The organism is Tsukamurella strandjordii, assembly GCF_039525985.1.
Taxonomy (GTDB): domain Bacteria; phylum Actinomycetota; class Actinomycetes; order Mycobacteriales; family Mycobacteriaceae; genus Tsukamurella; species Tsukamurella strandjordii.
In genome coordinates this window covers 862,450-917,930 of sequence record NZ_BAAAII010000002.1, presented here as the reverse complement: position 1 = coordinate 917,930, position 55,481 = coordinate 862,450, and the positions used below count along the sequence as shown (strand labels likewise).

General features: G+C 70.5%; 59 protein-coding genes, 1 pseudogene and 1 riboswitch (2 of these 61 only partly in view). Of the genes and pseudogenes, 43 read left to right on the top strand and 17 right to left on the bottom strand.

The annotated features are described in order from the left end of the window. Window positions 1-674: the 5' portion of a siderophore-interacting protein gene (locus tag ABD108_RS05335; protein ID WP_343929681.1), read on the bottom strand. 49 nt of this gene lie to the left of the window's left edge; only the first 674 of its 723 coding nucleotides appear in the window; the start codon lies at window positions 672-674; the stop codon falls past the left edge of the window. Window positions 675-936: 262 nt separating this feature from the next. Between ABD108_RS05335 and ABD108_RS05330 the strand changes: the two genes are divergently transcribed. Together ABD108_RS05330 and ABD108_RS05325 are read left to right on the top strand one after the other, a co-directional pair. After that, on the top strand, window positions 937-1,734 hold the full coding sequence (locus tag ABD108_RS05330) for a S1 family peptidase (protein WP_343929710.1): 798 nt from the start codon (window positions 937-939) through the stop codon (window positions 1,732-1,734). A 145-nt stretch (window positions 1,735-1,879) separates the two neighbouring features. After that, window positions 1,880-2,260 carry a hypothetical protein gene (locus tag ABD108_RS05325; protein ID WP_343929679.1) on the top strand — a complete coding sequence of 127 codons (381 nt, stop codon included), beginning with the start codon at window positions 1,880-1,882 and terminating at the stop codon, window positions 2,258-2,260. Between the two features lie 91 nt (window positions 2,261-2,351). Here the strand turns inward: ABD108_RS05325 and ABD108_RS05320 are convergent, their stop codons facing one another. After that, window positions 2,352-3,740 (bottom strand): FAD-dependent oxidoreductase, encoded by a 1,389-nt coding sequence (locus tag ABD108_RS05320; protein WP_220656722.1) that lies wholly within the window; start codon window positions 3,738-3,740, stop codon window positions 2,352-2,354. Window positions 3,741-3,887: 147 nt separating this feature from the next. On the opposite strand from ABD108_RS05320, the gene ABD108_RS05315 reads away from it, so the two are divergent. The 3 genes from ABD108_RS05315 to ABD108_RS05305 are packed head-to-tail and all read left to right on the top strand — an operon-like array spanning window position 3,888 to window position 5,974. Continuing rightward, window positions 3,888-4,355 (top strand): Rv0361 family membrane protein, encoded by a 468-nt coding sequence (locus ABD108_RS05315; RefSeq protein ID WP_220656721.1) that lies wholly within the window; start codon window positions 3,888-3,890, stop codon window positions 4,353-4,355. Continuing rightward, on the top strand, window positions 4,352-4,765 hold the full coding sequence (locus ABD108_RS05310) for a rhodanese-like domain-containing protein (protein ID WP_343929677.1): 414 nt from the start codon (window positions 4,352-4,354) through the stop codon (window positions 4,763-4,765). Before ABD108_RS05315 ends, ABD108_RS05310 begins: the two co-directional genes overlap by 4 nt. 9 nt (window positions 4,766-4,774) lie before the next feature. Continuing rightward, a complete protein-coding gene (locus tag ABD108_RS05305; protein ID WP_305110236.1) occupies window positions 4,775-5,974 on the top strand; it encodes an O-succinylhomoserine sulfhydrylase in 1,200 nt (399 codons plus the stop codon). A 27-nt stretch (window positions 5,975-6,001) separates the two neighbouring features. On the opposite strand, the gene ABD108_RS05300 is transcribed toward ABD108_RS05305, so the two are convergent. Together ABD108_RS05300 and ABD108_RS05295 are read right to left on the bottom strand one after the other, a co-directional pair. After that, complete coding sequence (locus tag ABD108_RS05300) at window positions 6,002-6,667, bottom strand: copper homeostasis protein CutC (protein WP_343929675.1); 666 nt, start codon at window positions 6,665-6,667, stop codon at window positions 6,002-6,004. A gap of 23 nt (window positions 6,668-6,690) precedes the next feature. Then, window positions 6,691-7,902, bottom strand: a complete 1,212-nt coding sequence (locus ABD108_RS05295) for an HNH endonuclease (RefSeq protein ID WP_343929674.1) — start codon at window positions 7,900-7,902, stop codon at window positions 6,691-6,693. 170 nt (window positions 7,903-8,072) lie between these two features. Between ABD108_RS05295 and ABD108_RS05290 the strand changes: the two genes are divergently transcribed. After that, window positions 8,073-8,603, top strand: a complete 531-nt coding sequence (locus ABD108_RS05290; RefSeq protein WP_343929672.1) for a GNAT family N-acetyltransferase — start codon at window positions 8,073-8,075, stop codon at window positions 8,601-8,603. Window positions 8,604-8,612: 9 nt separating this feature from the next. Here the strand turns inward: ABD108_RS05290 and ABD108_RS05285 are convergent, their stop codons facing one another. Continuing rightward, a complete protein-coding gene (locus ABD108_RS05285) occupies window positions 8,613-9,191 on the bottom strand; it encodes a TetR/AcrR family transcriptional regulator (protein WP_220656716.1) in 579 nt (192 codons plus the stop codon). A 67-nt stretch (window positions 9,192-9,258) separates the two neighbouring features. Here ABD108_RS05285 and ABD108_RS05280 point away from each other — a divergent pair, with 67 nt between their 5' ends. Further along, window positions 9,259-10,611: an MFS transporter gene (locus ABD108_RS05280; protein ID WP_343929670.1), complete on the top strand. Its 1,353-nt coding sequence runs from the start codon at window positions 9,259-9,261 to the stop codon at window positions 10,609-10,611. 213 nt (window positions 10,612-10,824) lie between these two features. Beyond that, the gene (locus ABD108_RS05275; protein WP_343929668.1) at window positions 10,825-11,991 is read left to right on the top strand and encodes an RtcB family protein; all 1,167 of its coding nucleotides are present in this window, start codon (window positions 10,825-10,827) and stop codon (window positions 11,989-11,991) included. 6 nt (window positions 11,992-11,997) lie between these two features. Here the strand turns inward: ABD108_RS05275 and ABD108_RS05270 are convergent, their stop codons facing one another. After that, window positions 11,998-12,783, bottom strand: a complete 786-nt coding sequence (locus ABD108_RS05270; protein ID WP_220656713.1) for an HAD-IIA family hydrolase — start codon at window positions 12,781-12,783, stop codon at window positions 11,998-12,000. Between the two features lie 17 nt (window positions 12,784-12,800). Beyond that, complete coding sequence (locus ABD108_RS05265; protein ID WP_220656712.1) at window positions 12,801-13,274, bottom strand: Dps family protein; 474 nt, start codon at window positions 13,272-13,274, stop codon at window positions 12,801-12,803. A gap of 170 nt (window positions 13,275-13,444) precedes the next feature. Beyond that, window positions 13,445-13,556, top strand: a riboswitch (SAM riboswitch). A 65-nt stretch (window positions 13,557-13,621) separates the two neighbouring features. Here ABD108_RS05265 and ABD108_RS05260 point away from each other — a divergent pair. From ABD108_RS05260 to ABD108_RS05230, 7 genes and pseudogenes are all read left to right on the top strand, one after another. After that, window positions 13,622-14,911 (top strand): aminotransferase class V-fold PLP-dependent enzyme, encoded by a 1,290-nt coding sequence (locus tag ABD108_RS05260; protein ID WP_220656711.1) that lies wholly within the window; start codon window positions 13,622-13,624, stop codon window positions 14,909-14,911. A 24-nt stretch (window positions 14,912-14,935) separates the two neighbouring features. After that, window positions 14,936-15,325: a hypothetical protein gene (locus tag ABD108_RS05255; RefSeq protein WP_220656710.1), complete on the top strand. Its 390-nt coding sequence runs from the start codon at window positions 14,936-14,938 to the stop codon at window positions 15,323-15,325. Between the two features lie 27 nt (window positions 15,326-15,352). Next, on the top strand, window positions 15,353-15,844 hold the full coding sequence (locus tag ABD108_RS05250) for a YbaK/EbsC family protein (RefSeq protein WP_343929666.1): 492 nt from the start codon (window positions 15,353-15,355) through the stop codon (window positions 15,842-15,844). A 110-nt stretch (window positions 15,845-15,954) separates the two neighbouring features. Beyond that, window positions 15,955-16,431, top strand: a complete 477-nt coding sequence (locus ABD108_RS05245) for a MarR family winged helix-turn-helix transcriptional regulator (protein WP_305110227.1) — start codon at window positions 15,955-15,957, stop codon at window positions 16,429-16,431. After that, window positions 16,428-18,104: pseudogene (locus ABD108_RS05240) on the top strand (MDR family MFS transporter); the annotation flags it as partial. The gene ABD108_RS05245 and the pseudogene ABD108_RS05240, both read left to right, overlap by 4 nt. A gap of 171 nt (window positions 18,105-18,275) precedes the next feature. Continuing rightward, entirely contained in the window at window positions 18,276-19,553 is a 1,278-nt protein-coding gene (locus ABD108_RS05235) for a tRNA-ribosyltransferase family protein (RefSeq protein ID WP_255585726.1), read from the top strand. Window positions 19,554-19,589: 36 nt separating this feature from the next. Then, window positions 19,590-20,264, top strand: a complete 675-nt coding sequence (locus ABD108_RS05230) for a hypothetical protein (protein WP_343929664.1) — start codon at window positions 19,590-19,592, stop codon at window positions 20,262-20,264. A 67-nt stretch (window positions 20,265-20,331) separates the two neighbouring features. Here the strand turns inward: ABD108_RS05230 and ABD108_RS05225 are convergent, their stop codons facing one another. Continuing rightward, window positions 20,332-20,832: an inorganic diphosphatase gene (locus tag ABD108_RS05225; RefSeq protein ID WP_220656705.1), complete on the bottom strand. Its 501-nt coding sequence runs from the start codon at window positions 20,830-20,832 to the stop codon at window positions 20,332-20,334. Window positions 20,833-20,944: 112 nt separating this feature from the next. Here ABD108_RS05225 and dacB point away from each other — a divergent pair, with 112 nt between their 5' ends. From dacB to ABD108_RS05200, 5 genes are read left to right on the top strand one after another with little or no spacing between them, the layout of a single operon-like run. Continuing rightward, entirely contained in the window at window positions 20,945-22,315 is a 1,371-nt protein-coding gene (gene dacB, locus ABD108_RS05220; RefSeq protein ID WP_220656704.1) for a D-alanyl-D-alanine carboxypeptidase/D-alanyl-D-alanine endopeptidase, read from the top strand. A gap of 5 nt (window positions 22,316-22,320) precedes the next feature. After that, on the top strand, window positions 22,321-23,358 hold the full coding sequence (locus ABD108_RS05215) for a zinc-dependent metalloprotease (protein WP_343929662.1): 1,038 nt from the start codon (window positions 22,321-22,323) through the stop codon (window positions 23,356-23,358). Beyond that, window positions 23,355-24,293, top strand: coding sequence for a tRNA lysidine(34) synthetase TilS (tilS, locus tag ABD108_RS05210; RefSeq protein ID WP_343929660.1), 939 nt, complete (start codon window positions 23,355-23,357; stop codon window positions 24,291-24,293). Before ABD108_RS05215 ends, tilS begins: the two co-directional genes overlap by 4 nt. Further along, window positions 24,290-24,862, top strand: coding sequence for a hypoxanthine phosphoribosyltransferase (hpt, locus tag ABD108_RS05205; protein WP_344186963.1), 573 nt, complete (start codon window positions 24,290-24,292; stop codon window positions 24,860-24,862). Before tilS ends, hpt begins: the two co-directional genes overlap by 4 nt. Beyond that, on the top strand, window positions 24,859-26,169 hold the full coding sequence (locus ABD108_RS05200; protein ID WP_343929658.1) for an amidase: 1,311 nt from the start codon (window positions 24,859-24,861) through the stop codon (window positions 26,167-26,169). Before hpt ends, ABD108_RS05200 begins: the two co-directional genes overlap by 4 nt. A 4-nt stretch (window positions 26,170-26,173) precedes the next feature. Here the strand turns inward: ABD108_RS05200 and ABD108_RS05195 are convergent, their stop codons facing one another. Next, window positions 26,174-26,683 (bottom strand): DUF2628 domain-containing protein, encoded by a 510-nt coding sequence (locus ABD108_RS05195; RefSeq protein ID WP_343929656.1) that lies wholly within the window; start codon window positions 26,681-26,683, stop codon window positions 26,174-26,176. A 159-nt stretch (window positions 26,684-26,842) separates the two neighbouring features. Between ABD108_RS05195 and ftsH the strand changes: the two genes are divergently transcribed. From ftsH to hsaB, 17 genes are all read left to right on the top strand, one after another. Further along, the gene (gene ftsH / locus ABD108_RS05190) at window positions 26,843-29,233 is read left to right on the top strand and encodes an ATP-dependent zinc metalloprotease FtsH (RefSeq protein WP_220656698.1); all 2,391 of its coding nucleotides are present in this window, start codon (window positions 26,843-26,845) and stop codon (window positions 29,231-29,233) included. Between the two features lies 1 nt (window position 29,234). Then, window positions 29,235-29,831: a GTP cyclohydrolase I FolE gene (gene folE, locus ABD108_RS05185; RefSeq protein WP_220656697.1), complete on the top strand. Its 597-nt coding sequence runs from the start codon at window positions 29,235-29,237 to the stop codon at window positions 29,829-29,831. 35 nt (window positions 29,832-29,866) lie between these two features. Beyond that, window positions 29,867-30,679 carry a dihydropteroate synthase gene (gene folP, locus ABD108_RS05180; RefSeq protein WP_220658481.1) on the top strand — a complete coding sequence of 271 codons (813 nt, stop codon included), beginning with the start codon at window positions 29,867-29,869 and terminating at the stop codon, window positions 30,677-30,679. Beyond that, window positions 30,679-31,062 (top strand): dihydroneopterin aldolase, encoded by a 384-nt coding sequence (gene folB, locus ABD108_RS05175; RefSeq protein WP_220656696.1) that lies wholly within the window; start codon window positions 30,679-30,681, stop codon window positions 31,060-31,062. The genes folP and folB overlap by 1 nt, the downstream gene beginning before the upstream one ends. After that, on the top strand, window positions 31,059-31,547 hold the full coding sequence (folK, locus tag ABD108_RS05170; RefSeq protein ID WP_343929654.1) for a 2-amino-4-hydroxy-6-hydroxymethyldihydropteridine diphosphokinase: 489 nt from the start codon (window positions 31,059-31,061) through the stop codon (window positions 31,545-31,547). The genes folB and folK overlap by 4 nt, the downstream gene beginning before the upstream one ends. Further along, window positions 31,544-32,068, top strand: coding sequence for a DUF3180 domain-containing protein (locus tag ABD108_RS05165; protein WP_220656694.1), 525 nt, complete (start codon window positions 31,544-31,546; stop codon window positions 32,066-32,068). The genes folK and ABD108_RS05165 overlap by 4 nt, the downstream gene beginning before the upstream one ends. 102 nt (window positions 32,069-32,170) lie before the next feature. Next, window positions 32,171-33,385, top strand: a complete 1,215-nt coding sequence (locus ABD108_RS05160) for a DUF6779 domain-containing protein (RefSeq protein ID WP_343929652.1) — start codon at window positions 32,171-32,173, stop codon at window positions 33,383-33,385. A gap of 110 nt (window positions 33,386-33,495) precedes the next feature. Further along, window positions 33,496-34,443, top strand: coding sequence for a Rossmann-like and DUF2520 domain-containing protein (locus ABD108_RS05155; protein WP_343929651.1), 948 nt, complete (start codon window positions 33,496-33,498; stop codon window positions 34,441-34,443). Continuing rightward, window positions 34,440-35,333, top strand: a complete 894-nt coding sequence (gene panC, locus ABD108_RS05150) for a pantoate--beta-alanine ligase (protein WP_220656691.1) — start codon at window positions 34,440-34,442, stop codon at window positions 35,331-35,333. Before ABD108_RS05155 ends, panC begins: the two co-directional genes overlap by 4 nt. A 2-nt stretch (window positions 35,334-35,335) precedes the next feature. Next, window positions 35,336-35,743 carry an aspartate 1-decarboxylase gene (panD, locus tag ABD108_RS05145; protein ID WP_343929649.1) on the top strand — a complete coding sequence of 136 codons (408 nt, stop codon included), beginning with the start codon at window positions 35,336-35,338 and terminating at the stop codon, window positions 35,741-35,743. After that, the gene (locus tag ABD108_RS05140; protein WP_343929647.1) at window positions 35,743-36,594 is read left to right on the top strand and encodes a type III pantothenate kinase; all 852 of its coding nucleotides are present in this window, start codon (window positions 35,743-35,745) and stop codon (window positions 36,592-36,594) included. The genes panD and ABD108_RS05140 overlap by 1 nt, the downstream gene beginning before the upstream one ends. A 154-nt stretch (window positions 36,595-36,748) precedes the next feature. Then, entirely contained in the window at window positions 36,749-37,117 is a 369-nt protein-coding gene (locus ABD108_RS05135; RefSeq protein WP_220656688.1) for a rhodanese-like domain-containing protein, read from the top strand. Between the two features lie 46 nt (window positions 37,118-37,163). After that, window positions 37,164-38,960: a lysine--tRNA ligase gene (gene lysS, locus ABD108_RS05130; protein WP_343929645.1), complete on the top strand. Its 1,797-nt coding sequence runs from the start codon at window positions 37,164-37,166 to the stop codon at window positions 38,958-38,960. Window positions 38,961-39,097: 137 nt separating this feature from the next. Further along, window positions 39,098-39,442: a histone-like nucleoid-structuring protein Lsr2 gene (locus ABD108_RS05125; protein WP_220656686.1), complete on the top strand. Its 345-nt coding sequence runs from the start codon at window positions 39,098-39,100 to the stop codon at window positions 39,440-39,442. 300 nt (window positions 39,443-39,742) lie between these two features. Further along, on the top strand, window positions 39,743-42,313 hold the full coding sequence (locus ABD108_RS05120) for an ATP-dependent Clp protease ATP-binding subunit (RefSeq protein ID WP_220656685.1): 2,571 nt from the start codon (window positions 39,743-39,745) through the stop codon (window positions 42,311-42,313). Window positions 42,314-42,666: 353 nt separating this feature from the next. Further along, window positions 42,667-43,479, top strand: coding sequence for a phytanoyl-CoA dioxygenase family protein (locus tag ABD108_RS05115; RefSeq protein WP_255585538.1), 813 nt, complete (start codon window positions 42,667-42,669; stop codon window positions 43,477-43,479). Between the two features lie 66 nt (window positions 43,480-43,545). Further along, window positions 43,546-44,112, top strand: a complete 567-nt coding sequence (hsaB, locus tag ABD108_RS05110; RefSeq protein ID WP_220656684.1) for a 3-hydroxy-9,10-secoandrosta-1,3,5(10)-triene-9,17-dione monooxygenase reductase subunit — start codon at window positions 43,546-43,548, stop codon at window positions 44,110-44,112. A 74-nt stretch (window positions 44,113-44,186) separates the two neighbouring features. On the opposite strand, the gene ABD108_RS05105 is transcribed toward hsaB, so the two are convergent. Both ABD108_RS05105 and ABD108_RS05100 read right to left on the bottom strand, forming a co-directional pair. Further along, window positions 44,187-44,912, bottom strand: a complete 726-nt coding sequence (locus tag ABD108_RS05105) for an HdeD family acid-resistance protein (protein WP_220656683.1) — start codon at window positions 44,910-44,912, stop codon at window positions 44,187-44,189. A 97-nt stretch (window positions 44,913-45,009) separates the two neighbouring features. After that, window positions 45,010-45,345 carry an antibiotic biosynthesis monooxygenase family protein gene (locus tag ABD108_RS05100; protein WP_220656681.1) on the bottom strand — a complete coding sequence of 112 codons (336 nt, stop codon included), beginning with the start codon at window positions 45,343-45,345 and terminating at the stop codon, window positions 45,010-45,012. A 31-nt stretch (window positions 45,346-45,376) separates the two neighbouring features. On the opposite strand from ABD108_RS05100, the gene ABD108_RS05095 reads away from it, so the two are divergent. The 4 genes from ABD108_RS05095 to ABD108_RS05080 all read left to right on the top strand — a co-directional run bounded on the left by ABD108_RS05095 (window position 45,377) and on the right by ABD108_RS05080 (window position 48,505). Further along, window positions 45,377-46,147: an alpha/beta fold hydrolase gene (locus ABD108_RS05095; protein WP_343929643.1), complete on the top strand. Its 771-nt coding sequence runs from the start codon at window positions 45,377-45,379 to the stop codon at window positions 46,145-46,147. A 2-nt stretch (window positions 46,148-46,149) separates the two neighbouring features. Continuing rightward, window positions 46,150-46,938, top strand: coding sequence for an Fpg/Nei family DNA glycosylase (locus ABD108_RS05090; RefSeq protein ID WP_343929641.1), 789 nt, complete (start codon window positions 46,150-46,152; stop codon window positions 46,936-46,938). A gap of 78 nt (window positions 46,939-47,016) precedes the next feature. After that, on the top strand, window positions 47,017-47,952 hold the full coding sequence (locus ABD108_RS05085; protein WP_220656678.1) for an SDR family oxidoreductase: 936 nt from the start codon (window positions 47,017-47,019) through the stop codon (window positions 47,950-47,952). Then, window positions 47,936-48,505 carry a TetR/AcrR family transcriptional regulator gene (locus ABD108_RS05080; protein WP_343929639.1) on the top strand — a complete coding sequence of 190 codons (570 nt, stop codon included), beginning with the start codon at window positions 47,936-47,938 and terminating at the stop codon, window positions 48,503-48,505. Before ABD108_RS05085 ends, ABD108_RS05080 begins: the two co-directional genes overlap by 17 nt. A 1-nt stretch (window position 48,506) precedes the next feature. Here the strand turns inward: ABD108_RS05080 and ABD108_RS05075 are convergent, their stop codons facing one another. Genes ABD108_RS05075 through ABD108_RS05060 form a run of 4 tightly spaced genes read right to left on the bottom strand, consistent with a single transcriptional unit; the run spans window position 48,507 to window position 51,877 of the window. Next, complete coding sequence (locus ABD108_RS05075) at window positions 48,507-49,226, bottom strand: DsbA family oxidoreductase (RefSeq protein ID WP_343929637.1); 720 nt, start codon at window positions 49,224-49,226, stop codon at window positions 48,507-48,509. 44 nt (window positions 49,227-49,270) lie between these two features. Next, window positions 49,271-50,116, bottom strand: a complete 846-nt coding sequence (locus ABD108_RS05070) for an SDR family NAD(P)-dependent oxidoreductase (protein ID WP_305110211.1) — start codon at window positions 50,114-50,116, stop codon at window positions 49,271-49,273. 10 nt (window positions 50,117-50,126) lie between these two features. Further along, window positions 50,127-51,047 (bottom strand): oxygenase MpaB family protein, encoded by a 921-nt coding sequence (locus ABD108_RS05065; RefSeq protein ID WP_343929635.1) that lies wholly within the window; start codon window positions 51,045-51,047, stop codon window positions 50,127-50,129. Between the two features lie 44 nt (window positions 51,048-51,091). Further along, window positions 51,092-51,877 (bottom strand): HhH-GPD family protein, encoded by a 786-nt coding sequence (locus ABD108_RS05060; RefSeq protein WP_425579761.1) that lies wholly within the window; start codon window positions 51,875-51,877, stop codon window positions 51,092-51,094. A 144-nt stretch (window positions 51,878-52,021) separates the two neighbouring features. On the opposite strand from ABD108_RS05060, the gene ABD108_RS05055 reads away from it, so the two are divergent. Next, on the top strand, window positions 52,022-52,675 hold the full coding sequence (locus ABD108_RS05055) for a carbonic anhydrase (RefSeq protein WP_343929632.1): 654 nt from the start codon (window positions 52,022-52,024) through the stop codon (window positions 52,673-52,675). A 60-nt stretch (window positions 52,676-52,735) separates the two neighbouring features. Then, window positions 52,736-53,539 (top strand): BsuPI-related putative proteinase inhibitor, encoded by an 804-nt coding sequence (locus ABD108_RS05050; protein WP_343929630.1) that lies wholly within the window; start codon window positions 52,736-52,738, stop codon window positions 53,537-53,539. Here ABD108_RS05050 and disA read toward each other — a convergent pair. Both disA and radA read right to left on the bottom strand, forming a co-directional pair. After that, window positions 53,536-54,618: a DNA integrity scanning diadenylate cyclase DisA gene (gene disA / locus ABD108_RS05045; RefSeq protein WP_220656672.1), complete on the bottom strand. Its 1,083-nt coding sequence runs from the start codon at window positions 54,616-54,618 to the stop codon at window positions 53,536-53,538. The genes ABD108_RS05050 and disA overlap by 4 nt on opposite strands. A 10-nt stretch (window positions 54,619-54,628) precedes the next feature. Continuing rightward, window positions 54,629-55,481 carry the 3' portion of a DNA repair protein RadA gene (radA, locus tag ABD108_RS05040; protein WP_220658477.1) on the bottom strand. The gene runs 533 nt beyond the window's last position, so only the last 853 of its 1,386 coding nucleotides appear in the window; its start codon lies off the right edge, out of view — the gene reads right to left on this strand; the stop codon is at window positions 54,629-54,631.

The window sequence follows — 55,481 nt, the reverse complement described above, 5'->3', positions numbered from 1 at the left end:
AGGCCGAAGTCCTTCTTGGCGGCCTTGGTGATCTCCCGGGTCGCCTTGGTCTCCGCCGCGACGAACAGGAACGCGTCCGCAGCGATCGATGCCTTCGTGACGGTGGAGACGAGGGTGGCGCCGCGGCTCTCGCGCGGCACCCAGGTCACGTTCTCCGTGTGCACCGGCAGTTCGCGCTCGGCGTCGTGTTGGTATTCGAGGAACACCCGGCACGGCGCCTTCGCGGTGCTGAGCAGCGAGTTGATCGCCGGTATCGAGGCGGCGTCTCCCACCAGCACGAACTCCGACGGGGCCGGCGATTCCGGCACCGTCAGATCGGCCCCCATCATGGTGGCGGCGATCCGGTCGCCGGGCGCCGCGTCACCGGCCCAGCGCGGGGCGGGACCGTCGTGGATCGCGAACTCGATCGTGAACTCGCTGCCCTGCGGATCGATGATCGTGTAGCCGCGCTGAACGAGGGTGCCGTCGTCCTCGTCGGTGGTGGCCTCGCCGCTCTTCGGGATCCAGAGGCGCACCCACATGGTGGGGAACCACGGGTTCTCGGTCAGGAAATCGCCGCCGTCGAAACGGATCCGCCGATAGTGCTCGTTGACCTTCTCGGTCGAGATCACGGTGAACACGTAGTCGTCGGCCCGCATCGCTTTGAGGATCAGGCCGGTCACCCCTCTACCCATGCAGCTGAGCCTACCCTAACTACTCCGGTTCGGAGAGGTTGCGTGCCCGCTGTGGCCGGTGTGGGACTTTTGCCACCCCGCCTGCGACTATCGGGCCGAATGCTCATGCAAATAGTGACGGTAACGTCACAATGGGGCGTCGCGACTTGTCGCGGACGGAGGTCGCCACCTAGGTTTGTTGCTGGCAATTAACAATTTGGAGGATGGGGTCGGAATGGTTCGGGTTGGGCGCGTAATCGCCACGTCGGTGGCAGTGGCAGCGATGGTCGGCGGTGTTGCGGCGCCGTCGGCGATGGCGGCACCCGCTCCCGGCCCGGTGCGGGTCGCGGCACCGGTGGTGGGGCCGGGATCGGAGATCGGCGTCGTGCAGGAGCGCAGCGCGGACGGCCGGGTACTCGCGTCGACGTGCACCCTGGGTTTCATCGCCGAGCGCCCGGACGGGCGCCGCGTGGGGTTGACCGCGGGGCACTGCGGTAAGCGGGGCCAGGCGGTCGGTGCGCCGGTTCCGGGCCGCCCCGATGCCCTGGTGCGAGTCGGCACCGTCGCGCAGTCGTCGAACCCGCCGGCACGGAAGAACCCCGAGGGATACGTCCTCCCCGAGGATCTCGGTGCTCCCGACTGGGCGGTCATCGACCTCGCTCCGCAGACCAAGAGCACCGCCAATCGCGGTCCGGTGCGGCCGACGCGCGTCGGCGATGCCCGCGTGGGTGATCGCGTGTGCCAGCAGGGCGTGACCTCGGGCTGGCGCTGCGGCGTGGTGAAGGGCGTGTCGCCCACGCAGATCCGCACCGATATCGACGGTGCGCCCGGCGACAGTGGCGGCCCGCTGGTGCGCCTGTCCGACGGTGCCGCGCTCGGGCTCGTCAGCGGCGGTACCGCGAAGGAAGCCCCGCGCGACGTTCCCCGGATGACCTTCTACTGGAGCCTTCGCGACGCCCTGGCCCAGGGCGGTGGCCTCCGTCTGGTGACCGCCGGAGCCCCCGCGCCTCAGCTCGTCTCCTCGCCGGAGGTGCGCGAGGTGATCACCGTCGACGCAACGGTGCCCGTCGGCGCCTTCTGATCGGGCTCCTCGACGCCGAACGACGACACCGGCGCGGACCGCGACATCGCGGCCCGCGCCGGTGTTCTTTCGTCGGTGGGAGACGGCTCCGGGGCCCGGCGACATCCCTTATTGTTGTGACATTCGAAACAAGGGGAGGGGACCCATGGCATCGCGAACTCTGCGCATGTCCGGACTGGTGGGAGCGGCGCTGGCCGCGCTGGCGATGAGCCCGGTCGCGGCCTCGGCCGATCCGGTGCGCAGCCCGTACGGCACCGATGAATGCCGCATGTTCGAGACCAAGCCCGGCTACGAGTGCCGATCCGGGCAGTGGAAGCCCGACTACTCGCCGCCGCGCGAGGGCAAGTCCTGCTCCTTCGGCGAGACCGCGCCGCGCCTGCGGTGCAGCGCCGCGGGCAAGTGGGAGCCGAGGGCGAGCGGTGTTCCCCGCGAGGGGCAGAAGTGCACCGTCGTGGGCGCGCAGAAGGTCGGAGTCGGCGGCCTCCTCACGTGCACGCACGGACCCCTCGGTTTCACGTGGCAGTGAGCCAGAGGATCTGAATTAGAATCATCGTGAGCGAAAAGTGCCGCCGCCCCGAATGATCGGGACGGCGGCACCGTCGTCGTGAGGTCGGAGACTAGCTCGGCTGGACCTTGCTCGGCTCCGAAGCGGCGAGCATGTCGTCGCGCTCGACGACCTTCACGCGCTCGCGGCCCTCGGCCTCGCCCAGGCTGCGCTCGTGCTCATCGAGGCGGTACCAGCCGTCCCAGGTGGTGTACGGCGTCTCGTGCTCGTCGAGCCAGTCGGTGACGCCCTCCAGCGAGGGGTCGGCGGGCTGGTTCAGCTTGCCGGCGTGGAAGTCCTCCAGCAGGCAGGCGATGGTCTCGTTGGCGTCGCCCTTGGTGTGGCCGATCAGGCCCACGGGACCGCGCTTGATCCAGCCGGTGGTGTACACGCCGGGAATGTGCTGACCTGCGTCGATGACGCGGCCGGCCTCGTTCGGGATCACGCCGGCCTGATCGTCGAAGGGAATCTCCGGCAGGTCGTTCGAGAGGTAACCCACCGCGCGGTACACGGCGCCCAGCTCCCAGTCGGTGAACTTGCCGGTGCCCTTGACGTTGCCCGTGCCGTCCAGCTCGGTGCGCTCGGTGCGCAGGCCGGTGACCTTGCCGTCCTCGCCGAGGATCTCGACCGGCGACTCGAAGAGGTGGATGAACAGCTTGTGCGGGCGGTTGTTGGGCTCGCGGATCGCGTAGTTCTCGAGGATCACGGCCACCTGATCGGTGATCTTCGACTCGCGGCGGGCCTTCGCCGAGCCCTCGTCGTACTCGATGTCCTCAGGGCTCACGACCACCTCGATGGTCTGCGAGTGATCGAGCTCCTTGAGCTCGAGCGGGGTGAACTTCACCTGCGCCGGACCGCGGCGACCGAAGACGTGCACCTCCTTGGCCTTGTTGACCTTGAGGCCCTCGTAGACGTTCGGCGGGATCTCGGTCGGCAGCAGCTCGTCGGCCGTCTTGGCCAGCACGCGGGCCACGTCGAGGCCCACGTTGCCGACGCCGAGGACGGCGACCTTCTCGGCCTCCAGCGGCCACTCACGCGCGAAGTCCGGGTGGCCGTCGTACCAGGCCACGAACTCGGCGGCGCCGTAGCTGCCGTCCAGGTCGATGCCGGGGATGTCGAGGTTGCGGTCGGCCACGGCGCCGGTGGAGAAGATCACCGCGTCGTAGTGCTTGCGCACCTCGGCGAGGGAGAAGTCCTTGCCGAAGTCGAGGTTGCCGAGCAGGCGCACCTGCGGCTTGTCGAGCACCTTGTGCAGGGCGGTGATGATGCCCTTGATGCGCGGGTGATCGGGGGCGACGCCGTAGCGGATCAGGCCGAACGGGGCGGGCATCTTCTCGAAGAGGTCGATGCTGACGCCGGGGTCCTTGGCCTCGTCGGACTTCATGAGTGCGTCGGCCGCGTAGATGCCGGCGGGGCCAGCACCCACGATCGCTACCCGCAGCGGGCGGTTCTGTTCGGTCATAGAGAGTCGGCTACCTTTGTCTGCAAACCAGTGGTCCTGTCCCCACTAGGTTAGTGCGGACTAATAGGCCGTTCCTAGTTCGGGTGGCACATCCCACCCCGGTCGGGCCACTGGAACGTGTTCTAGTAGCAGAGGGTAGAGGCTTCCGTGACCGCAGACAAGGACACCCCCGACCAGGCCGATGAGCGGGGCACCACCGCCAAACCCTTTCTGATCGCGCTGATCATCGCGGTGATCGCCATCGGTGGCATCCTGAGCTGGAACATCGTCCGCCCCTCCGAGCAGCGGGTCCCCGATTCCGGGCAGATCGCCCAGACCGTCGGGCAGTACTACGGCGCCCTCAACCACGGCCGCTACGCCGACCTCGTCGCCAACACCTGCGCCAAGGATCGAGCCGCGGCCGATTTCCCGCAGGAGGCCGGCTTCGCCGACGCCCGTAAGGCCGCTGTCGAGCGTGAGGGCGACGCCGTCCTGGACGAGAACGGGATCAAGAACGTGCAGGTCAACGGCGATAACGCCACGGCCGATCTGGTGATCAAGTACAGCAAGATTCCGGAGAAGACCGAGCAGGCGAAGTTCGTCCGCGAGGACGACAAGTGGAAGAAGTGCTCGTGAGCTACGCGGGAGACATCACGCCGGGCCAGGCCTGGAAACTGCTGCAGGACGACCCGAACGCCGTTCTCGTCGACTGCCGCACCGAGGCCGAGTGGAACTACGTCGGCATCCCCGATCTCACTGAGCTGCGGCGCGCCGTCGTGCTGGTCGAATGGCAGACCTACCCGGATGGGGCGCTCAACCCCACCTTCGTCGACGAGCTCCGTCGTAAAGGCGTGACCGACGATGCGCCGGTCGCCTTCCTGTGCCGGTCCGGCCACCGCTCCATCGGTGCCGCCGAGGCCGCCTCCGCGGCCGGTGTGCACAACGCCTTCAACGTGCTCGACGGCTTCGAGGGCGGGCTGGACGCGCAGGGTCATCGCGGGGCCGTGGGCTGGCGGGCCGAGGGCCTTCCCTGGCGGCAGTTCTAGACTTCGGTCATGGAGTTCAACCACCTCCCCGACGGTGTCCGGTCCGAGACTCTCGGCGTGCGCGGCGGGTTGCTGCGCAGCAACTACGAGGAGACCTCCGAGGCGCTGTACCTGAACTCGGGCTACACGTACGAGAGCGCCGAGGCCGCGGAGGCCGCGTTCAACGGCGACATCGACCGGTTCGTGTACTCCCGCTATGGCAACCCGACGGTGGCGATGTTCCAGGAGCGGCTGCGCCTGCTCGAAGGCGCTGAGGCGTGCTTCGCCACCGCGTCCGGCATGTCGGCGGTGTTCACCGCACTCGGCGCGCTGCTGCAGGCGGGTGACCGGCTGGTGGCCGCCCGCTCGCTGTTCGGTTCCTGCTACGTGGTGTGCAACGAGATCCTGCCGCGCTGGGGGATCGAGACCGAGTTCGTGGACGGGGAGGACCTCGCGCAGTGGGAGGCCGCGCTCTCCAAGCCGGCGCAGGCGGTCTTCTTCGAGACCCCGGCGAACCCGATGCAGGGCCTGGTCGATGTGCGCGCCGTCTCCGACCTCGCGCACGCCGCGGGCGCCCAGGTGGTGCTCGACGCCGGATTCACCCCCGTCGGGTACCAGGACTGCTTCGGTCTGGGCGCGGACGTGATCGTGCACTCGTCCACCAAGTCGATGGACGGGCAGGGCCGCGTGATGGGCGGTGCGATCCTCGGCACCTTCGACTACATCGACGGTCCGGTCAAGCAGCTCATGCGGCACACCGGTCCGGCCATGGCGCCGTTCAACGCCTGGGTGCTGGTGAAGGCGTTGGAGACGCTGGACCTGCGGGCCGAGCGGATCAGCGGCAACGCGCAGAAGGTGGCCGAGTTCCTCGACGCCGATCCGCGCGTGTCGAAGGTGATCTACCCGTTCCTGCCCTCGCATCCGCAGTACGAATTGGCGAAGCGGCAGATGAAGGCCGGTGGCACGGTGATCACGCTGGAGCTCGCGGATGGCGATCTGGTGGGTAAGGACAGGGCCTTCCAGTTCCTCAACCGGTTGCAGGTGATCGACATCTCCAACAACTTCGGCGATGCGAAATCGCTGATCACCCACCCCGCCACCACGACCCATCGGGCCACGGGACCGGAGGGCCGGGCGAAGATCGGCCTCACCGATTCGATGCTGCGGCTGTCCGTGGGGCTGGAGAACGTGGACGATCTGATCGCGGATCTGGATCGCGCGCTGGGCTGAGTCTGGTGGCGGGGCGTAGCTGCCGCGTCAGCCGTCGATCGCGTCCCGCCACAGTCGCACCGCTGTCGCCGACGCGGGGGAGCCCCAGCCGTTCGGGCGTGCTCCGCTGCCGATGTGAAAGGCGTCGATTCCTGCCGCCCGCAGGCGCGGAAGGTGATCGAGGCGCAGGCCGCCGCCGGCCAGGATTCGTTGCGGTCCTTGCGCTTCCGCGACGAGCGTGGCGATCCCGTCATCGACGCCGGCGGCGGCACCCGCGGTGAGGAACCCGTCGAGTCCCGGCAGCTCAGCGACGGCTGCGCGGAGCGCCGCGCGGTCCGCGCAGTGATCGATGGCGCGGTGGAAGGTCCAGGGCGCGCCGTGGAGCTCGTGCACGATCCGCTCGATCGCCGGAAGGTCCGGATCGCCATCGGGGGAGAGGAAGCCGAGCACGAACTCCTCGGCCCCCGCGTCCCGCAGCGTGTCCGCGCGCCGGAGCAGGTCATCGACGTCGCCCGCTGCGAAGCCGTTGGTTCGCCGGATCATCACGCGGATCGGGATATCGACGGCCGCGCGGACTTCGGCGACGGTGCGGGGTGTGGGGCTGAGCCCGTCGGCAGCCATGTCTGAGACCAGCTCCACCCGGTCGGCTCCACCCTCCTGCGTCGCCACGGCATCCGCGGCGTCGAGGGCGATCACTTCGAGGAGCTGGGTCACCTCGCCAGCGTATGCCCGAGGATCTACGCCGCGTTCGGTGGTGCGGTGGATCGGTGCAGATGCCCGGTCGGGGTGCGGGTTTCGACGGTGTGCCGCCCGGTCGGATCGGCGACGGTGCGGCTGGACCAACCGCCGGCTTCCTTGGCGTAGTTGCACGCCGCGCAGAGCCCCTGACCGTTGTCCAGGCTCGTGGCGCCGCCCTTGGCGTGCGGGACGATGTGGTCTGTATGTGCGATCGGAGCATCGCAGTACGGGGTGCGGCAGTATCGATCTCGTGCGGCGATCACCTCGGCGAGCCCGGCCGGGAACAGTCGGGACCGGGAATCCAACGCGACCACGGCACCCGACTCCGGCTGCACGTAGAGGCGTTTGACCCACGCGATCGAGTTCGCGGTTGCTGCGCCGATCAGGTGGCGTGCGATCTCCGCGGGGAGCGTGCCGCCGCCGGCGAGGTGTGCGGTGCCCTTCGCATCGCCGAAGAGCACGGTTGCGGGCATCGTGAGGTTGACGGTGACAGGCTGGCCCTCGGCGCTGTCGCGGCCGGTGATCCGGGCGAACGCGGTATCGGCCATGATCTGCGCCCGATTCCGCGGCTCCCCGGGGGCGCCGAACAGACTGTCTGCAGCGGTCTTCAGAGACGCGTACAGCCCGACGGCCTGCGCGACCGGAAGCAGGACCGATACCCGCGCCATGCAATCCGGTGCCGGCCGGATGGTGACGCGGCGATCTTTGGCAGCCAGCGCGACGCGGTCTACCGTGGCCCGCGCGTCGAGCTGATACGCAGTCTGCCGCACCGTGTCGTGTAGTCGCTTGAGCCCCAGACCGGATGCGGCGAAGCTCTCCCCGCACAGTTCGGCATCAGCCGCTGCTTTCAGCCGCGGCTCCAGATGGGAGACTCCGGCTACGATGACCTCGACCGCCTCCGGCGAGACGGCTCCATCTCGCAGCCGGCCGTAGGTCTCGCGCAGATCCTTCTCCAGTGCCTTCGCCCGCGACACCATAGTGGTGGCCCGATTCGGCGAGATATGCAACGCCAGCGCTACTTCGGAGGCGATTCCCGCCTCCCAGCGTTCCTGGGGAACCCCGGCGGCGATCCGCTCACATACCCGCTGCCGCAGCAGCGTGGCGATCAATCGGTACTGATCGAATGCCACCCGCGCGCGCAACCGCTCCAACTCGCCGAGCTCGGCGATCACGTCGCTCGGTGTGCCAGAGGTGATGTCTTCCGCTTCCATACTCGAACTCTACGACCACCCACTGACAAGTTTTCGAGTTGAAACGTCGACTTATCCAGATGATTTCAGAGTAGATTGAACCATTCGCCGTAGCCCTAGCCGCGACCACCCGGGCGAGCCTGTCGTAGATCGGCGCGCTCCCTGATGCCACGGGTGGTAGGAAGAACAGCGTGGACGACGTGAGCCTGAGCCGCCCCACGGAGGCCGATGTGGCGGACCTGCACGCCATCGTCTCGGACCCGAGGTTATGGACGCATTATCCAAGTCTTCGGCACACATCGATCGACGAGACTCGCGCGCTGGTGGACAGGTGGACCTCGCAGTGGGACAGGGACGGCCTCGGGCCATGGGTCGTGCGCACGCAGGATTCGATCATCGGATACGGCGGATGCGATCGTCGCCGTGATGCGTTCTGGAACCTCGGGTACCGCCTCGCTGCGAGCATGCACGGGCGTGGCTTGGCCACCAGAGTTGCGCACGCCGCGGTCGATGCCGCGCGACGGCACGACGATTCGCTGCCGATCGTCGCGTATCTTGTCGAACACAACCGCGCTTCCGCGCGGGTGGCGGAGAAGGTGGGGCTGTCGCTCATCCACCGTGCTCCCGACGCAGGCAATCCCGACCCGACGGTCATCAGACTGGTCTATGCCGACCGGCCTCTGTCGTCGCGCGAACTGGCTGCGGCCCTGGGATGCTCGTGACCGCCGAGATCAACCGAACGCGCGGTCGATGTGATACTCCGCGATGGCGATGGCCGCGTCGGCGGTGTGGTGGCCGATGAGGACGGCGGTGCTAAGACCGTTGCAGAGGGAGATGAGGGCGTCGGTTTCGTGTTCCGGGACCGCGTCCGGTGCGAGATCGGCGGCCCGGAAGGCCTCGAGCACGGCGGACCGCAGTCGCGCGATTCCACCCGCGAGCGGCTCTGCCGCGAGCTCGGGGTCGGTCGTCGCCATCTCGCCGAAGGCGGCACTCACCCGGTAGAAGTCGATGCTGTCGGAATCGGTGGGCAGCGCCTCGGCGATGAAGGCGCGCAACCTTGCTCGCGGATCCGTTGCCCTCGCCAGCCGCGCCTGCCAGCGGGCGTTCGAGCGCTCCTCCAGCTGCCGCATCGCGCCGATCAACAGCTGCCGCTTGTTCTCAAAGTAGTACTGCACGAGCCGAAGTGACGTCCCTGCCTCCGCGGCGACCGCCCGCATCGAGACGGCGTGCAGGCCGTCTCGCGCCGCGACGCGGGCCAGAGCATCGGCCAATTGCGCGCGCCGCTCGTCGTGGTCGACGGTGCGTGGCATCGGCACCTCCTTGTTGATACGTTTGTATCACATTGTCTTGATACACGTGACTCAGATAGGGGTGGTGATGCGCGGCCAGGTCCTCGTCGCAGCCTGCCTCGCGCAGCTATCGATCACGCTGGACGTGTCCGTCGTCAACGTCGCCCTGCCGACGGTGCGCGATGAACTCGGTCTGACCGCGGTGGGGCAGCAATGGGTGGTGACCGCATATCTGTTGCCGTACGCGGGGCTCCTGCTGGTGGGTGGCCGCCTGTCCGACGTTCTGGGCGTTCGGGCGGCATTCCTGGCGGGCAGTGGGGCGTTCGCGGCGGCGAGCCTCGTGGCGGGCGCCGCCCCTTCCGCCGAGATTCTGCTCGCCGGCCGTGCTCTCCAGGGATCGGCGGCGGCGGTGCTCGCTCCTGCAGCTCTAGCGACGATCACGTCCGTCTTCGTCGACGACGCGGAGCGGACGACCGCGATGGCCTGGTGGAGCGCGACGAGCGTCGCGGGCGGTACCGCGGGCAATGTCTGTGGCGGACTGCTCACCGAGCTCGCCGGTTGGCGCGCGACCCTGTTGGTCAACGTGCCGCTGGGCATCGTCGCCTTCCTTCTCGCGTCGCGGGCGCTGCCCACCAGAACGGCGCGCTCGCGCCCCAGGCTCGACGGTGCGCCCGCTGCCCTCGCGACCGGCGGCCTCCTCGCGACCGCCTACGCCGTGAGCGCGGCGGGTCAGCGGGACCTCGTGGCTGCCGGCGTCGCCGCGGGAGTGGGCGCGATGCTGCTCGGCGCGTTCCTTCTGCGTGATCGGCGATCGGCGCACCCGCTGCTCCCGCGCAGCGTCCTCGCGGCGCGCCAGTTTCGTTGGGGCAACGCCGGGGTGCTGCTCTCCGGCGCCGCGCTGGTACCGATGTGGCTATTTCTCAGCCTGCAGATGCAGGGTGTTCTCGGGTACACGGCGCTCCAGGCCGGCATGGGGTTCGTGCCGCACACGCTGATCCAACTCGCAGTCGGTCTCCGGGCGACGCCCGTGCTGATGCGGCACCTGCCCCCGCCCGTGCTGATCGCGGTCGGCGCCACCTCGGTGGCCTTCGGATTTCTTCTCCAGAGCCGCCTTGCGCCCGGAGACACCTACCTCGGCGCGGTCTTCGTTCCCGCGGTCTTCATCGCTGCCGGTGCGGGGCTGTTCACCTTGCCGCTGACGAAACTGGCGGTAGCGGGCGCTCCGGCCGGAACTGAGGGAGTCGCGTCCGGAATAATGAACTGCGCCAAACAAGTCGGCGGCGGACTGGGGCTGTCGGCCCTCGTCGCTGCCACGACGTCGATTCTCGACGATGCGGCCAGCTACCGCGTCGCCTTCATCCTGATGTCCGTGATCGCGGGTGTCGTAGCTTTCGGCGCGCTCGTCGCACACCGTGGGTCTCGGGCCGCCGATCGCGGCTGAGAAATCCTGTGGACTGGCATCATTCGGTTCGCTACTGTGCACAGTATGGTTATGCGTCATCTCCCCGAACTGCGTCAGTGCTACTGCCGCCGGTTCGGCGTGCCCGCATAACCTGCGGCAAACCCGGGCCGTCGCTCCACCGCCGGCCCGGTGCCATGCGTGAGACGCAGGGTCGCTCGGACCGGTGACCAACCACACCGAGACGAGAAAGACATGGAGAAGATCAACAAGTCCCTGGTCTCGTGGGCGTCCATCCTGGACGAGAAGACCCGCGAGCAGGCCATCACCACGGCGAGGCTGCCGTTCATCTACCCGCACGTCGCCTTGATGCCGGATGCCCACCTCGGTAAGGGGGCCACCGTCGGATCGGTGATCCCGAGCCTGGGCGCCGTGATCCCCGCGGCGGTCGGCGTCGACATCGGCTGCGGCATGATCGCGGTCCGCACCCAGTTCACGAAGACCGATCTGCCCCAGGATCGTTCAGTGATCCGTGAGGCGATCGAGCGGGCGATCCCGCTGTCGCCGGGGCGCTACAACAAGAAGGTCGTAGCCACCGCGGAGCCGCGCATCGCGGAGCTCACGGCGTTGGCCGAGCGCGCCGAGTTCGATCCCGCCACGTACGCGGGGAACTGGGCGCTGCAGCTCGGCACCCTGGGCGGAGGTAATCACTTCATCGAGATCAGCCTCGATGAGGACGACACCGTCTGGGCCTTCCTGCACTCGGGATCGCGTGGCGTGGGCAACAAGATCGCCCAGCACCACATCGCCGTGGCGACCCGCCTCTGCAAGCAGTGGTGGATCGAGCTGCCCGACCCGGATCTGGCCTACCTCGTGGAGGGAACGCCGGAGTTCCGCAGGTACATCGCCGAACTGAAGTGGGCGCAGCACTTCGCGCTGCTCAACCGTGAGGAGATGATGGACCGGGTGATCCGGCAGCTCGGCGAGTGGGTGGGCACACCCGTGGTCGAGGCCGAGCGGATCAACTGCCACCACAACTTCACCAAGCGCGAGAAGCACTTCGGCAAGGAGGTGTGGGTATCGAGGAAGGGTGCCATCGAGGCCACCGAGGGCAAGCTCGGCCTCATCCCGGGCTCGATGGGCACCGCGTCGTACATCGTCGAGGGCAAGGGATACGCCCCGTCGTTGAACAGCTCGCCGCACGGCGCAGGCAGGGAGTACTCCCGGTCGGCCGCGCGTAAGGCGTTCACGCACGAGCAGTTGCGGGAGGCCATGGTGGGCATCGAGTTCCGCGACAGCGCCGACTTCATCGACGAGATCCCGCAGGCGTACAAGCCGATCGACCGGGTGATGGCCGATGCCACCGACCTGGTGACGGTGCGCGCGGTACTGCGGCAGATCGTCAACGTGAAGGGACAGTGACGTCGGTCAGGCCGGGAACGGGTTCTCCGTGCTCCCCACGAGATCCGCGACGGAATCGATGACGCGGGTGGCACGGTAGGGGAACAGCGGGACCGACTCGGGGGTGGAGATCCCGGTGAGCACGAGGATCGTGTGCAAGCCGGCCTCCAGGCCGCAGACGATGTCGGTGTCCATCCGGTCCCCGATCATCAGGGTGTCCTCGGAGTGCGCCCCGAGCGCCCGCAGCGCCGACCGCATCATCAGCGAGTTCGGCTTGCCCACGTAGTACGGCGACCGGCCGGTGGCCTCGCGGATCAGCGCGGCCACCGCGCCGGTGGCGGGCAGTGAGCCCTCCTTGGACGGCCCCGTCGGGTCGGGGTTCGTGGCGATGAACCGCGCCCCGCGCTCGATCAGCCGGATGGCGGTGGTGATCGCCTCGAAGGAGTAGTTGCGGGTCTCCCCGAGCACCACGTAGTCGGGATCGTTCTCGGTGAGCACGTAGCCCACCTCGTGCAGCGCGGTGGTCAGGCCCGATTCGCCCACCACGTAGGCGCTGCCGCCCGGCCGCTGTTCCTGCAGGAACTTGGCAGTGGCCAGCGCCGACGTCCAGATCCTGCGCTCCGGGATGTCCACTCCCGTCGCCAGCAGCCGGGCGCGCAGATCGCGCGGCGTGCGGATCGAGTTGTTGGTCAGCACCATGTACGGGGTGTCATTCGCGGTGAGCTCCGCGAGGAAGGCGTCCGCTCCGGGGATCAGATGATCCTCATGGATCAGCACGCCGTCCATGTCCATCAGGTAATGCCACTGCGTCATGTGCCGAATCTACGCCGTCAGGCCTGCTGGGCCTGCCACATCCAGTGCAGCTGCTCCAGACGCGCGGTGATGGAGATCAACAGGTCCTGGGTGACCGGATCGGCCGATTCGGTGGCCTCGATCCGTGCGCGCAGCGCGGTCACCACGGCGGCCAGGTTCTGCACGATCTTCGCGACCACGGTGCCGTCCTGCTGCCAGCCGCCCTCGAAACCGACGGTCGAGGCGGTCTTGGCCACGGTCTCCGCGCGGCCGTCGGGGCTCACGCCGATCGCTGCGGCACGCTCGGCCACCTCGTCGACGAAGGTCCGGGAATCGGTGACCAGCTCATCGAGCTGCAGATGCACGGACCGGAACTGCGAGCCGACCACGTTCCAGTGGGCCTGCTTGGCGATCAGGCCGAGGTCGATCAGGTCGACGAGGGAGCCCTGCAGGGCATCGCCTGCCACCTTCTGGGCCTCGGGGGACAGGGTGCTGGTGATGGGGTTCGACATCGTTACCTCCTTGGTGGGGAATGGATCTCGACGGGCTGTTCACCCGGTGGAACCGACCCTACGCGGTTAATTGGAATGATTCCAGAAAAGGTGAGATGCCTCACGCAGGTTTTCGCGCGCCGTGATTCCAGCCTTGACGAGGCCCGGGCGCGCAGTGCATTCTTGCGTCAGGTCATGAGTGCCAGCGCGAAGCCCCGGCTCGCTGGTCGGCAACCCTCCACCGCGGTGGGGTGCTCCGGGTGACGACCTGGCCGCGCCGAACGAGCGCGGCAAGCGCGGATTCGTCGTTTCCCGGCACGTGTCGGGCTCATCGGGCGACGAGTCCTTGACACGAAGGATGTTTCACGATGACCACGATCCTCGACCGGACCGCCTGCCTCGCCCCCACCCGCCGCCCCGCGCGCGCCGCCGATCCGCTCGCCTTCGGGCCGATCGCCCAGGTCACAGGGGCCGACGAGTTCGTCCCGCTCGCCGACGGCGCCACCGTGCGCTACGCCAACTTCGACTACGCCGCCAGTGCTCCGGCCCTGCTCCCGGTGCAGGAGGCGGTGCAGCGGGCGCTCGCCGAGTACGCCAGCGTGCACCGCGGCGCCGGCTACCTCTCGCAGCGCTCCACCGCCCGCTACGAGGCCGCCCGCGACATCGTGGCCGAGTTCATCGGCGCCCGCGCGGACGACCATGTGATCTTCACCGGCAACACCACCGACTCGCTCAACCTGCTGGCCGCCTGTGTTCCCGGCGAGGTGGTGGTGCTCGACTGCGAGCACCACGCGAACCTGCTGCCCTGGAAGCGGATCGGCGCCCGCGTGGTCTCCGCGCCGCTGTCGATCGAGGGCACGCTCGCGGCCGTCGAGGCCGAACTGTCCCGCCGCCCGGCCGCGCTGCTCAGCGTGACCGGTGCCTCCAACGTGACCGGTGAGGTGCTGCCCATCCGCCGCCTCGCCGCCCTCGCCCACCGGCACGGCGCCCGGATCGCCGTGGACGGCGCCCAGCTGGTGCCGCACCGTCGGATCTCGCTCCGGGACAGCGGCATCGACTACCTCGCCTTCTCCGGACACAAGCTGTACGCCCCCTTCGGCTCGGGCGTGCTCGTGGGCCGGGCCGACTGGTTCGACGAGGCCGAGCCCTACCGCTGCGGCGGCGGCGCCAGCTACGAGGTGATCGGCACTCCGGTCGCGAAGTCCGTCGAGGTGGCCTGGCACACCGGCCCCGCGCGGCACGAGGCCGGCTCGCCGAACGTGCTGGGCGCGGTCGCGATCGGCGCCGCCTGCGAGGCGATCGCCGAGCTCGGCGAGGCCGAGATCGCGCGACACGAGCACTACCTCACCGACCTGCTGCTGGGCTCGCTCAACCGGATCGACGGCGTGCGCCCGCTGCGGATCTGGGCCGATTCCACCGACCGCGTGGGCATCGTGGCCTTCACCGTGGACGGACGAACCCCGCGCGAGGTGGCCGAGTTCCTCTCGTCCCGCTACGGGATCGGCGTGCGCGACGGGAAGTTCTGCGCGCATCCCGTGGTTAACCGATTGGGATGCTACGACGGTGCCGTCCGCGCCAGCCTCGGCCTCGGCACCGGCGAGAACGATGTGCACCGCCTGGTGCGCGCTCTCGAAGACCTGACCGCACAACCGAAGTAACCCTGGAGAACCCGGAGGAACACGATGACCGCGACCGTCTCCCGCCCCGCCCTGGTGATCGCCGTCGACGGCGAGCCCGCCGCCACGGAGCTGACGCGCGTGCGCGCCGCCGATCTGCGGCTCGCCCAGAAGGAGCGGCACTACCTGCGCGCCGAGGCCGAGCGCGCCGGACGGGAGCCGGGCGCGGTCGCGCTCGAGGTGGACGTGGTGATCGACGAGCAGGCCGCCCAGGCCCGCGCCAGCTACGCCAGCCTCGGCGCCGCCACCGACGGCGTGACCTACGTGGGCACACCGTCGGGCCTGAAGTCGCTGATCGACGACGTCTACGCCGCCGAGGTGGCCGACGCCGTGGTGCTGCGCCCCGTGGGCGGCGCCCGCACGCAGCAGCTCATCGCCTCCCTCCTGGCGGCGTAACCGCAGGTCCGCGGCATACTGGTCGGCATGACCGAGGCCGACCCGACTCCCTTCAGTCGCCGCACCGAGACCGTGCGCACCGCGCTCGCCGCGGCCGGACACCCCGACACCGTGCGGTTCGTCCCCGGCGGCGCCGCCACCGCGGCCGAGGCGGCGGCCGCCCTCGGCTGCGAGGTGGGCGCCATCGCCAACAGCCTCGTCTTCCTGGTCGACGGTGCGCCCCTGCTGGTCCTGTCCAGCGGGCGGCACCGGGTGGACACCGCGGGCCTGGCCGGGCGGCTCGGCTACGGACGGATCGCGCGCGCCAAACCCGACGACGTGGCCGCCGCCACCGGTCAGGTGATCGGCGGAGTCTCGCCCGTGGGACACCCGGCGCCCCTGGTCACCGTGATCGACGAATCGCTGCGCCAGTACCCCGATCTGTACGCCGCCGCCGGGACGCACGACACCATCTTCCGCACCGATTTCGATGCGCTCGTGGCCCTGACCGGCGCCGGAATAGTGCGGACATCGGAGTGAACGGGCGCTTCGCCCGAATCGACGATCGCAGTACATAGTTGTAGGCTGCACGCAGTTTGATGCCGCGGTCGCACAGGTGCGCGGCCCGGGGTGGAAGCTGCGGAGGCGAGATGACCGACGATGAACGGGCGGAACGGATCGAGGATCTGGTCCGCGTGATCTCCGACCTGACCCGACTCAAGGAACGGCACTCCGCGATGACGCGGCACGCCGTGGCGCCCGACGGGGTCGAGCTCGCGGCATACTCGGCGCTGTTCGCTCTGGTCAACGGCGGACCCATGCGGTCCTCCGTGCTCGCCGAGCAGATCCACACCGACCCGTCGACGGCCAGCCGGTACGTGACCACCCTCACCAATCTCGGGTACGCCGAACGCAGCCCGGACCCGTCGGACCGCCGCGCCGCCCTCGTCGCCGCCACCGACACCGGGAAGGCGAAGGTCGCAGCCATCCGCGAATCCCGCAACGAGCGACTGCGGCCACTGCTGGACCAGTGGTCCGACGACGAGATCGACCAGTTCGTCAAGCTGGGCAACCGCGCCCTGCACCAGTTCGAACAAGCCCTCCGACTGATGCGGGAGCCCGGATGACAGCCACCACCGAACAGCCCGTGATCGACGACGCTGCGGCGCCGGGGCTGACGCACAAGCAGATCCTCTACATCCTGGCCGGACTGATGACCGGCATGTTCCTCGCCGCGCTCGACCAGACGATCGTCTCCACCGCGATCCGCACCATCGCCGACGACCTGAGCGGATATCAGCTGCAGGCCTGGGTGACCACCGCGTACCTCATCACGTCGACGATCGTGACCCCGCTGTACGGCAAGCTCTCGGACATCTACGGGCGCAAGCCCTTCTTCATGTTCGCGATCATCGTCTTCGTACTCGGATCGCTGCTGTGCAGCTTCTCGACCTCGATGTACGAGCTCGCCGCCTTCCGCGCCGTCCAGGGCCTGGGCGCCGGCGGCCTGATGTCGTTGGCGCTCACCATCGTGGGCGATATCGTGCCGCCCCGCGAACGCGCCCGCTACCAGGGCTACTTCCTGGCCGTCTTCGGCACCAGCTCAGTGCTCGGGCCCGTGCTGGGTGGCGTCTTCTCCGGCGCCGACTCCATCCTGGGCATCACCGGCTGGCGCTGGGTGTTCCTGGTGAACGTGCCGATCGGCATCATCGCGCTGCTCGTGGTCTCGCGCGTCCTGCACCTGCCGCACACCCGCCGCGAGGGCGTCCGGATCGACTGGGTGGGCGCCTTCACCCTCGCCCTGGGCATCGTCCCGCTGCTGATCGTCGCCGAACAGGGCCGCGAATGGGGCTGGGGCTCCACCAAGTCCATCACCTGCTACGCCGTGGGCGCGGGCGGTGTGCTCGCCTTCATCATCGTCGAGAAGATGATGGGCGAGGACGCGATCATCCCGCTGCGGATCTTCAAGAACCGGATCTTCGCGCAGGGCGTGCTGATCTCCGTGGTCGTGGGCGCCGCGATGTTCGGCGGAATCTCGCTGCTGCCGCAGTACTTCCAGGTGGTCCGCGGCGCCAGCCCCACCGTGGCCGGATTCATGATGCTGCCCATGGTGCTCGGACTCATGATGGGCTCGATCCTGGCGGGCCAGATGATCTCGCGCACCGGCCGCTACCGGATCTACCCGATCATCGGCGCCGTCCTGCTCACCGTGGGCATGTTCGCCCTGCACTACGTGACCGCCGATGTGAAGCTCGGCGCCGTGATGGCGGGCGCCGCGCTCATCGGCTTCGGCCTCGGCAACCTGATGCAGCCGCTCACGCTGGCGATGCAGAACATCCTGCCGCCCAGCGATATGGGCGTCTCGACCGCCGCCGCCACCTTCTTCCGGCAGATCGGCGGCACCCTCGGCGTGGCCGTCTTCCTCTCCGTCCTGTTCTCGGAGATGCCGAAGAACATGCAGTCCCGGCTCACCGACGCCGCATCCGATCCGGAGTACACGGCCGCTCTGCAGCGCGCCGCCGCCGGCCACGACGGTCCGGCCGCCCAGGACTTCGCCACCAAGCTCGCCAACCGCGATTCGAGCGCCGTCAGCGGCATCATGTCCGACACCTCGGCGCTGCAGAAGCTCCCGTCGACCCTGGTGCACCCCTTCAAGGCCGGGTTCGCCGACTCGATGGACACCGTCTTCCTGGCCGTGACCGTGCTCTCCGCGATCGGCCTGGTGCTGGTGCTGTTCTGGAAGTCGGTGCCGCTGCGCACCGGGCCGGCCATCGAGTCGGTGCAGGAGGAGGTCGCCACTGCGGTGCTCGCCGGCGGCCCCGTCGCCGAGATCGAGACCCCCGCAGCCACCACTCCGGCCGCCAGCGCTCCGGCCGCGCTCACGGGGGAGACGCCGAAGGCTCCGCCGCGTACCGTCGATCCCGTGCAGCCCGACGAAGAACGCACCCGCCCCATCGCCGTCGATCCGGCCATGGCCGAGATCGCCGAGCTGCGCACCCAGAATGCGGAACTGGCGGCCGAGCTCGCCGAGCTGCGCACCGGCTACCGCGCCATCGCCGGGCACACCCGGCTGCGCGCCGTGGGCGCGTCCGACCCCGTCTCCTTCCGAGTGGAGGCCCAGGGACCCGGCGCCGCCCGGATCGGGCGTGTCAGCACCCCGCACGGCGAGATCGCCACGCCCGCCTACCTGCCCGTCGCCACGCGCGGCGCCGTGGCCGGCATCACCCCCGAGGTCCTGGCCGGACTCGGCGTGCAGGCGCTCACCGTGGACCTGCACGAGCTCTACCTGCAGCCCGGCACCGCCGTCATCGAGGGCGCCGGCGGTATCGGCAAGGCCATGGCCTGGACCGCGCCCACCCTGGGCGACACCGGCATCACCGCCGTCGCCGCGGCGAAGAAGACCCGGGTGACCGAGGAGGGCATCGCCTTCCGGAGCCGGCTCGACGGTGGCGCGCACCGCTGGGACCCCGAGGAGGCCGTCCGCGTGGCGCACCGCATCGGCGTCGACATCGCCTTCGCGCTGGCCGATCCGGTGCCCGCGACCGCGCCCCGCGCACAGCTGCAGGCCGGCGTCGACCGCTCCCAGCGGTGGGCCGCCCGCGCACTCGTGGAGCACTCCTGGCAGACCGCCGACCGCGGCGACCGGCAATCATTGTGGGCCGTGGTCACCGGCGGCGCCGACGCCGGTCTGCGCCGTGCCGCCGCACGCGGACTGCGCCGCCTCTCCGAACAGGACGTCCAGGCCGGTGGCCTCGGATTCGGTGGCTACCGCATCGACGGCATCGGCTCCGCGTCGGCACAATCGCTCCAGCTGCGCGCCGCCGTCGAGGAACTCGACCGGGAACGCCCGCGGCACCTGCCCGCCATCGCCACCCCGGCCGACCTGTTCGCCGCCATCGAGGCGGGCATCGACGTGATCGACGGAACCGCCCCCGCGGAGGCCGCCGCCCAGGGGCGCGTGTACACCCGCGACGGCATCGTCGATGTCACGGATTCCGCGCTGCGCACGGACTTCCGGCCGCTCGACCCCGGTGCCGAGCGGCACGGGCCGGCCAACCCGGCCGACGATTTCACCCGCGCCTACGTGCACCACCTGTTCGCCGCGAACGAGGGCCTCGCCGTCACCCTGTGCACCCTGCACAACGAGCACTTCTTCGTGTCCCTCGCCGCCGAGGCCCGGCGCGCGCTCGCCGACGGCCGGTATCCGGCCTTCACCGAGTCCTTCCTGCGGCGCTTCGCTAAGGTCTAACGGATTTCGGTCGTTCCCGCCCCAGAGGAGATTCCCTTGCGCCGCACCGGTCCGGTTCGTATCAGCTCCGTCGTCGCCGGAGTGGCCGCGGTGGGCCTCGCGCTCACCGCCTGCGGGGGCGGGGGCGAGAGCGCACCGTCGTCGTCCAGCGCCGACAGTGCCTCGCCCGCGGCCTCGAAGGCGCTGGTCCAGGCGGACCTGCCCGAGGGCTACACCGTGACGACGGTGCCCGCCGACAGCGCGCTGATGAGCTCGCTGCAGGCGGTGCAGCAGATGAAGGACGTGGAGATCACCCCCGCCGCGTGCAAGGACAAGAACGTGGCCGCGCAGCAGGAGGTGGCCGACACCGTCAAGTACGGGACGCAACAGAACGTCGCCAAGGGGCAGCAGGTGACCTACGGCGTGAACTTCCTCCCCGGTGAGGCCAAGGTGTCCGTCTTCGAGGCCGCCGGCACCGGCGAGTGCGCCCAGGTGCGCCTCGGGGCGGTCCAGCAGACCACCACCCGCAAGGACCTGCCGAAGGGCACCGGCGCCACCGGCTTCGTCCTGGAGTTCGAGCGGGCCGTGGGCGATCAGAAGGCGGCCTCCGCCAACGCCTACTTCGCCAAGGGCGGAGTGACCGCCATGGTCTTCGCCAACCCCGACGCCGAGGGCAAGGTGGACCGGGCCGGCTTCGAGGACATGATCAAGCGGGTCGCGGCCAAGCTGTAACCGACCCCGGAACGACGAACGCGGCGGCGAGGAGAACCTCGCCGCCGCGTTCGTCCGTCGGAGCCGATCAGCTGTCGATGCCCTCGGCCGCGGCCTCGGCGCGCGCGACCGACGCGGCGATCTCCTTCTCCGCCTCGGCCTTGCCGACCCAGGTCGAACCCTTCACGAACTTGCCGGGCTCGAGATCCTTGTAGTGCACGAAGAAGTGCTCGATCGCGTCGAGCTCGAACTTGTCGATGTGCTCCAGATCCTGAATGGCGTCCCAGCGGGGATCGCCGGCGGGCACCACGAGGACCTTGTCGTCGCCGCCCTTCTCGTCCTCCATCTTGAACATGCCGATGGCGCGGCAGTCCACGATCGAGCCGGGGATCACCGATTCCGGAAGCAGGACCAGCGCGTCGAGCGGATCGCCGTCCTCGCCGAGGGTGTCCTCGATGTAGCCGTAGTCGGTGGGGTACCCGAACGACGTGTAGAGGTAGCGGTCCAGCTTGAGACGGCCGGTCTTGTGATCCACCTCGTACTTGTTCCGCGAGCCCTTGGCGATCTCGACCGTGACCTCGAATTCCACGCTGCAGTTCCCTTCACTCCACGACAACCATGCACGCCGAGGATACCCGGGTCGGACCGGATCCGACCCGCTCGCTCCGCTTCCGGTGTCGCCGTGCCGTTAGGGTGGTACGGTGCCACGCTCGCGGATCCGACGAACCCTGGTGCGCCTGACGATCACCGTGATCGTGCTGGCGCTGGTCGTCGTCGGTGTGCTCGCCGCCGCCCTCGGCTACGCCGCCTACCGCGACGGCCGCGATCTCGACGCGCAGGTCCCGCCCCGCCCGGTGGAGACGGCGTACACCCCCGCGCTGCAGCCCGTGGCGGCCACCGCGGCCCCGACGCCCGCCGGGGTCCGCGCGCAGATCGCCGCCGCCCTCGACAACCCCGACCTCGGCGACTTCACCGGGGTGATCGTGGACGCCGCGAGCGGCACCACGCTCTGGGAGCGCGACGCCACTCGGCCCAGGACCCCGGCCTCCACCACCAAGGTGCTCACCGCGGCGGCGGCCCTGCTCACCCTCCCCGCCGACAAGCGGATCACCACCACCGTGGTCGCGGGCGCGCAGCCCGGCGACGTGGTCTTCGTCGGCGCCGGCGACCCGACCCTGCGCGCCGGCGCGGACTCGATGTTCACCGACGCCCCCAAGATCTCCGATCTCGCCGCCCAGCTGCGCCGCAGCGGCACCAAGGTCAGCCGCGTGATCGTGGACGCCTCGCTGTTCACCGGGAGCGACTTCGCCCGTGGCTGGGAGCGCGCGGACATCGCCGGCGGCGATGTGACGCCCATGCAGGCGCTCACCGCCGACGCCGGCCGCATCCGCCCCGGCGAGGACTACTCGCCCCGCGTCACCGATCCCGCGCTCTCCGCCGGCCGGGCCCTCGCGGCAGCGCTCGGCCTGCCCGCCACCGCCGTCACCACGGGCACCGCACCGTCGGGAGCGGCGCAGCTCGCCTCCGTGCGCAGCGCGCCCCTGGACGTGCGACTGCGCGACGCCATGATCCACTCCGACAACGTGCTCGCCGAGTCCATCGGCCGCGAGGTGGCCGCCGCCGCGGGGCAACCCCTCTCCTTCGACGGCAGCGCCCGCGCGGTGACCGGCGCGCTGCGCACCGCCGGATTCGACCTCGCCGGGGTGGAACTCTCCGATGTCGACGGACTGTCCACCCTCAACCGCATCCCCGCCCGCGTGCTCGACGAGATCCTCACCGCGGCAGCCGGAAACGCCAAGCCGCAGCTGCGTCCACTGCTGGACACGCTGCCCGTCGGCGGCTCCAGCGGCACCCTGTCCGACCGGTACGTGACCGTCAACCGGGCCGGTGCCGGCTACGTGCGCGCCAAGACCGGCAGCCTGTCCGGGGTGAGCACCCTCGCCGGCTACGTCGCCGGCCGCGACGGCTCGATCATCACCTTCACCCTCATGTCCGCCGGGACCCCCGTCGACGTCGCGCGACCCGCGATGGACGCCGTGACCGCCGCGCTCCGCGGCTGCGGCTGCCGCTGACCGCCATGGCCGCCCGTCGGATCCCGCGCGCGCAGGTCGACTGGGCGCTGGCCGCCGCCACCGCCCGCCGGATCACCGGCTCCGGCCCGGCCACCACCAGCTACACCCGCGACCGCGCCGCCGCCCAACTCGCCGAGTTCGCCGCCGCAGCCGAGCGGCACGTGCGCGATGTGACCGGCCTGGCGACCGGCGCCGAGATCCCCGCCGCCCGCACCGTGGACCGCCGCGAGTGGGTCGATGCCGCCGCCCGCTCGATGTCCGCACTGCTCGACGGCGACGCCCCCGGACGCCCCGGCGTCGCGGCCCGGATCTCCGGACTCCAGGCGGGTGGCATGCTCGGTTTCGTCTCCGGATCGATTCTGGGGCAGTACGACCCGTTCGGCACCCCCGACGGTGAGCTGCTGCTGGTCGTCCCCAACGTGCTCACCGTCGAACGCGCCCTCGGGCTCGATCCGGACGACTTCCGGATGTGGGTGTGCCTGCACGAGGTGACCCACCGGGTGCAGTTCGCCGCCAATCCGTGGCTCCGGGAACACATGCGGCACAACGTCGCCGCGCTCACCGGCGAGGGCGGGACCGGTTCCGTGGGCGACCTCATCGCCCGGGTCACCGCGGCGCTGCGCGGCGGCAAGCGCCACGACGGCGTGATCGGCCTGCTCCAGATCGCCGCGCCCGCAGAACAGTTCGCCGCCATCGAGAACCTCCTGATCCTGGGCACCCTGCTGGAGGGGCACGCCGATCACGTCATGGACGCCGCCGGACCCGCGGTGGTGCCCACCGTCGGCACCATCCGCGCCGCCTTCGACCGGCGCCGCGCGGCACCGTCGAACCCGCTGCAACGGGTGCTGCGCGCCCTGCTCGGTGTGGACGCCAAGATCGCGCAGTACGTGCGCGGCAAGAAGTTCGTCGACGCCGTCGTGGCCGAGGTGGGCATGGACCGGTTCAACACCGTGTGGACCGGGCCCGAGACCCTGCCCCGCGACGAGGAGTTCGACGAACCCGCCCGCTGGATCGCACGCGTTCTCGGCGGACCGACACCGTGAACCGCCCCGGCCCCGCGGCCCTGGAGGTCCGCCGCGCCGTGCAGGACTGGGCCGCGCGGTACGGCGCACCGTCGACGGTGGCGGTGGCCCTGTCCGGCGGCGCCGATTCCCTGGCCCTGCTCGCCGGCACCGTCGCCGCGGGACTGGACCCCGTGGCCCTCGTGGTGGACCACGGGCTGCAGGAGGCCTCGGCCGCCGTGGCCGCCCGCGCCGTGGAGCAGGCCCGCGAGATCGGGGCCCGCCGCGCCGAGCGGCTCACCGTCGAGGTCGGCGAGCGGGGCGGTCCCGAGGCCGCCGCCCGCACCGCGCGGTACGCGGCCCTGGACGCCCACCGCGAGGGCCTACCCGTGCTCCTCGGGCACACCCTCGACGACCAGGCCGAGACGGTGCTGCTCGGCCTCGGCCGCGGCTCCGGCGCCCGCTCGCTCGCCGGGATGGCGCCGTGGGCCGCCCCGTACGGCCGGCCCCTGCTCGGCGTCCGCCGGGACACCACCGCCGCCGCCTGCACCGAACTCGGCCTCACCCCCTGGGACGACCCGCACAACACCGACCCCCGCTACACCCGGGTGCGACTGCGCCGGGACGTGCTGCCGCTCCTGGAGGACGTGCTCGGCGGGGGAGTGGCGCAGGCGCTCGCCCGGACCGCCGCATCCCTGCGCGCGGACAACGACGCGCTCGACGCACTCGCGCCCGCACCGTCGGGACCCGAACTCCCGGTGGCCGACATCGAGGCCCTCCCGCCCGCCCTGCGCCGAAGGGCGTTGCGGGCCTGGCTCGCCGACCGCGGCGCCCGCGCACTCACCGCCGCACACCTCGCCGCGGTGGACGCCCTGGTCAGCGAGTGGCACGGGCAGGGACCGACCGCGGTACCCGGCGGAAGTGCGGGGCGGCGGCTGCAGGTGTCCCGGGCAGGTGGCATCCTGAGGGCGTGGTGAACGGCACGGGTGAGTTGTACGCGGGAGACATCGCCTCGGTGGTGCTCTCCGAGGACCAGATCAAGGAGCGGACGGCCGAACTGGCCGCGCAGATCGCGGAGCGGTACGCCGACCGCGAGGGCGATTCCGATCTCCTGCTGATCACCGTGCTCAAGGGCGCGGTGATGTTCGTGACCGACCTGGCGCGCGCCCTGCCCGTGCCCACGCAGCTCGAGTTCATGGCCGTCTCCAGCTACGGCTCGTCGACCTCCAGCTCCGGCGTGGTCCGCATCCTCAAGGACCTCGACCGCGACATCGAGGGCCGCGACGTGCTGATCGTCGAGGACATCATCGACTCCGGCCTCACGCTCAGCTGGCTGCTGCGCAACCTCGCGAGCCGGCATCCGCGCTCGCTCGAGGTGGTCACCCTGCTGCGCAAGCCCGACGCGGTGCGCGTGGACGTGGACGTCAAATGGGTCGGCTTCGACATCCCCAACGAATTCGTGGTGGGCTACGGCCTCGACTACGCCGAGCGCTACCGCGATATGCCGTACATCGGCATCCTGGAGCCCAAGGTCTACAGCGAATGACCCTGCTCACCGCTGCGGCCACCGCCGACGGCGTGCGCGAAGGCCGCCACACCGCGGTCGAGACCACGCGGCAGGCACTGGACCGCATCGGTGAGGACGAGGTCGACGGCTGGCGGGTGCTGCGCCCCGAGGAGGCGCTCGCCGAGGCCGCCGCCGTGGACGCACGCCCCGATCGCTACTCGCTGCCGCTGGCCGGTGTGCCCATCGCGATCAAGGACAACGTGGCCGTGTCCGGCTACCGGGTACTCGACGGGGTGTCCGCCGAATGCGGCGCCGGCCTTCCGGTCGAGCAGACCGACCATCCCGTGGTGAAGCGGCTGCGCGCCGCCGGCGCCGTGGTGGTCGGACTCACCCGGGTACCCGAGCTGTGTCTGTGGGCCATGACCGACGACGCCGAGGCCGTGGTCGCGAACCCGCACCGCCCCGGCCGCACCCCGGGCGGCAGCTCCGGCGGCAGCGCCGCCGTGGTGGCCGCCGGGCACGTCGCGCTGGCGCACGGCAACGACGGCCTCGGTGAGCACCGCGGGCCCGCCGCGGCCGCCGGGATCGTGGCGATCAAGCCGGGACGCGGCGTGGTGCCGGCGGAGCTGGGCCCCACGAACTGGTTCGGCATGGCCGAGAACGGACCCATGACCCGCACCGTCGCCGACGCGGCGCTCGGGCTCTCCGTGATGGCCGGGCGGCCCGACCTCGCCGAGATCGGCGACGCCGCGGGCCTGCGGATCGGCCTCGGCCTGAACCGGCCCACCCCGGCCACGTTCACCTCGCAGACCATCGTGGACGCGGTCCGCGGAGCAACGACCACACTTGCCGCACAGGGACATTCGGTGCGTGAGGTGCGCGTGCCCTACCCGGCCTCGCCGCTCCCGCTGCTCGCCCGCTGGGTGGCCGCCGCAGCGACCGATGCTGATGACCTCGTGGCGCGCGGTGCCGACGCCTCCCTGCTGCAAGCCCGCACCCGGCGGCACGCGGCCCTCGGGCGGCTCGTCGCGGACCGGGGCCTCGTGCGCCCCGCCGACGCCGCGGCCCTGGAATCGGTGCTGGAGCGGTTCTTCGCGAACGAGCGGATCGACGTTCTGGTGACGCCCACGCTGGCGCGTCGTCCGGCGCGGGCCCGCCGGTACAGCGCCCTGCCGTGGGCGGCCAGCGCCGCCGCGAGCCTCGGCTACGCGCCGCACCCCAGCCTGTGGAACCTGCTCGGCTGGCCCGCGATGACGGTGCCCGTCCGCGGCGAGGGCGTGCAGCTGATCGCCCGCCCGGGCGGCGAGGCGGAGCTCCTGGCCGTGGCCGCCGAGCTCGAGGTCTGACCCGCTACTTCCTGGCGCGCAGCAACGGAACATCCTCGAACGGGTTCCAGCTGGTGCTGCCGTAGGCCACGTGCTGGTAGTACGCCCAGTTGGCGGTGGTCGAGTAGAGCACGCCGATCGCCGCGCCGAAGGCCCCCGCGGGGATCGAGATGCCGAAGGCCACCTCGATCATGCCGACCAGGATGCTGATCACGGAGGCGATGCCGAACAGGCTCAGGCCCTTGCGCCACGGGCCCTTGATCGCGAAGTAGATCGGGCCGAAGAAGAAGGCCGGACCGTTGCCCGAGAGCCGGAACCGCTCACCGAAGGACAACTGCTTGAACGCCGCCGTGCCCTGCGGCGAGGCCGACGGGTGCCCGTAGGTGTTGTAGAAGTCGAAACGGCTGCGCCAGGCGGGCGACGGTGCGGCCGCGGCGACCGGGCGCTGCGGGTACTGCGGGGCGCCGGGGTACTGCTGAGCTCCCGGGTACTGCGGGTACTGCGCGGGGTCCTGGGGGTGCTGGGGATCGGTCACGCGCCGAACCCTATCGGCAGCGAAACGGACATGTTCGCCCAGGGCGCACGGCCGCGCCCGGCGTCCCGTGCACCGCGCACGGTAACCTGGGAAGTCGACCTGCGCGGCTACCCGCGCCCGCCGCTGGAAAAGGACAACGAGCCCGCGAGGCGAAGCGATATGAAACGCAAATCACTCATCCGGACGCTGGCGATCATCGCCGGCTTCGTGCTCCTGATCTGGGCGTTCACCATGGTCGGCGGCAGTAACCGCGACTACAAGCCGGTGGCCACCTCGGTGGTGGTCGAGCAGCTCCAGTCGAAGAACGTCACCGACGTGCAGATCGACGACCGCGAGCAGACGCTGCGCGTGACGCTGGCGAAGGCGGTCGACGGTGCCGACGGCACCAAGATCTACGCCAAGTACCCGGCCGGCACCGCGCGCGACATCCTGGCCGACGTCCAGGACGCCAAGACGCCGGACGGCAAGCCGGTCGCGTACACCACCAACGTGACCCAGGAATCGCCCTGGATCTCGATGCTGCTGTTCACGCTGCTGCCGATCCTGCTGCTGGTGGGCCTGTTCTTCTTCCTCATGAACCGCATGCAGGGTGGCGGCCGGGGCGGGGTCATGGGCTTCGGCAAGAGCAAGGCCAAGCAGCTCAGCAAGGACATGCCGAAGACCACCTTCTCCGATGTCGCGGGCGCCGACGAGGCGGTCGAGGAGCTCTACGAGATCAAGGACTTCCTGCAGAACCCGGCCCGCTACCAGGCCCTCGGCGCGAAGATCCCCAAGGGCGTGCTGCTCTACGGCCCGCCCGGCACCGGTAAGACGCTGCTCGCGCGCGCCGTCGCGGGCGAGGCGGGCGTGCCCTTCTTCACCATCTCCGGCTCGGACTTCGTCGAGATGTTCGTGGGCGTGGGCGCCTCCCGCGTGCGCGATCTCTTCGAGCAGGCCAAGGAGAACAGCCCCTGCATCATCTTCGTCGACGAGATCGACGCCGTCGGCCGCCAGCGCGGCGCCGGTATGGGCGGCGGCCACGACGAGCGCGAGCAGACCCTCAACCAGCTGCTCGTCGAGATGGACGGCTTCGGCGACCGCCAGGGCATCATCCTGATCGCGGCCACCAACCGTCCCGACATCCTGGACCCGGCGCTGCTGCGTCCGGGCCGGTTCGACCGCCAGATCCCCGTGTCCAACCCGGACATGGCCGGCCGCAAGGCGATCCTCGAGGTGCACGCCAAGGGCAAGCCGCTCGCCGACGACGTGGACCTGTCGGGTCTGGCCAAGCGCACGCCCGGCATGTCCGGTGCCGACCTGGCCAACGTGATCAACGAGGCCGCGCTGCTCACCGCCCGCGAGAACGGCACGCAGATCACCGCCCCGATCCTGGAGGAATCCGTGGATCGCGTGGTCGGCGGCCCGCGCCGCAAGAACCGCATCATCTCCGAGCACGAGAAGAAGGTCACCGCGTACCACGAGGGCGGCCACACCCTCGCCGCGTGGGCCACGGACGGCCTCGACCCGGTGTACAAGGTCACCGTGCTCGCCCGCGGCCGCACCGGCGGCCACGCGCTCGCCGTGCCCGAGAACGACAAGGGCATGTACACCCGCAACGAGATGATCGGACGCCTGATCTTCGCGATGGGTGGCCGCGCCGCGGAGGAGCTGGTCTTCGCCGAGCCCACCACGGGTGCATCGAGCGATATCGACCAGGCCACCAAGATCGCCCGCGCCATGGTCACCGAGTACGGCATGAGCGCGCGGCTCGGCGCCGTGCGCTACGGCCAGGAGGACGGCGACCCGTTCGTCGGCCGCGGCATCGGCAGTGGCGCGCAGTACTCCGAGGCCGTCGCCAGCCAGATCGACGAGGAGGTGCGCTCGCTGGTCGAGGCCGCGCACACCGAGGCCTGGGCCATCCTCACCGAGTACCGCGACGTGCTCGACGTGCTGGCCGGCGAGCTGCTGGAGAAGGAGACGCTGGTCCGCAAGGATCTCGAGCGGATCTTCGCGTCGGTGGAGAAGCGCCCGCGCATCACCCAGTTCGACGACTTCGGCCACCGCACGCCGTCCACCAAGCCGCCGATCAAGACGCCCAAGGAGATCGCCATCGAGAACGGCGAGCCCTGGCCGCCGGTCGACGAGGAGGCCGAGCGCAAGAAGGCGGAGCAGGCGGCCCTCGCGGGGGCGGCGGCACCGTCGGGCCAGAACGGTCAGGTCAACGGCCAGGGTCAGCCCTGGCCGGTGCCGGGCCAGCAGGCCGGACAGCCCGCCTACGGTCAGCCGGGCTACCAGTGGGGCGGCGGCCAGCCGTCCTACCCGGGACCCCAATACCCGAACCAGCCGTATCCCGGCCAGCCCGGCGGCTACCCGCAGCCGAGCCCCTACCCGCAGCCCGGCCAGTACGGCCAGCCCCCCGTGGGCGGCAGCAGGCCGGACTACGGCGCCCCCGCCGGATGGTCCGCCCCCGGCTGGCCCCCGCAGGGGCAGCCGCCGCAGAACCAGCCCGGCCAGGCGCCGCAGGGACAGGAGCCGGGGCAGTCCGGTCCGGACCGACCGAGCGAGCGCTGACGTGGCGGCGGGCGACGGTGCGGCCATCGCACCGTTCGATCACGAACGTGCCGTGGCCGCCGTGCGGGAGCTGCTCATCGCCGTCGGCGAGGACCCCGAGCGGGAGGGCCTGAAGAAGACCCCCGAGCGGGTGGCCCGTGCCTTCGCCGAGGTCTTCGGTGGCCTGCACACCGATCCCGACCGGGTGCTGGACACCACGTTCGGTGAGGACCACGATGAGCTGGTGCTGGTCAAGGACATCCCGATGTACTCGACCTGCGAGCATCACCTGGTGTCCTTCCACGGCGTCGCCCACGTGGGCTACCTGCCCGGCCCCAGTGGCCGGGTCACGGGCCTGTCCAAGCTCGCGCGCGTCGTGGACCTGTACGCCAAGCGGCCGCAGGTGCAGGAGCGGCTCACCGCCCAGATCGCCGATGCCGTGGTGCGCAAGCTCGATCCGCGCGGGGTGATCGTGGTGATCGAGGCCGAGCACCTGTGCATGGCGATGCGCGGGATCCGCAAGCCGGGCGCCAGCACCACCACCTCCGCCGTGCGCGGCGCGTTCAAGGACAGCGCGACCTCGCGGGCCGAGGCACTCGATCTCATCCTCCGCCGGTGAACGTCACCCGAGGCCCCTCCGCGGCCACCTTGATCATGGGCGTGGTCAACGTGACCACGGATTCCTTCTCCGACGGCGGCCGCTACCTGGACCTCGACGCCGCGCTGGCCCATGCCCGCGAACTGGTGGCGAACGGGGCCGCAGTGGTGGATGTGGGTGGCGAATCGACGCGCCCCGGCGCGCACCGCGTGCCCGCGGACATCGAACGCGACCGGGTGGTCCCCGTGATCAGCGCGCTCGCCGCCGAGGGGATCGCGGTCTCCGTCGACACCATGCGCGCCTGCGTCGCCGCCGCCGCACTGGAGGCCGGTGCGGCCATCGTCAACGACGTCTCCGGCGGCCGCGCCGACCCCGCCATGGCGGCCGTGCTGGCCGGATCGACCGCGCCGTGGATCCTGATGCACTGGCGCCCGTCGCCCGGAGCCCCCGGCGCGGACACCTGGAGCGGCATCCACCACGGCGTCACCGACTACACCGATGTGGTCACCGAGGTGCGCGACGAACTGCTGCACCAGGCCGACGCCGCGATCGCCGCGGGCATCGAACCCGAGCGGATCGTGCTCGACCCCGGCCTGGGTTTCGCCAAGAACGGCGATCACAACTGGGCCCTGCTGCACAGCCTGGATGTGCTGCAGGACACCGGTTTCCGGGTCCTCGTGGGTGCCTCCCGCAAACGCTTCCTGGGTGAGCTGCTCGGTGGACGCGCCCCCGGGGGCCGCGAGGTGGCCACCGCGGTGATCTCCGCGCTCGCCGCGCGGGCCGGGGTGTGGGGCGTGCGCGTGCACGATGTCCGCGCCACCGCCGACGCGATCGCGGTGACCCGGGCGTGGCAGCGGGGCGGTGCCTGATGGCCGACCGGATCGAGCTCACCGGGCTGCGGGTCACCGGCAACCACGGCGTCTTCGACCACGAGCGCCGCGACGGCCAGGAGTTCATCGTCGACCTGGTGCTGTGGGTGGATTCGCGGCCCGCCGCCGCGTCCGACGACCTCGCCGACACCGTGGACTACGGGGCGCTCGCGCAGCTGGCCCACGACATCGTCGCGGGGGAGCCGCGCAACCTCATCGAGACCGTGGCCGCCGAGATCGCCGACGGTATCGCGGCCGATCCCCGGGTGTACGCCACCGAGGTCACCGTGCACAAGCCCTCCGCGCCGATCCCGCTGACCTTCGCCGATGTGGCCGTGGTGGCCCGTCGCTCGCGGGCCGGCGCGCGAGGAGTGCCGCAGTGACCCGCGCGGTGCTCTCCATCGGCGCGAACCTCGGTGACGCGACCGCGTCCGTGCGGTCCGCCATCGACGCGCTCGGACCGGCCCTCGTCGCCGCCTCGCCGCTCTACCGCACGCCGCCCTGGGGCGGGGTGGAGCAGGAGGACTTCGTCAACGCGACGGTGCTGGCCGACGATCCCGCCCGGGACGCCGCCGGCTGGCTCGCCTTCGCCCGCGAGCAGGAGGCCGCCGCCGACCGCGTGCGCGAGGTCCGCTGGGGCCCGCGCACGCTGGACGTCGACGTGATCGCCGTGTGGGACGGCGCGAGCGCCGTGCATTCCGACGATCCGGAGCTCACCGTCCCGCATCCCCGCGCGCACCAGCGCGCCTTCGTGCTCGTCCCGTGGCTGGCCGCCGACCCCGCGGCGGAGCTGCCCGGGCACGGCGCCGTGGCGGGCCTGATCGCCGCGCTGCCCGCCGACGAGGTCGCGGAGGTGACTGCGCTGTGAGTGCACCGTCCGATCCGCGGAAGAAGCCCGACGAACCGCAGGGCTCCGGCGTCCGCTCCACCGGCTGGGTCGAGCTGGCGGCGATCGTGCTGGGCGTGGGCCTGGCCACCTATCTGCTGGTCAAGGAGCTGGTTCCGCCGATCCCCGTGTGGGCCGGCGCGATGCTCTACGGCGTGGCCGCCGCCGATCTGTGGATCGCGCAGCTCATCCGGTCCCGGCTCGCGAAGGGCGAGGTGGGGATGGGGCCCGGTCGCCTGCACCCGATCGCCGTCGCCCGAGCGGTGGCCCTGGCCAAGGCCTCGGCGTACCTGGGCGCGGTGTCGCTCGGCTTCTTCGGCGGCGCGCTGGCCTTCCTGCTGACCGCCGGGAACCAGTTGACCGCCACGCACGCCGACCGGCCGGGTGCCTGGATCGGACTCGTGGGCTCGGTGCTGCTGCTCGCCTCGGCGCTGTGGCTGGAGCGGTGCTGCCGCACGCCCGACGATCCGGACGAGCAGCCCGCCGACACCTCGCCCGCCTGATCCGCCGCACGTCGCGTGTGAAAGCTGGGACAAAAGACGGCGTATGCGACATTCCGAGGTCCATGTGCCGGATCGTGGCCGGTAAACGGTAATGTCACGATCATGACGGATCCCGCCAATCGGAAACGAGTCGCGCGTCGATCGAGCGCCGGTGCCGGGCAGTGGATGCTCGGCGCGGTGATCGTGCTGGCCGTGGCCGGGACCGGGATGTGGGTCTTCTCCGACGACAAGCGCTGGGGCCTGGTGTCCTTGATCCTGCTGATCTGGGGTCTGGTGATCGCCGCCTTCCTGGTGGCCCGCAACCAGCGGGACTTGCGATCGGTGGAGTCGAAGGAGGGCGGTCTGAAGGCCGTCTACGCGCTTCAGCTGGAACGCGAGATCGCCGCGCGCCGCGAATACGAGCTGCAACTCGAACACGATCTGCGCGCCGAACTGCGCGATGAATCCAACGAGGAGCTCACCGCGCTCAAGGCCGAGGTGCTCGCGCTGCGCGCCAACCTCGAGGAACTGCTGGGCCGCGACCTGGGCCCCTCGTACACCGAGCTGTACGCCGCCGCCGAACAGCGGGCCCTGGCCGCGCAGCAGGCCAAGTCCGTCTTCGAGGACGACGACCGGTTCCGCGCCCAGCAGGACTTCGCCGGTGTGCCGCCGCAGGTCCCCGATGTCGACAGCTACTACGGCGCCGCCTCCGCCGTGTCCGAGGTGCCGGGCTTCCCCGCGGCCGAGCAGCCGCCGGTGGACGTGCCGCCCGTCGACGTCCCGCCGGTGGACGTGCCGCCGGCCGCCCCGCAGCGGACCGACGACGATGCGCCCACCGCGGTCTTCCAGGCCGTCGTGACCCCCGAGCCGGCGGCCGACGCCGAACCGGTCGACGTGGAGCACGTGGAGCACATCGACCCGGACACCGACGAGCCCTTCGTGCCGCTCGCCCCGCAGTCCGGCTACCGCCCGCCCTTCCCGCCGCGCCGATTCACACCGGACGCCGCGCAGCAGCAGGCACCGCCCCAGTTCGCGCAGTACGCGCCTCCGGAGCGCGCGCCGCAGCAGCCCTCGCCGGCGGAGCACGTGCAGCAGATCCCCACGGTGCCCCCGTTCCCGACCTCCGCTCCCGCCCCCTCCTCCGCCGCCCACGCGCGGCCGCAGGAGGAGCAGGCGCCGCGGCCCACCGAGGCCGAGGGTGCGGCCGTTCAGCCCGAGGGCGACGGTGCCGATCCCACCCGCGGCCAGCACTCCTCGGGCAGCACCGTGGCCGAGCTGATCGCGCGGATGAACGCCGACACCGAGCGCACCGGCGGCCGCCGCCGCAAGCCGGAGTGATGAGCTAGCTCACACCCGATTGCCCGCGTCGCGCTGCGGGCATAGCCTTTCGGTGACCGTCTGGTACCCGCGCTGCGGGACTGGAACGACCCCTTGGAGGCAGAACTCCCATGCCCGAGTTCCCGGACTCGCCAGATCTGTTGGCGGGCATCCCGAATCCACCCGCGCCCGCGCGGCTCTCCGTGGGCGTGATCTCCGCCGGCCGCGTCGGCTCCGCCCTCGGTACCGCCCTCGAACGCGCCGGTCACATCGTGACGGCGGCATCCGCACCGTCGGACCGCTCCCGCGCACGCGCCGCACAGCTCCTGCCCGAGGCCCGGATCGCCGCACCCTCGGCCGTCGCCGAGAAGGCGGAACTGCTGATCCTCGCCGTCCCGGACACGGCGCTACCGGACCTGGTCGCCGAACTGGCCGCCACCGTGAACCCCTCGGCGATCGTGCTGCACACCTCAGGTGCGCTCGGCGTGGGCGTGCTCGCCCCACTCGCCGAACTGGGCTGCACCACGATCGCCTTCCACCCCGCGATGACCTTCGTGGACGACGCCGAGGACACCGCCCGGCTCGCCTCCTGTTGCATCGGCATCACCGCCTCCGACGAGGTGGGGCACGCCGTGGGCCAGGCCCTCGCGCTCGAACTCGGCGCCGAGCCGGTCCGGGTCCCCGAATCGGCCCGCGCGCTCTACCACGCCGCACTCGCGCACGGCGCGAATCATCTGGTCGCACTGGTCGACGATGCCGTGCTCGCCCTGCGCGCCGCGCTCGCCGCGGGGGTGGGGCTCGACACCGTCGGCGGACCGGCGGACGGGTTGGCGGAACGGGTCCTCGCTCCACTGGCCGGCGCCGCGCTCGACAACGCGCTGCGCAGCGGTGCCGCCGCCCTGACCGGTCCGGCCGCCCGCGGCGACGCCGCCGCCGTCGCCCGGCACCTCACGGCCCTCGACACCGTCGACCCGGCCATCACCGACGCCTACCGCGCCCAATCCCGGCGCGCGGCAGCCCAATCCGGCACCTCCGCAGTCATCGAACCCGTTCTTCAGTCGCACCAGGAGCTTTCATGAGCGCACCCACCCGCCCGTACACCCCCGGTCAGCTCACCGTGCACCACGATCCGGCGCAGCTGACCAAGGTGACCGGCGCCCTCCGCTCCACCGGTCGGCAGATCGCGTTCGTGCCCACCATGGGCGCTCTGCACAACGGCCACCTCGAACTCGTGCACGCCGCCAAGCTGACCGGTGCCATCGTGGTGGTCTCGATCTTCGTGAACCCCTTGCAGTTCGGTGCCGGTGAAGACCTCGACGCCTACCCGCGCACCCTCGACGCCGATGTCGCGAAGCTGCGGGCGGCCGGGGCCGAGCTGGTGTTCGCACCGTCGGTGGCCGACATGTACCCGAACGGCCCCCGCACCACCATCCACCCCGGACCGGCCGGGCTCGGCCTGGAGGCCGACAGTCGGCCCACGCACTTCGCGGGCATGCTCACCGTGGTCGCCAAGCTGCTCAACATCGTTCGGCCCAACACCGCGTACTTCGGGGAGAAGGACTACCAGCAGCTGGTGCTAGTGCGGCAGATGGTCACCGACCTCAACATGGACGTCAAGATCGTCGGCGTCCCCACGGTCCGCGAGCCCGACGGCCTGGCGATGAGCTCGCGCAACGTGTACCTCGACGAGGAGCAGCGCGACGCCGCCACCGCACTGTCCGCCGCCCTGCTGGCCGGTGCCTACGCCGCCCAGGGTGGGGAGCCCGCGATCCTGGCCGCCGCCAATGCGGTGCTGGCCGCGCGCCCCGAGGTGCAGGTCGAGTACCTGGAACTTCGCGCCCCCGACCTCGGCCCCGCGCCGGACAAGGGCGACGGCCGCCTGCTGGTCGCGGCCCGGCTCGGCAACACCCGCCTGCTCGACAACGTGGGCATCGCCATCGGCACCGGATTCCTCGAGGAGGCCGAGTAGCCATGCTGCGCACCATGATGACGTCCAAGATCCACCGGGCCACCGTCACCGAGGCGAACCTGCACTACGTGGGCTCGGTCACCGTGGATGCCGACCTGCTGGACGCCGCGAATCTGCTGGAGGGCGAGCAGGTGGCCATCGTCGACGTCACCAACGGCGCCCGCCTGGAGACCTACACCATCGCCGGTGAACGCGGCAGCGGAGTGATCGGAATCAACGGTGCCGCAGCGCATCTGGTGAGCCCGGGGGATATCGTCATCCTGATCGCCTACGGCCAGCTCGACGAGGCGGAGCTGAAGACCTACGCGCCCAGCGTCGTCTTCGTCGACGCCGACAACAAGCCCGTCGAGCTCACCGCCGACGCCGCGCACGTGCCGGACGGCTTCGGCCTGGTGACGGGCAGGGTCTGATGCTCCTGGCGATCGACGCCGGGAACACCTCGGTCACCGTGGGCCTGTTCGCGGCGGAAGACGGTGCGCGCGAGGGCGAGCTGCTGGGTACCTGGCGGCTGCGCAGCGACCCCCGGATGACCTCCGACGAACTGGCGCTGGTGATCCGCGGCTTCCTCACCGGCCACGGACACGATCCGGCGGCGGTGACCGGCGTGACCGCGCTGTCCACCGTGCCCGAGCTGCTGCGGTCGCTGCGCGCCATGGCGCCGCGGTACTACCCGCACGCGCAGCACGTGATCCTGGAACCGGGCGTGAAAACCGGAGTGCCGCTGCACGTGGACAATCCGCGCGAGGTGGGCACCGACCGGGTGGCCAACGCCGCCGGTGCCTTCGAGGTGTGCGGCCGCGCCGCGGCGGCGCCCTGCATCGTGGTGGACTTCGGCACGTCGACCCGGGTGGACGTGGTGAGCGCCAAGGGGGAGTTCCTCGGCGGCGCCATCGCCCCGGGTGTCGGCAGCGCCCTCGACGCGCTGGCCGACCGCACCGTCGCCCTGCGCCGGGTCGAGCTCGTCCCGCCGCGGTCGGTGGTCGGCAAGAACACCGTCGAGGCGCTGCAGGCGGGCATCATCTACGGTTTCGCCGGCATGGTCGACGCCCTGGTGGGGCGCGCCCTGGAGACGGTGCCGGGCGCCGTGGTGATCGCCACCGGCGGCTACGACGACGGGGTGGCCACCGAGTGCCGGAGCATCACGCACCGTCGGGCCGATCTCACCCTGCAGGGCCTGCGGGCCGTGTACCTGCGGGAAGTGGCGAACCGGGCCACCCGCGCCGAGCGCAAGGCGCACCCGCGGGATTCGGCGCAGCGATGATTGCAATTGTTGCCACGCCGCCGGTCGGGTGCTAATTTCGCTGCCATGAGCCAGGTGCGCAGCTGCATGGAGTGTTGTCGGGTCCGCTAGGAACCCGGCCCCCTTCCGCTGCCCCGAACGCCCCACGCGTTCGCCTCCCGCCTGGAGATCTTCGATGCACCCCGTGCACTTCACCCCCGCTGATGGATCGATCCTCGTCGACCTGCGCGATCAGTCCGAACGCACCCGCGACGGCATCCTGACCGGCGCCGTCGCCCTCGACGCCGCGGCCGTGATCGCCCGCCTCGTGCCCGGCTTGAGCACCAGCCTCGCCGCCGCCGGACCGGACGCCCGCTGGACCCTGGTGAGCGGCAACGGCGCCACCGCCGCCGCGATCGCCACCCGGCTCCGCGACCGCGGTGTCCAGGCCTCGTCGGTCGACGGCGGCTTCCGCGCCCTCACACTGCGCGCCGCGGGCGGCACCGGAGCGGGATCCGAGTCCTACCGTCGCGCCGTCGCGCAGTTCGCCGCCCACGAGGCGTGAGCCGCCGGTCCTTTCGGCGGTGGTATCGGCGGTAGTATCACGGTCCGTGACCGTAGCCCTGAATGCGCCCCTGGACGACTGGGTGACCCGCCTCGCCGATGAGGCGGTCGCCTTCGCCGAGCAGAACGACACCCCGGTGAAGGTGGCGTCGGGCATCTCGCCGTCCGGCCCGATCCATCTCGGCAACCTCCGCGAGGTGATGGTGCCGCATCTGGTGGCCGACGAGCTGCGCCGCCGCGGCATCGCGGTCGAGCACATCATCTCGTGGGACGACTTCGACCGGTTCCGCAAGGTGCCCAAGATCGACGGTGTCGACGAGTCCTGGGAGCAGCACATCGGCAAGCCGCTGACCCGGGTGCCGGCACCGCACGGCTCCGACGCCGCGAACTGGGCCGAGCACTTCCGGCGCGAGCTGGAGGCCGCCCTCATCGAACTGGGTGTCACCTACCGCGGCATCAGCCAGACGCAGATGTACACCTCGGGCGCCTACACCGACCGCGTGCTGCACGCGATGTCCGAGCGCCGCCGGATCGACACGATCCTCGAGCGCTACCGCACCCTCGACAAGGCGAAGAAGGGTGGCGCCACCGATTCGGACGCAGCAGCGGCCGCCGCGGAGGCCGCCGATGCCGCGTCGGGCTCGGCCGAGGAGGCCGACGGGTCCGGCGATTCGGGTTACTACCCGTATAAGCCCTATTGCTCGGTGTGCGGCACGGATTTCACCACCGTCATCGCATACGACGACGAGTCGACGGCATTGGAATATCAGTGTCGCTGCGGTCACACCGAGACGGTGCTGTTGCGCGAGCACACCGACGGCAAGCTGGTGTGGAAGGTCGATTGGCCCATGCGCTGGGCTTTCGAGAAGATCACATTCGAGCCCTCCGGTGTGGATCATCAATCTCCCGGTTCTTCGTTCGCGGTAGGTAAGGATGTGGCGCCGATCTTCGGATGGCGGCGCCCGCTGGGGCCGATGTACGCATTCGTCGGTATCCGCGGAATGGCGAAGATGTCGTCGTCGAAGGGCGGAGTTCCGACGGCCGCGATTGCGCTCCGATACCTGGAGCCGCCCCTGCTGCGCTGGCTGTACGGACGCAAGAAGCCCAATCAGTCCTTCGATGTGGCGCTCGACGGCGAGCTGCCGCGCACGTACGACGAATGGGATGCGCTGACCCGCAAGGTGAGCGGCGACAAGGCGCAGCCCGGCGATATCGCGGCCTACGCGCGCGCCGCCTCGGTCGCCGATCCGGCCGCCGGCGCGGTCCGGGAGCTGCCGCTCACGCCGCGCCCGATGCCCTATCGCACGCTCGCCTCGGTGGTCGATATCACCACCGGCGACGACGAGCAGACGCTCCGTATCCTCAGCGCCCTCGAGCCCGATGAGCCCCTGACCGGCCTCGATGTACTTCGCCCGCGGTTGGACCGCGCCACCGCGTGGGTCGCCGAGCAGATGCCGGCCGAGGAACGCACCGTGGTCCGGGCGGAGCGGGACGCCGCCGCGCTGACCGCCCTGGGCGACGAGGAGCGAGCGGCGCTGCGGCTGCTGCTCGACGGTTCCGGGACCCCCGCGCCGGCCGGCCTGGGCCGGCTGGAGGACGACTGGACCCTGGCCGGGATCACCCACCAGGTGTACGGCGTGGCGAAGGTGCAGCGCGGCCTCGGCGCCGATCAGATCGTCAAGGGCGATAAGGAACTCGGTGCAGCGCAACGCGCATTCTTCGTGCTTCTCTATCGCCTGCTGGTGGGCGGGGACACCGGCCCGCGACTGCCCACGTTGTTGCTCGCGATCGGCGCGGAACGTGTACGGGAACTGGTCGGAGAAGACCGGATTCAACCGAATTAGTACGCCAATGAAATGTGAATCGTTACGGAATCGCTACAAAAAATGACCGACGGAATCGCGGTATTGGCGATTTCGTGTATAGACTCGTGTTTCGGTACGTAATCCGACATTGACACGAGACTAGAAGAGGGCAAAACATGGCGCGCAAGGTCACCGTTACTCTTGTCGACGACGTTGACGACACGCAGACCGCCGACGAGACCGTGGAATTCGGTCTGGACGGTGTCACGTACGAGATCGATCTTTCGGCGAAGAATGCGGCGCAGTTGCGCGAGTCGCTCGACACCTGGATCGCGAGTGCGCGCCGCAGCGGTGGCCGTAAGCGTGGAGCCCGCGCCGCGGCGGCGCCCCGGGGCCGCACCCCGATCGATCGCTCGCAGAGCGCCGCGATCCGCGACTGGGCGCGCGGCGCCGGTCTCAAGGTCAACGACCGCGGCCGGATCAGCCAGGACGTGATCGACGCCTACAACGAGGCGAACTAGAACGAAGCCACGTGGCCCCGGTGCGCACCGCGCACCGGGGCGACGTGTGTTCCGGGCCGGTTCCCGTCCGTTTTCGCTCACGGCGGAACGGGGATCAAAACCCGCCGGGAGTGCGTTTGACCTGGTGTATCCAGAGCTGACGGCGAAGGGGAGCGGACGGCAATGCCGCTCACGGGGCACGCGCCCCAACCCGGCCGACCAGTGAAGAACTACAGTGATAAGACGTCAATTGCAGACGGCTAGCAACGGGACAGGCCGCCAGCCGGTCCCCGTCGTAACCGGGATGTGAGGAAAATGGCCATGTTCGAGAGGTTCACCGACCGCGCTCGTCGCGTCGTCGTCCTGGCGCAAGAAGAAGCCAGGATGCTCAATCACAACTACATCGGCACCGAGCACATCCTGCTGGGCCTCATCCACGAGGGTGAGGGCGTGGCCGCGAAGGCTCTCGAGTCGCTGGGCATCTCCCTGGAGGGTGTGCGCAGCCAGGTCGAGGAGATCATCGGTCAGGGCCAGCAGGCCCCGTCCGGCCACATCCCCTTCACGCCGCGTGCCAAGAAGGTCCTCGAGCTGTCGCTGCGCGAGGCGCTGCAGCTCGGCCACAACTACATCGGCACCGAGCACATCCTGCTCGGCCTCATCCGCGAGGGTGAGGGCGTCGCGGCCCAGGTGCTGGTGAAGCTCGGCGCAGACCTCAACCGGGTGCGCCAGCAGGTCATCCAGCTGCTGTCGGGCTACCAGGGCAAGGAGGGCGGCGAGCCCGCCGGTGCCGGTGCCCGCGCCGCAGGTGGCGGCGAGGCCGGCACACCGTCGACCTCCCTGGTCCTGGACCAGTTCGGCCGGAACCTGACCGCGGCCGCCGCGCAGGGCAAGCTGGACCCGGTCATCGGCCGGTCCAAGGAGATCGAGCGCATCATGCAGGTGCTCTCGCGGCGCACCAAGAACAACCCGGTGCTGATCGGCGAGCCCGGCGTGGGCAAGACCGCCGTGGTCGAGGGCCTGGCGCAGGCCATCGTCAACGGCAACGTCCCGGAGACGCTCAAGGACAAGCAGCTCTACACCCTGGACCTCGGGTCCCTGGTGGCCGGCTCGCGCTACCGCGGTGACTTCGAGGAGCGCCTGCGCAAGGTGCTCAAGGAGATCGACACCCGCGGCGACATCATCCTGTTCATCGACGAGCTGCACACGCTCGTCGGCGCGGGTGCCGCCGAGGGTGCCATCGATGCCGCGTCCATCCTGAAGCCGAAGCTGGCCCGTGGCGAGCTGCAGACCATCGGCGCCACCACGCTCGACGAGTACCGCAAGTACATCGAGAAGGACGCCGCCCTGGAGCGCCGCTTCCAGCCCGTCCAGGTGGGCGAGCCGAGCGTCGAGCACGCGATCGAGATCCTCAAGGGTCTGCGTGATCGGTACGAGGCGCACCACCGCATCTCCATCACCGACAGCGCCCTGGTGGCCGCCGCCACCCTGGCGGACCGGTACATCAACGACCGGTTCCTGCCGGACAAGGCGATCGACCTCATCGACGAGGCGGGCGCGCGGATGCGCATCCGTCGCATGACGGCTCCGCCGGACCTGCGTCAGTTCGACGACAAGATCGCCGACGCTCGCCGCGAGAAGGAATCGGCGATCGACGAGCAGGACTTCGAGAAGGCCGCTTCGCTCCGCGACAAGGAGAAGCAGCTGATCGGGGAGCGTGCCGAGCGTGAGAAGCAGTGGCGCGCGGGCGACCTGGACGTCGTGGCAGAGGTCGACGAGGAGCAGATCGCCGAGGTCCTGGGCAACTGGACCGGCATCCCGGTGTTCAAGCTCACCGAGGAGGAGACCACCCGTCTGCTCCGCATGGAGGACGAGCTGCACAAGCGGATCATCGGCCAGGAGGACGCCGTCAAGGCGGTCTCGAAGGCGATCCGTCGTACGCGTGCGGGCCTGAAGGATCCGAAGCGCCCCTCGGGCTCGTTCATCTTCGCCGGCCCGTCTGGTGTGGGTAAGACGGAGCTGTCGAAGGCGCTCGCGAACTTCCTGTTCGGCGAGGACGACGCGCTCATCCAGATCGACATGGGCGAGTTCCACGACCGCTTCACCGCCTCGCGCCTGTTCGGTGCCCCTCCCGGGTACGTGGGCTACGAGGAGGGCGGCCAGCTCACCGAGAAGGTGCGCCGCAAGCCCTTCTCCGTGGTGCTCTTCGACGAGATCGAGAAGGCGCACAGCGAGATCTACAACACACTGCTGCAGGTGCTGGAGGACGGTCGCCTGACCGACGGCCAGGGCCGCACCGTGGACTTCAAGAACACGGTCCTGATCTTCACGTCGAACCTCGGTACGGGCGACATCTCGAAGGCCGTCGGCCTGGGCTTCACCCAGGGCGACTCCGACGGGGCGAACTACGACCGGATGAAGCAGAAGGTCAACGACGAGCTGAAGAAGCACTTCCGCCCGGAGTTCCTCAACCGCATCGACGACATCGTCGTCTTCCACCAGCTGACGCAGTCGCAGATCATCGAGATGGTCGACCTGATGCTCAGCCGCGTGGCCGTGGCCCTGAAGAACAAGGACATGGAGATCGAGGTCACCGATCAGGCCAAGTCGCTGCTCGCCAAGCGCGGCTTCGACCCGGTGCTCGGTGCCCGTCCGCTGCGTCGCACCATCCAGCGGGAGATCGAGGACAACCTGTCCGAGAAGATCCTGTTCGGCGAGCTCGGCCCCGGCCAGGTCGTCGTGGTCGACGTCGACGGCTGGGACGGCGAGGGCAAGGGCGAGGACGCCAAGTTCGTCTTCTCCGGCAAGCCCAAGCCGGCGCCGGTCGAGTCGGAGTCCTCCGACGACGCGGTGCCCGCACTGGCCGGCGAGTCGTCGCCGAGCGAGTCGGCGTAACCGCCGCGCAGATCGAACGAGAAGGGGCCGCCATCCACATCGGATGGCGGCCCCTTTCTTCGTGTCCCGGTTCTGTCCGGGATTGTCGCGATCGGCGGAGCAGCCCTATTCATCGTGCGCGATTGCAAACACGGGCGTAGCCTCGAAGCATCACATCCGCTGGTCCGAGGTGGAGGTAGACGCCTTGAGTAACCGTACTTTTCGGCAATCCGCGCTGTACTACTTGCGCATATTCGTCTCCCTCTGCGCGGTCACCGTGCCGGGGATGACCGTCGGGCTCGTCCTCGCGGACTGATCCGCGGTCGCGGGAAAAATCGGTCGCGCTGATGTGGGCGTCGATGACACAGTCGGGTGTGAATCCGACTGAGGGGAACCACGTGCTCACCGAGCAGCAGGTCGAGGCCTTCGTCCGCGACGGCTTCGTCCGGCTCGACGCCGCGTTCTCGCCCGAGACCGCGGCCGCCGGGCGCGAGATCCTGTGGGACGACCTCGCGGTCACCGCCGGGTGCCGCCCGGACGCACCGTCCACCTGGGAACAGCCGGTGGTGCGCCTCGGCGAGCACGGCGAGGAGCCCTTCCGGACCGCCGCCACCGCGCCCGCGATCCGCGCCGCCGCCGATCAGCTCGTGGGGGCCGGGCGGTGGCTGCCGCGGATCTCGCTGGGCACCTTCCCGGTGCGGTTCCCGTCCGACGAGGATCCGGTCGACACGGGCTGGCACGTGGACGCGGGCTTCCCGGGCGACGATCCGACCAACTTCCTGCGCTGGCGCGTGAACCGGCGCAGCGACGGGCGCGCGCTGCTCATGCTGTTCCTGTTCTCCGACGTCGGGCCCGACGATGCGCCTACCCGCATCCGCGTCGGCTCGCACCGGCGGATCGCCGACGAGTTGCAGCGCTACGGCGACACCGGCGTCGAGGTCTTCGCGATGAGCGACGAGTACCGGTCCACCGAGGACTGCCCCGAGGTGCGGGCGACGGGTTCGGCGGGCGATGTCTACCTCTGCCATCCCTTCCTGGTCCACGCGGCGCAGCCGCTCCGTCCCGGCGCCGGACGCCTGCCGCGGTTCCTCGCGCAGCCCCCGCTCCTGCCGCGGTACCGCACCGACCTGGCGCGGTCCGACGACGATCACACCCCCGTGGAGCGCGCCATCCTGCTCGGCGCCTGAGCGGCCGGTGGCGAACATCACGATTCCGCGTGCGGGTGAGAATCGGTGCCGGAGTAGGTTCGACATATGACTGCACCGGGGCCGGACGAGCCGAATTTCGATGCACGCACCTTCCGCCACGTCATGGGACAGTTCTGTACCGGGGTCACGATCATCGGCACGACCTCGGCCGAGGGGAAGCCCGTCGGCTTCGCCTGCCAGTCGTTCGCGGCCCTGTCGTTGGACCCGCCGCTGGTGCTGTTCTGCCCGATGAAGACCTCGCGGACGTGGAAGCACATCGAGACCTCCGGAACCTTCTCGGTGTCCGTGCTGGGGCACGCGCAGGAGTCGGTGAGCGCCGCCTTCGGCAGGTCTGTGGACGACAAGTACGAGGGGCTCGACTGGAGTCCTTCGCCGCTCGGCAACCCCACGATCAACGGCTCGCTGACGTGGATGGACTGCACCCTGGAGAACGTGCTCGACGGCGGCGATCATCACATCGCGATCGGCCGCGTGCACTCGCTCGGCACGGTCAGCGAGGAGAAGCCGCTGCTGTTCTACCGCGGCGCCTACCTGTCCACCGAGCATCCCCGCCTGCACCCCGCGGCGAGCCTGGAGTCCTTCCTCACCTGGGACGCCGGCGCCTGGCTCTGAACCACTGCGGCGGCCCTCACGCCGGCGGCCCCCACGACCGTGAGGTCGAGGGGGCCGCTGACGTTTCGGGGGGACTACTGACCGTCGGTCTTGTCCCCGTCGGTCTGGGCACCATCGGTGGTGCGGTGCTGCTGGACGCGATCGCTGATGCCGTCGAGACGCTGCGTAACAGCGCCTTCGACCCGGCCGACGGTGGCGTCGATCTTGCCGGTGACATCGTCGACCTTCTGGGCGACCTCCTTCGCTGCGCTGCGCAGGCGGAAGGCTCCCACGATCTCCACCAGGCCGATCGCGATGGCGAAGATGCCGGTCACCAGCATCAGGACCATCATGCTGTCCCACGGGCTGGCGATGAGGACGAAGCCGCCGATCAGCGTGAGAACGCCCGCGATGATGGTCCAGGTGCGATGCGGGAGGTGCTGGCCCGCAACGCCGGCGGTCACGCCCCAGACGCCGCCGAAGATCCAGCTGATGCCGATGAAGACGCCGAGCACCGCGACGGAGTTGGCGATGTCGTCACGGAAGCAGAACGCGCCGAGCACGAGCGCCAGCGCGCCGCTGACGATCGACAGCAGGCGGTTGTCCGAATCGCCCATGATGCCTTCGACGATCTGTACCAGACCGCCGACGATGAGGAAGATCCCGAACATGATTCCGGCGACGAGGGTCGTGGGGCCGGGCCACACCAGGATGACGACGCCGAAGAGGATCGACAGGATTCCGAGCGCGAGCAGCGACCACCAGGCCTGTTTGGTCTTGGTCTCGATGTCCTGACGGAGAGCAGCAGTTCTTGTAGCCATGCCCGCACCATATGCGATCACACCAACTCGAACAACCATGGTTGGAGAACTGTTCGGAAATCACTCGCCGCGCTCGCGGCGAGCCGCGCCGGTGTGGCTACTGTGCGGGCTTGGCCGAGACGTTCAGTACGACCTCGAACTCGAGCAGATCGGCGCCGGTGGCGACGGGCTTGCGGCCCTCGCCGCCGTTCGGATCACGCTCACCCGCATGGGCCTGCCGCGCCGGGCCGTCGCGCCAGGCGGCGAAGGCCTCCTCCGACTCCCACTCGGTGACCACGAAGTAGCGGTCGTCGCCCTTCACGGGGCGCAGCAGCTGGAAGCCGAGGAAGCCGGGCGAGTTCTCCACGGCGTGGGCGCGGTTCGCGAACCGCTTCTCGAGCTCGGGTCCCGCGGCCTCGGGGACATGGATGGCGTTGATCTTCACTACCGACATGCGTCCAACATAGCCCGGTAAGTTGGTCTCTGTGGATGAGTGTGTGGGGCTGCGGGATTGGGGTGGCCGTGAAGACGGCCGGCCGATCGTGCTGCTGCACGGCCTGATGGGCCGCGGCCGCACCTGGCGGCGGCAGATCCCCTGGTTGCGGCGCTACGGCCGGGTGTTCACCTTCGACGCCGAATTCCACCGCGGAGCGGGCTTCCCGCTGCCCGCCGGCGACATCTCCACCGAGCGCTTCGTGGCCGATGTCGCCGAGATCCTCACGCTGCTCGATCAGGGGCCGGCGGTGCTCATCGGTCATTCGATGGGCGGCCTGCACGCCTGGTGCACCGCCGCCGAGTATCCCGAACTCGTCGATGCGCTGGTGGTCGAGGACATGTCGCCCGAGTTCACCGGCCAGTCCACCGACACCTGGGCGCCGTGGTTCGCCAGTTGGCCCTCGCGGTTCGCCTCCCAGGCGCAGTGCGAGGCGATGTTCGGCCCCGTGGCCGGGCGCTACTTCTACGAGGCCTTCGACGACGGTGTGCTGCACGGCGATCTGGACACCTTCCGTTCGATCGCGGATCACTGGGGCCCGCGCGATCACTGGGATCAGTGGCGCGCCGTGGCCGCTCCCACCCTGCTGATTGAGGCCGAGTTCTCCGTCGTCCCACCCGGTGTCGGCGCGCGCATGGTGCGTGAGTACACGGGGCCCGACCTGCGGTACGCCGTCTTCGACGGTGCCGGACACCTCGCCCACGACGACGCCCCGGAGCGCTACCGCGGCGCCGTCGAGGCTTTCCTCGCCGGCCTGGACTAGCGATGCCCGAGGGCGACACCCTGCACAACCTGGCCGCCCGGCTGCGGCCGGTCCTCGTGGGGCGGGAGCTCGCCGGCTGTGATCTGCGCGTGCCGCGGTACGCCACCGTCGACCTCACGGGCCGCACCGTGGACGCCGTGACCGCCCGCGGCAAGCACCTGCTGATCGTGCTCGGCGACCGTACGCTGCACAGCCACCTGAAGATGGAGGGCCAGTGGCACGTGTACCGGCCCGGCGAGCGCTGGCGGAAGCCCGGGCACACCGCCCGCGCGGTGCTCACCGTCGAGGGTGCGCAGGTGGTGGGCTTCTCACTCGGCCTTCTCGAGGTGCTCGCCACCGAGGCGGTCGACGGTGCGCTCGCCCACCTCGGGCCCGATCCGCTCGGCCCGGACTGGGACGCCGAGCGCGCCGCCGCGAACCTCGGCGCCGATCCTGCGCGCCCCATCGGCCTCGCGCTGCTGGACCAGCGCGCCCTCGCCGGTGTGGGAAACGTCTATCGCAACGAGCTGTGCTTCGTGCGCGGTACGCACCCGGCGACTCCCGTCGCCGACTGCGGTGATCTGCGGGGCTGGGCCGACGAGGCCGCGCGCCTGCTGCGCGCGAACCTGGGGCGCAGCAGGCGGGTGACCACGGGCGTCGATCGAAACGGGTTGCGCGCCTTCGTCTACGACCGTGCGCGGCGATCTTGTCTGCGGTGCGGCACGGCGATCGTCGCGGGCTCGCTCGGCGCCGTGGGGGAGGCGGAGCGAACCATCTGGTGGTGTCCGCGCTGCCAACCCGACAAGAAATAACTAACTGGTTGGTTGACAGGTGTGGCTCCCGGGTCTAGTCTTTCAACTAACCAGTTAGTTGAATCGAAGGAGAACGAGATGTACCAGGTCAGCGACCAGTCGGGCACGACCTTCGTGGTCACCGGATCGAACAGCGGAACCGGCAAGGAGGCGACGAAACGGCTCGCCGCCGCGGGCGCGACGGTGATCATGGCGGTGCGCACCCCGGAGAAGGGCGAGAGCGCCCGCGCGGAGATCCTCGCTCAGGTGCCCGGCGCCGATATCGCGGTACGCCGCCTCGACCTCGCGGACCTGTCCTCGGTGCGGGCCTTCGCGGACGGCATCATCGCCGACGGCGTCGCGGTGGACGTGCTCGTCAACAACGCGGGCGTGATGACCCCGCCCGAGCGGTTCGAGACCGCCGACGGATTCGAGTTGCAATTCGGCTCGAACTTCCTCGGCCCCTTCGCCCTGACGAATCTGCTGCTGCCCGTGCTGCTGAAGTCGGCGGCACCGCGGGTGACCACGATGAGCTCCGGAATGGCGAACTTCGGCCGCATCGACTTCGCCGATCCGCAATCGGTGCAGCGCTATTCGCCGTCACGCGCCTACGCCCAGTCGAAGCTGGCCGATCTGCTGATGGCCAATCACCTGGCCGCCGAGAGCGATCGGCGCGGCTGGGGCCTGCTCAGCGATGCCGCGCACCCGGGCTACACCCAGACCAATCTCCAGACCGCCGGTGCCAGCCTCGGCGCGAGCGATGTCCGGGAATCCATCATCACCCGCTTCGGCGGCAGGCTCCTGCCCTCGCAGCAGCCCGAGCAGGGCGCCGAGCCGCTCCTGTACGCGGCGAGCGATCCGGCCGCACGCAACGGCGAGTACTACGGTCCGCAGGGACGATTCGGCCTCGTCGGTCCCGCCGGGGTGACGAAGAAGAACGCCCGGATGCGGGACGCCGACGTCGCCGCGCGGCTGTGGAAGTACGCTGCGGAGGTGACCGGAACCGACTTGCCGCGCGATGCCGCCCGCGGCTAAGCAGCAGCGCGACGCTGCCGCCACCAAGGCGCGCCTGCTGGACGCCGCGACCACCGAGTTCGCCGAGTACGGGCTCGCCGGCGCGCGCGTGGACCGGATCGCCGCCGCGGCCGAGGCCAACAAGCAGCTGATCTACGCCTACTTCGGCAACAAGCGCCAGCTCTTCGACGCCGTCATCGAGTTCCGGGTGGCCGATCTGCTCGAGACCGTGCCCTTCACCGCCGACGATCTCCCCGGCTACGCCGTGCGCCTGCGCGGGTTCAACCGGTCGCACCCCGAACTGATGCGACTCGTCCTGTGGCACGCGCTCGAATGCCCGGGCGAGCTCGTGCAACTGGAGTCCACGGCCGGATCGAACGTGAAGAAGATCGAGGCGCTGCAGGCCGCGCAGAAGGCGGGGAAGGTCACGGCAGCCGTCCCGGCGCCCACGCTCCTGATCGAGATCCTGGCCCTGATCCACGGCGATGTCCTGACCGGCGGCAGCGACGCCGCCGCAGTGGCGATCGACGATGCCGCGCTGGCCGCGGCCGTCGAGAAGCTCGCCGCGCCCTGAATCAGTCGCGGGCGGGCAGCTCGCAGCCGTCGGGACCGCACGCGGAGGCATCGTCGTCACCGATCACGGTGAGCGGCTCGGGGCGGTCCGCCCACGCGCGATCGAGCGCCTGGGTGAACACCGAGGGCAGCTGTGCACCCGAGACGGCGTACTTGCCGTCGAAGACGAAGAAGGGCACGCCGTTGATACCGATCTTCGAGGCCGTGGCCTCATCGGCGCGGACGGCATCGGCGTAGGCGGTCTCGTCGTCGAGCACGGCGCGGGCGGCGGCACCGTCGAACCCGGCGGACTCGGCGATCGCCACCAGGCGCTCGCGATCGCCGAAGGCCGGGTCGGCCGAGGCGAAGTTCGCCGCGTAGAGGGCGTCCAGGAGAGCCTCCTGGCGTCCGAGCTCCAGCGCCCAGTGCAGCAGCCGGTGCATGTCGAAGCTGTTGCCGGCGTCGCGACCGGATACCTGGTACTGCAGTCCCAGTTCCTGCGCCTGCGCGCCGAGGCCGCGTTCGTTCGCCGCGGCCTCGGCCTCGCTGATGCCGTACTTCTTCGCGATCATCGGGACCACCGGCTCCGATGAGCCCGGCGTCGCCGAGGGGTCGAGCTCGAACGATCGGTGGATCACCTGGACATCACCCGAGTGCTCGAAGCCCTCAAGGGCCTTCTCGAATCGGGCCTTGCCGATGTAGCAGAAGGGGCAGTTGATATCGGTCCAGACGTCCACGCGCATATCCGGTCCAACGCCCGACGGTGCGCCCCCATTCCGCGGGGGGCTCACACCGGGTAGGTGAAGCCCGTCAGTCGCTCGGAGACGTCCCACAGCTCGGCCCACTTCGCGGTGTCCTTCGACTCCGCGGTGGTGGAGCACTTACCCACCCGGCCGCGGGTCTGGAACAGCTGGCTCGGACCCCACCACGGGTGCGGATCGAGATCGCGATCGGTGGCGGCCAGCACCAGCGCCTCGGCGGCCTGCTCCGGCGGATTCGACAGCAGCGAGACCGCTTGCCGGGCCACCCGGTCGAGCGGGGTCTCGGTGCGGGTGAACAGGCCCGTGGGCGAGACACCGGGATGCACGTAGTAGGCGCGCTTGTCCGAACCCGCCGCCTCGAACCGGCGCTGCAGCTCGCGCGCGAACATCATGTTCGCCAGCTTGCTCTGGCCGTAGGCCTCGCTGCGCAGGTACTTGCGGTGCTCGTAGTTCGGATCGTCCATCCGCCAGCGGTAGTTCTGCCGGTGCGCCACCGAGGAGACGGCCACCACGCGATCGGTGAGCCGGTCGAGCAGCAGCCCGGTCAGCAGGAAGTGCCCGAGGTGGTTCACGCCGAACTGCATCTCGAAGTCCTGCTTGGTCCGCTTGAGCGGGATGTTCATCAGGCCGGCGTTGTTCACCAGCACGTCGACCTCGCCGACGGTGTCGGCGAAGGCGCGCACGGAATCGAGATCGCCCAGATCGAGCTCACCGACGGTGACGTCACCGTCGATCCCGTCGGCGATGCGCTGCGCACCGTCGACGTCCCGGCAGGCCATCACGACGCGGCCGCCGGTGGCGGCGAGGCGGCGCGTGACGACCTGGCCGAGGCCGCCGTTCGCGCCGGTCACAACATAGGTAGGAGTGGTCATGGAAACCACACTACGAGGCGCTCGCGCGGCTGTACCGCTCCCGGGCCTGCGCCGGGGTCACGGTGCCGCTGCTGGGCTCGCGCTCCTGGGCGAAATGCCGGCGCAGGATGTCGCCCGTCATCGGGGCCACGAACGCCCCGAGCCGGACGGTGCCCGCGGCGTGTTGGGCCGATGCCGCACGCACCGCCAGGCGCACGGCCTGCGGGTATGCGGCGTCGACGAGCCGCGGCTGGTCGAAACCGCCCACCTCCCGCATCCACCGCGGCAGGGTGGCGATCGTGGCCGGGGCGATCAGCGATCCACCGACCCGCAACCGCACGCCGCGCTCACGCGGGCGCAGCAGGTAGTGCATGCCGCGGCGGGCGCGCTCGGTGAGGGCGAGGCTCGGCCGCACGCGGTCGAAGTACGCGCGCACCTCCTCCCGCGACGACGGCACATCGGCGGGATCGCAGGTCTGCAGCTCGGCGGCCGTCACGCAGTCGCGCCAGTACTGCGCCTCGTCCTCCGCGCTGAGCGGACCGGGCCCGTACATCTCGTAGCACTTGAGCACCGAGTGCCAGCCGGTCACATGGATCCACAGCTGCGAGGCGGGATTGTTGGCGCTGTACCGCTTTCCGGTGACCGGCTCGATGCCGGTGGCCTTGCGGTGCACGTCCATCAGGTGCTCGGACGCCGCGATCGCCGTGCGTGAATCGGCCGTCGCGACCACCAGGAAGTAGGCGAGCGTGCGATCGAGCCGGCCGAACGGATCGGTGTAGATGCCGCCCGAATCGGCGACCGCGGCGGTGAGGTTCGGATCGAAGTGCTCCAGCACCACGGAGCGCTGGAAGCCGATCAGGGCGGTGGGCGCGGCCCACACCCTCCAGGTGGGGGACTCGGGGCCGAAGAATCCCTGGTCGGTGACGCGCAAGGGACCATCTGAGAGCTTCATGGTGCGAATCTATCACCAATTCCTACATGAGTGTAGAAAAAGTTTCAGGACTCCCCGGCCAGCGCGAACCGGCCGTCGCGGGTCTGCTCGATCAGTCCGTCCACCAGCAACGAATCCAGCGCGCGGTCGCGCTGCGCGGGATCGCGCTCCCAGGCCACATCGAGCGCGGCACGGGGAACCGCACCGTCGGCGGCGCGCAGCACGTCCAGCAGGCGACCCCGGGCCTGCCGGTCCGTGCCCTCGTACTTCTGCACCTTCCGCGGCGCGACGGTGCCCGCCGGTGCGCCCGCCGCGAGCCACGCGCATCCCTCAGCGATCGGACAGGCCTCGCATCGCGGCGAGCGCGCCGTGCACACCAGCGCGCCCAACTCCATCAGCGCGGCGGACAGTCTCGGGCGACGCTGCACCGGAACGGTTTCCAGTACCGCCGTCGCGGCGGCGAGATCGCGCTTGGCCGACGGAGCCGCGGCATCCGATTCGCCCGCCTCCGCGCGGGCCAGCACGCGCCGCACGTTGATGTCGACCACCGGGACGTCCTGCCCGAAGGCGAAACAGGCCACCGCGCGGGCGGTGTAGTCCCCGATCCCGGGCAGATCCAGCAGATCCTCGACGGAGTCCGGCACCACCCCGTCGAACCGGTCGACGATCGCCTGCGCGCAGGCGTGCAACCGCATCGCGCGGCGCGGGTAGCCGAGTTTGCCCCACGCGCGCACCGCATCGGCACCGGTCGCGGCCGCGAGGTCGGCGGGGGTGGGCCACCGCCGCACCCACTCGCGCCACACCGGCTCGACGCGCACCACCGGGGTCTGCTGCAGCATCACCTCACTCATCAGGATCTGCCACGGCGTCACCCCCTCGGCGCGCCACGGGAGATCGCGCTCGGCTACGTCGAACCAGTGAAGAACCGATGTGAAATCCGATGCGATCTTCGGGCCTGAGTCGTGGTGGCGGTGCACACCAGGCAGTATGAACCCATGCCTACTTCGACACCTCCGGGCGCCTGGCGCGCCCTCCGTGACGGTAACCGGCGATTCGTGGAGGGCGCGTCCATCCACCCGAACCAGGGCGCCTCCCGCGTCGCCGAACTCACCTCAGGCCAGGCCCCCACCGCGGTCCTGTTCGGCTGCGGCGACTCCCGCGTGGCCGCCGAGGTGATCTTCGATCAGGGCCTCGGTGACATGTTCGTGGTGCGCACCGCCGGCCACATCATCGACTCCGCCGTGCTCGGCTCCATCGAGTACGCGATCGAGGTGCTCGGCGTCCCGCTGATCGCCATCCTCGGCCACGACAGCTGCGGCGCCGTCGCCGCCACCGTGAACTCGCTCGACACCGGGACCATGCCCCCGGGGTACATCCGCGACATCGTCGAGCGGCTCGCCCCGTCGATCCTGGCCGGCCGCCGCGAGGGCCTCACCGAGGTCAACGAGTTCACCGCGCAGCACGTGGAGGAGACGGCGCTGCTGCTCCGGGAGCGCTCGCGGATCATCGACGACCACGTGGCGGACGGCCGCGTGGCCATCGTCGGCCTCACCTACGAGCTGGCCGAGGGCAAGGTGCACCTGCGCAGCGTGGTCGGCGACATCGGCGAGGCGCCGACGACGCCCTTCCAGGCCGTCGATCCGGCCTGACTTCTCGACACGCCGCCGCAGGTCAGCGGCCCTAGGCCGCGGAAACGCTACCGTTGAACCGTGCTTGAACCCAACGGACCCCTGCCGCCCGAGATCTACTGGCGCCGCCGCGTGCTGGCCGCTGCTCTCGCGGCGCTGGCGGTGCTCGTGGTGGTCCTGCTGATCGTCTTCGTCGGCGGCGGCAAGGATTCGTCGGACCCCGCCGCGGCGAACTCCTCGGCGGCCACCACCACCGACCTGCCCACGGGGCAGCCGCCCTCGAGCGGTGAATCGGCGGCGCCCGGAGGCGGTTCGGCGGGCGGGCAGAGCGGTGCACCCCAGTCCGGCGCGGCCCAGTCGGGTGCCCCGCAGTCCGGCGCCGCCTCGGGCGCCCCGCAATCCGGCCAGCCCGGCGCCGGTGTGCCCACTCCGGGCGCAGTCGTCGCCGGCGGGCCCTGCCCGGACACCAACATCTCGGTGGTCGTCGCGGCCGATAAGCCCTCCTACGCCGTCGGCGAGCAGCCGACCTTCGAGGCCACCGTGACCAACGCCGGCTCGGTGCCCTGCGGGCGCGACATCGGCACCGGCCAGCAGCAGCTGATGGTGCTCACCCTCGACGGCTCGAAGCAGCTGTGGTCGAACTTCGACTGCACCTTCCAGCCGGAGATCAAGAACGAGGTGCTGCAGCCGGGCCAGCAGATCCGGTACAAGCTGCAGTGGGCCGGTACCACCTCGGCGCCCGGCTGCCAGGCGCAGCGCGTCCCGGTGGCCCCCGGCGCCTACCAGGTGGTGGCCCAGTTCGGCGCCAAGCGTAGTGCGCCCGTCACGTTCAACGTGACCAAGCCAGCGCCGGAGCCCGCTCCCGCCCCGGCCCCCGGCGGCTAGTAGCGCTCCACCGAGAGCTCGGACAGGCGCGAGAGTCCCTCACGCACCTGACGCGCCCACACGGCGCCCACCCCGGGCACCGCCTGCAGATCCGCGGCCGATGCGGCGAGCAGGGTCTGCAGGGAGCCGAAAGCCGCCACCAGCGCATCGATCTGGTGTCGCTGCAGCCGGGGCACCGAACCGAGCAGCCGGTAGCCGCGCGGCGAGACCGGCTCGTCCTGCGCCTCCACGGTGCCCGAGAACCCCAGGGCCGCAGCCACCGTGGTCGCGGTCAGCAGATCGGCATCGGTGAGCGCGTCGATCCGGGCCACCACCTCGCTCACATCCGCATCGCCGGGGAGGTAGTCCCGCAGCACCGGTTCGCGTAGTGAGACGGACTCGCCCAGAAGGTCTTCCAGTTGCAGCGCGATCTGCCGCCCCGAGGTGCCCAGCTCCAGCACCGACTGCTCGATCTCGATCGCCAGGCGCCGCACCAACTCCAGGCGCTGCACCACGTGCGTCACCTCGCGCACCGCCACCACGTCCTCGATCTCGGCGCGCGACAGCTCGCCCAACACCTCGTCGAGCCGGTGCCGATACCGCTCCAGCGTGGCGATCGCGAGGTTGGCCCGCGACAGGATCGGCGCCGCGTCCTCGACCACGTGCCGCACGCCGCCCACGTAGGCGTGCACGATCGACATCGACGCGCTCACCGAGATCACCGGGAACCCCGTCTGCACCGCCGCGCGCTCCGCGGAACGGTGCCGGGTGCCGGACTCCTGGGTGGGGATCGCCGGATCGGGCACAAGCTGCACGTTCGCCCGCACGATCCGCGCCCCGTCGGTGGACAGCACCACCGCACCGTCCATCTTGGACAGCTCGCGCAGCCGCGTCGGGGCGAACTCGACGTCCAGGTGGAAGCCGCCGTCGCAGATCCGCTCCACGGCCTCGTCGTAGCCCAGCACGATGAGGGCGCCGGTGCGGCCGCGCAGGATCCGCTCGATGCCGTCGCGCAGGCCGGTGCCGGGCGCCAGCCGGATCACCGTGTCCCGCAGCGCGGTGTTGCCCGCGAAGGCGTCGTCCGCGACGTCGAGGTCCATGCGGCTCAGATTAACCCTTGCGCAGCCCCGACAGGCGGACGGCGTCCGCCACGGTCGAGGCCTCGGCGATCCGCATATCGCCCACCCGGAGCTTCTCCTGGGAGGGCGGCACGATCGCGTGGGTGAAGCCGAGCCGGTGCGCCTCGGCCAGGCGGCGCTCGAGTCCGGTGACCCGTCGCACCTCGCCGGCCAGGCCCACCTCGCCCAGCACCACGGTGTGCGGGCGCAGCGCCTTATCGGCGTTGCCGGACGCGATCGCCAGGGCCAGCGCCAGATCCGCGGCGGGCTCGGTGATCTTCATGCCGCCCACGGTGGCGGTGTACACGTCCTTCTGCGGCAGGTTCTCGACGCCGCCGTAGCGGGAGAGCACCGCGAGGATCATCGCCACCCGCGCCCCGTCGAGACCCGAGACCGCGCGTCGCGGCTGGGGGAGCGGGGTGGGCGTCACGAGGGCCTGCAGCTCGCCCAGCATGGGCCGCTTACCGTCGAGCCCGACGGTGACCGCGGTGCCGGGGACGGCCTCGTCGCGATGGTGCAGGAACAGGCCCGACGGGTCGGTGACCTCGACGATGCCGGACTCGCGCTGCTCGAAGCAGCCCACCTCGTCGGAGGCGCCGAAGCGGTTCTTGATGCCGCGCACCATGCGCAGCGTGGAGTGCTTGTCGCCCTCGAAGCTGAGCACCACGTCCACCAGGTGCTCCAGCGAGCGGGGCCCGGCCACCGCGCCGTCCTTGGTCACGTGCCCCACGAGGATGACGGCGATGCCCGTCGCCTTGGCGAGGGACGTGAGCGTCGCGGTGATCGCGCGGACCTGCGTGACGCCGCCGTGGACACCGTCGACGCCCGAGGCGGAGAGGGTCTGC

Bases quoted from the DNA above. Each gene is read 5' to 3' on its own strand.
- ABD108_RS05330 (WP_343929710.1), top strand. From the start codon at position 937: ATGGTCGGCGGTGTTGCGGCGCCGTCGGCGATGGCGGCACCCGCTCCC.
- ABD108_RS05325 (WP_343929679.1), top strand. From the start codon at position 1,880: ATGGCATCGCGAACTCTGCGCATGTCCGGACTGGTGGGAGCGGCGCTG.
- ABD108_RS05320 (WP_220656722.1), bottom strand. From the start codon at position 3,740: ATGACCGAACAGAACCGCCCGCTGCGGGTAGCGATCGTGGGTGCTGGC.
- ABD108_RS05305 (WP_305110236.1), top strand. From the start codon at position 4,775: ATGGAGTTCAACCACCTCCCCGACGGTGTCCGGTCCGAGACTCTCGGC.
- ABD108_RS05295 (WP_343929674.1), bottom strand. From the start codon at position 7,902: ATGGAAGCGGAAGACATCACCTCTGGCACACCGAGCGACGTGATCGCC.
- ABD108_RS05285 (WP_220656716.1), bottom strand. From the start codon at position 9,191: ATGCCACGCACCGTCGACCACGACGAGCGGCGCGCGCAATTGGCCGAT.
- ABD108_RS05280 (WP_343929670.1), top strand. From the start codon at position 9,259: ATGCGCGGCCAGGTCCTCGTCGCAGCCTGCCTCGCGCAGCTATCGATC.
- ABD108_RS05275 (WP_343929668.1), top strand. From the start codon at position 10,825: ATGGAGAAGATCAACAAGTCCCTGGTCTCGTGGGCGTCCATCCTGGAC.
- ABD108_RS05270 (WP_220656713.1), bottom strand. From the start codon at position 12,783: ATGACGCAGTGGCATTACCTGATGGACATGGACGGCGTGCTGATCCAT.
- ABD108_RS05265 (WP_220656712.1), bottom strand. From the start codon at position 13,274: ATGTCGAACCCCATCACCAGCACCCTGTCCCCCGAGGCCCAGAAGGTG.
- ABD108_RS05260 (WP_220656711.1), top strand. From the start codon at position 13,622: ATGACCACGATCCTCGACCGGACCGCCTGCCTCGCCCCCACCCGCCGC.
- ABD108_RS05255 (WP_220656710.1), top strand. From the start codon at position 14,936: ATGACCGCGACCGTCTCCCGCCCCGCCCTGGTGATCGCCGTCGACGGC.
- ABD108_RS05250 (WP_343929666.1), top strand. From the start codon at position 15,353: ATGACCGAGGCCGACCCGACTCCCTTCAGTCGCCGCACCGAGACCGTG.
- ABD108_RS05245 (WP_305110227.1), top strand. From the start codon at position 15,955: ATGACCGACGATGAACGGGCGGAACGGATCGAGGATCTGGTCCGCGTG.
- ABD108_RS05235 (WP_255585726.1), top strand. From the start codon at position 18,276: ATGGCCGAGATCGCCGAGCTGCGCACCCAGAATGCGGAACTGGCGGCC.
- ABD108_RS05215 (WP_343929662.1), top strand. From the start codon at position 22,321: ATGGCCGCCCGTCGGATCCCGCGCGCGCAGGTCGACTGGGCGCTGGCC.
- ABD108_RS05200 (WP_343929658.1), top strand. From the start codon at position 24,859: ATGACCCTGCTCACCGCTGCGGCCACCGCCGACGGCGTGCGCGAAGGC.
- ftsH (WP_220656698.1), top strand. From the start codon at position 26,843: ATGAAACGCAAATCACTCATCCGGACGCTGGCGATCATCGCCGGCTTC.
- folP (WP_220658481.1), top strand. From the start codon at position 29,867: ATGGGCGTGGTCAACGTGACCACGGATTCCTTCTCCGACGGCGGCCGC.
- folB (WP_220656696.1), top strand. From the start codon at position 30,679: ATGGCCGACCGGATCGAGCTCACCGGGCTGCGGGTCACCGGCAACCAC.
- ABD108_RS05160 (WP_343929652.1), top strand. From the start codon at position 32,171: ATGACGGATCCCGCCAATCGGAAACGAGTCGCGCGTCGATCGAGCGCC.
- ABD108_RS05155 (WP_343929651.1), top strand. From the start codon at position 33,496: ATGCCCGAGTTCCCGGACTCGCCAGATCTGTTGGCGGGCATCCCGAAT.
- panC (WP_220656691.1), top strand. From the start codon at position 34,440: ATGAGCGCACCCACCCGCCCGTACACCCCCGGTCAGCTCACCGTGCAC.
- panD (WP_343929649.1), top strand. From the start codon at position 35,336: ATGCTGCGCACCATGATGACGTCCAAGATCCACCGGGCCACCGTCACC.
- ABD108_RS05140 (WP_343929647.1), top strand. From the start codon at position 35,743: ATGCTCCTGGCGATCGACGCCGGGAACACCTCGGTCACCGTGGGCCTG.
- ABD108_RS05135 (WP_220656688.1), top strand. From the start codon at position 36,749: ATGCACCCCGTGCACTTCACCCCCGCTGATGGATCGATCCTCGTCGAC.
- ABD108_RS05125 (WP_220656686.1), top strand. From the start codon at position 39,098: ATGGCGCGCAAGGTCACCGTTACTCTTGTCGACGACGTTGACGACACG.
- ABD108_RS05120 (WP_220656685.1), top strand. From the start codon at position 39,743: ATGTTCGAGAGGTTCACCGACCGCGCTCGTCGCGTCGTCGTCCTGGCG.
- hsaB (WP_220656684.1), top strand. From the start codon at position 43,546: ATGACTGCACCGGGGCCGGACGAGCCGAATTTCGATGCACGCACCTTC.
- ABD108_RS05105 (WP_220656683.1), bottom strand. From the start codon at position 44,912: ATGGCTACAAGAACTGCTGCTCTCCGTCAGGACATCGAGACCAAGACC.
- ABD108_RS05100 (WP_220656681.1), bottom strand. From the start codon at position 45,345: ATGTCGGTAGTGAAGATCAACGCCATCCATGTCCCCGAGGCCGCGGGA.
- ABD108_RS05090 (WP_343929641.1), top strand. From the start codon at position 46,150: ATGCCCGAGGGCGACACCCTGCACAACCTGGCCGCCCGGCTGCGGCCG.
- ABD108_RS05085 (WP_220656678.1), top strand. From the start codon at position 47,017: ATGTACCAGGTCAGCGACCAGTCGGGCACGACCTTCGTGGTCACCGGA.
- ABD108_RS05080 (WP_343929639.1), top strand. From the start codon at position 47,936: ATGCCGCCCGCGGCTAAGCAGCAGCGCGACGCTGCCGCCACCAAGGCG.
- ABD108_RS05075 (WP_343929637.1), bottom strand. From the start codon at position 49,226: ATGCGCGTGGACGTCTGGACCGATATCAACTGCCCCTTCTGCTACATC.
- ABD108_RS05070 (WP_305110211.1), bottom strand. From the start codon at position 50,116: ATGACCACTCCTACCTATGTTGTGACCGGCGCGAACGGCGGCCTCGGC.
- ABD108_RS05065 (WP_343929635.1), bottom strand. From the start codon at position 51,047: ATGAAGCTCTCAGATGGTCCCTTGCGCGTCACCGACCAGGGATTCTTC.
- ABD108_RS05060 (WP_425579761.1), bottom strand. From the start codon at position 51,877: ATGAGTGAGGTGATGCTGCAGCAGACCCCGGTGGTGCGCGTCGAGCCG.
- ABD108_RS05055 (WP_343929632.1), top strand. From the start codon at position 52,022: ATGCCTACTTCGACACCTCCGGGCGCCTGGCGCGCCCTCCGTGACGGT.
- disA (WP_220656672.1), bottom strand. From the start codon at position 54,618: ATGGACCTCGACGTCGCGGACGACGCCTTCGCGGGCAACACCGCGCTG.